The 55,877-nt window shown below is 71.8% G+C and carries 53 protein-coding genes and 1 pseudogene (1 of these 54 only partly in view); 34 read left to right on the top strand and 20 right to left on the bottom strand.

The genetic code is table 11. The features are described 5' to 3' along the window. Window positions 1-36, bottom strand: the 5' portion of a protein-coding gene (locus AB0412_RS28915; protein WP_366405537.1) for a DUF3093 domain-containing protein. 426 nt of this gene lie to the left of the window's left edge; only the first 36 of its 462 coding nucleotides appear in the window; it begins with the start codon at window positions 34-36; the stop codon falls past the left edge of the window. A gap of 58 nt (window positions 37-94) precedes the next feature. Here AB0412_RS28915 and AB0412_RS28910 point away from each other — a divergent pair, with 58 nt between their 5' ends. From AB0412_RS28910 to AB0412_RS28870, 9 genes are all read left to right on the top strand, one after another. Continuing rightward, a complete protein-coding gene (locus AB0412_RS28910) occupies window positions 95-679 on the top strand; it encodes a PaaI family thioesterase (RefSeq protein ID WP_366405536.1) in 585 nt (194 codons plus the stop codon). Next, entirely contained in the window at window positions 676-1,218 is a 543-nt protein-coding gene (dut, locus tag AB0412_RS28905) for a dUTP diphosphatase (RefSeq protein ID WP_366405535.1), read from the top strand. The genes AB0412_RS28910 and dut overlap by 4 nt, the downstream gene beginning before the upstream one ends. Before the next feature lies 1 nt (window position 1,219). After that, window positions 1,220-1,972 carry a DUF3710 domain-containing protein gene (locus AB0412_RS28900; RefSeq protein WP_366405534.1) on the top strand — a complete coding sequence of 251 codons (753 nt, stop codon included), beginning with the start codon at window positions 1,220-1,222 and terminating at the stop codon, window positions 1,970-1,972. A gap of 169 nt (window positions 1,973-2,141) precedes the next feature. Next, window positions 2,142-3,347: an alginate lyase family protein gene (locus AB0412_RS28895; protein ID WP_366405533.1), complete on the top strand. Its 1,206-nt coding sequence runs from the start codon at window positions 2,142-2,144 to the stop codon at window positions 3,345-3,347. An 81-nt stretch (window positions 3,348-3,428) separates the two neighbouring features. Further along, on the top strand, window positions 3,429-4,121 hold the full coding sequence (locus AB0412_RS28890) for an ABC transporter ATP-binding protein (RefSeq protein ID WP_366405532.1): 693 nt from the start codon (window positions 3,429-3,431) through the stop codon (window positions 4,119-4,121). Window positions 4,122-4,287: 166 nt separating this feature from the next. Further along, window positions 4,288-6,870, top strand: coding sequence for a sensor histidine kinase KdpD (locus AB0412_RS28885; RefSeq protein ID WP_366405531.1), 2,583 nt, complete (start codon window positions 4,288-4,290; stop codon window positions 6,868-6,870). Continuing rightward, complete coding sequence (locus tag AB0412_RS28880; protein WP_366405530.1) at window positions 6,867-7,547, top strand: response regulator; 681 nt, start codon at window positions 6,867-6,869, stop codon at window positions 7,545-7,547. Before AB0412_RS28885 ends, AB0412_RS28880 begins: the two co-directional genes overlap by 4 nt. A gap of 99 nt (window positions 7,548-7,646) precedes the next feature. Beyond that, entirely contained in the window at window positions 7,647-8,045 is a 399-nt protein-coding gene (locus tag AB0412_RS28875; RefSeq protein ID WP_260828895.1) for an OB-fold nucleic acid binding domain-containing protein, read from the top strand. Window positions 8,046-8,048: 3 nt separating this feature from the next. Continuing rightward, on the top strand, window positions 8,049-8,771 hold the full coding sequence (locus AB0412_RS28870; protein WP_366405529.1) for a DUF3159 domain-containing protein: 723 nt from the start codon (window positions 8,049-8,051) through the stop codon (window positions 8,769-8,771). 62 nt (window positions 8,772-8,833) lie between these two features. Here the strand turns inward: AB0412_RS28870 and AB0412_RS28865 are convergent, their stop codons facing one another. Together AB0412_RS28865 and AB0412_RS28860 are read right to left on the bottom strand one after the other, a co-directional pair. Next, a complete protein-coding gene (locus tag AB0412_RS28865) occupies window positions 8,834-9,511 on the bottom strand; it encodes a TrkA family potassium uptake protein (RefSeq protein WP_366405528.1) in 678 nt (225 codons plus the stop codon). After that, window positions 9,511-10,182: a TrkA family potassium uptake protein gene (locus AB0412_RS28860; RefSeq protein WP_366405527.1), complete on the bottom strand. Its 672-nt coding sequence runs from the start codon at window positions 10,180-10,182 to the stop codon at window positions 9,511-9,513. Before AB0412_RS28860 ends, AB0412_RS28865 begins: the two co-directional genes overlap by 1 nt. 286 nt (window positions 10,183-10,468) lie before the next feature. On the opposite strand from AB0412_RS28860, the gene AB0412_RS28855 reads away from it, so the two are divergent. The 3 genes from AB0412_RS28855 to AB0412_RS28845 all read left to right on the top strand — a co-directional run bounded on the left by AB0412_RS28855 (window position 10,469) and on the right by AB0412_RS28845 (window position 15,129). Then, complete coding sequence (locus AB0412_RS28855) at window positions 10,469-11,398, top strand: PfkB family carbohydrate kinase (RefSeq protein WP_366405526.1); 930 nt, start codon at window positions 10,469-10,471, stop codon at window positions 11,396-11,398. Between the two features lie 278 nt (window positions 11,399-11,676). Next, entirely contained in the window at window positions 11,677-13,722 is a 2,046-nt protein-coding gene (locus tag AB0412_RS28850; protein ID WP_366405525.1) for an APC family permease, read from the top strand. A 69-nt stretch (window positions 13,723-13,791) separates the two neighbouring features. Continuing rightward, on the top strand, window positions 13,792-15,129 hold the full coding sequence (locus tag AB0412_RS28845; RefSeq protein WP_366405524.1) for a class I SAM-dependent RNA methyltransferase: 1,338 nt from the start codon (window positions 13,792-13,794) through the stop codon (window positions 15,127-15,129). Window positions 15,130-15,418: 289 nt separating this feature from the next. Here AB0412_RS28845 and AB0412_RS28840 read toward each other — a convergent pair whose 3' ends face one another. The 3 genes from AB0412_RS28840 to AB0412_RS28830 all read right to left on the bottom strand — a co-directional run bounded on the left by AB0412_RS28840 (window position 15,419) and on the right by AB0412_RS28830 (window position 17,232). Continuing rightward, a complete protein-coding gene (locus tag AB0412_RS28840) occupies window positions 15,419-15,811 on the bottom strand; it encodes a (2Fe-2S) ferredoxin domain-containing protein (RefSeq protein WP_366405523.1) in 393 nt (130 codons plus the stop codon). Then, window positions 15,808-16,257: a Fur family transcriptional regulator gene (locus AB0412_RS28835; RefSeq protein ID WP_366405522.1), complete on the bottom strand. Its 450-nt coding sequence runs from the start codon at window positions 16,255-16,257 to the stop codon at window positions 15,808-15,810. The genes AB0412_RS28840 and AB0412_RS28835 overlap by 4 nt, the downstream gene beginning before the upstream one ends. Window positions 16,258-16,341: 84 nt before the next feature. Continuing rightward, the gene (locus AB0412_RS28830; RefSeq protein WP_366405521.1) at window positions 16,342-17,232 is read right to left on the bottom strand and encodes an MBL fold metallo-hydrolase; all 891 of its coding nucleotides are present in this window, start codon (window positions 17,230-17,232) and stop codon (window positions 16,342-16,344) included. On the opposite strand from AB0412_RS28830, the gene AB0412_RS28825 reads away from it, so the two are divergent. The 5 genes from AB0412_RS28825 to AB0412_RS28805 are packed head-to-tail and all read left to right on the top strand — an operon-like array spanning window position 17,210 to window position 22,039. Continuing rightward, window positions 17,210-17,521, top strand: coding sequence for a hypothetical protein (locus tag AB0412_RS28825; protein ID WP_366405520.1), 312 nt, complete (start codon window positions 17,210-17,212; stop codon window positions 17,519-17,521). The two genes, AB0412_RS28830 and AB0412_RS28825, sit on opposite strands and share 23 nt — an antisense overlap. Then, complete coding sequence (kdpF, locus tag AB0412_RS28820; RefSeq protein WP_230071413.1) at window positions 17,518-17,607, top strand: K(+)-transporting ATPase subunit F; 90 nt, start codon at window positions 17,518-17,520, stop codon at window positions 17,605-17,607. Before AB0412_RS28825 ends, kdpF begins: the two co-directional genes overlap by 4 nt. An 8-nt stretch (window positions 17,608-17,615) precedes the next feature. Further along, a complete protein-coding gene (kdpA, locus tag AB0412_RS28815) occupies window positions 17,616-19,277 on the top strand; it encodes a potassium-transporting ATPase subunit KdpA (RefSeq protein WP_366405519.1) in 1,662 nt (553 codons plus the stop codon). Next, the gene (gene kdpB / locus AB0412_RS28810; RefSeq protein WP_366405518.1) at window positions 19,277-21,400 is read left to right on the top strand and encodes a potassium-transporting ATPase subunit KdpB; all 2,124 of its coding nucleotides are present in this window, start codon (window positions 19,277-19,279) and stop codon (window positions 21,398-21,400) included. The genes kdpA and kdpB overlap by 1 nt, the downstream gene beginning before the upstream one ends. A 6-nt stretch (window positions 21,401-21,406) precedes the next feature. Then, window positions 21,407-22,039 carry a potassium-transporting ATPase subunit C gene (locus tag AB0412_RS28805; protein WP_366405517.1) on the top strand — a complete coding sequence of 211 codons (633 nt, stop codon included), beginning with the start codon at window positions 21,407-21,409 and terminating at the stop codon, window positions 22,037-22,039. Window positions 22,040-22,134: 95 nt separating this feature from the next. Here the strand turns inward: AB0412_RS28805 and AB0412_RS28800 are convergent, their stop codons facing one another. The 9 genes and pseudogenes from AB0412_RS28800 to AB0412_RS28760 all read right to left on the bottom strand — a co-directional run bounded on the left by AB0412_RS28800 (window position 22,135) and on the right by AB0412_RS28760 (window position 30,942). Continuing rightward, on the bottom strand, window positions 22,135-23,736 hold the full coding sequence (locus tag AB0412_RS28800; protein ID WP_366405516.1) for an alpha/beta hydrolase: 1,602 nt from the start codon (window positions 23,734-23,736) through the stop codon (window positions 22,135-22,137). Window positions 23,737-23,881: 145 nt separating this feature from the next. Beyond that, entirely contained in the window at window positions 23,882-24,433 is a 552-nt protein-coding gene (locus AB0412_RS28795) for a hypothetical protein (RefSeq protein ID WP_366405515.1), read from the bottom strand. Further along, window positions 24,430-25,215: an SDR family oxidoreductase gene (locus AB0412_RS28790; protein ID WP_366405514.1), complete on the bottom strand. Its 786-nt coding sequence runs from the start codon at window positions 25,213-25,215 to the stop codon at window positions 24,430-24,432. Before AB0412_RS28790 ends, AB0412_RS28795 begins: the two co-directional genes overlap by 4 nt. Then, window positions 25,212-26,189: a fumarylacetoacetate hydrolase family protein gene (locus AB0412_RS28785; RefSeq protein ID WP_366405513.1), complete on the bottom strand. Its 978-nt coding sequence runs from the start codon at window positions 26,187-26,189 to the stop codon at window positions 25,212-25,214. The genes AB0412_RS28790 and AB0412_RS28785 overlap by 4 nt, the downstream gene beginning before the upstream one ends. A gap of 15 nt (window positions 26,190-26,204) precedes the next feature. Further along, on the bottom strand, window positions 26,205-27,137 hold the full coding sequence (locus tag AB0412_RS28780; protein WP_366405512.1) for a VOC family protein: 933 nt from the start codon (window positions 27,135-27,137) through the stop codon (window positions 26,205-26,207). Between the two features lie 4 nt (window positions 27,138-27,141). Next, window positions 27,142-28,140 (bottom strand): amidohydrolase family protein, encoded by a 999-nt coding sequence (locus AB0412_RS28775; protein ID WP_366405511.1) that lies wholly within the window; start codon window positions 28,138-28,140, stop codon window positions 27,142-27,144. Beyond that, entirely contained in the window at window positions 28,137-29,267 is a 1,131-nt protein-coding gene (locus tag AB0412_RS28770) for an FAD-dependent oxidoreductase (RefSeq protein WP_366405510.1), read from the bottom strand. The genes AB0412_RS28775 and AB0412_RS28770 overlap by 4 nt, the downstream gene beginning before the upstream one ends. 24 nt (window positions 29,268-29,291) lie before the next feature. After that, window positions 29,292-29,944: pseudogene (locus AB0412_RS28765) on the bottom strand (hypothetical protein). After that, a complete protein-coding gene (locus AB0412_RS28760) occupies window positions 29,941-30,942 on the bottom strand; it encodes a fumarylacetoacetate hydrolase family protein (RefSeq protein ID WP_366405509.1) in 1,002 nt (333 codons plus the stop codon). The pseudogene AB0412_RS28765 and the gene AB0412_RS28760 overlap by 4 nt, the downstream one beginning before the upstream one ends. Before the next feature lie 128 nt (window positions 30,943-31,070). On the opposite strand from AB0412_RS28760, the gene AB0412_RS28755 reads away from it, so the two are divergent. Continuing rightward, complete coding sequence (locus AB0412_RS28755; protein WP_366405508.1) at window positions 31,071-31,976, top strand: LysR family transcriptional regulator; 906 nt, start codon at window positions 31,071-31,073, stop codon at window positions 31,974-31,976. Between the two features lie 34 nt (window positions 31,977-32,010). Here AB0412_RS28755 and AB0412_RS28750 read toward each other — a convergent pair whose 3' ends face one another. Continuing rightward, the gene (locus AB0412_RS28750; protein ID WP_366405507.1) at window positions 32,011-32,448 is read right to left on the bottom strand and encodes a MarR family winged helix-turn-helix transcriptional regulator; all 438 of its coding nucleotides are present in this window, start codon (window positions 32,446-32,448) and stop codon (window positions 32,011-32,013) included. Window positions 32,449-32,542: 94 nt separating this feature from the next. Here AB0412_RS28750 and AB0412_RS28745 point away from each other — a divergent pair, with 94 nt between their 5' ends. From AB0412_RS28745 to AB0412_RS28730, 4 genes are all read left to right on the top strand, one after another. Beyond that, a complete protein-coding gene (locus tag AB0412_RS28745; RefSeq protein ID WP_366405506.1) occupies window positions 32,543-33,100 on the top strand; it encodes a quercetin 2,3-dioxygenase in 558 nt (185 codons plus the stop codon). After that, on the top strand, window positions 33,097-33,981 hold the full coding sequence (locus tag AB0412_RS28740; protein WP_366405505.1) for an alpha/beta hydrolase: 885 nt from the start codon (window positions 33,097-33,099) through the stop codon (window positions 33,979-33,981). The genes AB0412_RS28745 and AB0412_RS28740 overlap by 4 nt, the downstream gene beginning before the upstream one ends. A gap of 543 nt (window positions 33,982-34,524) precedes the next feature. After that, on the top strand, window positions 34,525-37,185 hold the full coding sequence (gene fxsT / locus AB0412_RS28735; protein ID WP_366405504.1) for an FxSxx-COOH system tetratricopeptide repeat protein: 2,661 nt from the start codon (window positions 34,525-34,527) through the stop codon (window positions 37,183-37,185). 119 nt (window positions 37,186-37,304) lie between these two features. Further along, a complete protein-coding gene (locus AB0412_RS28730; RefSeq protein WP_366405503.1) occupies window positions 37,305-37,988 on the top strand; it encodes a DNA alkylation repair protein in 684 nt (227 codons plus the stop codon). 31 nt (window positions 37,989-38,019) lie between these two features. On the opposite strand, the gene AB0412_RS28725 is transcribed toward AB0412_RS28730, so the two are convergent. Next, window positions 38,020-38,598, bottom strand: coding sequence for a dihydrofolate reductase family protein (locus AB0412_RS28725; RefSeq protein WP_366405549.1), 579 nt, complete (start codon window positions 38,596-38,598; stop codon window positions 38,020-38,022). Between the two features lie 414 nt (window positions 38,599-39,012). Here AB0412_RS28725 and AB0412_RS28720 point away from each other — a divergent pair, with 414 nt between their 5' ends. The 3 genes from AB0412_RS28720 (at window position 39,013) to AB0412_RS28710 (ending at window position 42,690) form a co-directional block, all read left to right on the top strand. After that, the gene (locus AB0412_RS28720) at window positions 39,013-40,041 is read left to right on the top strand and encodes a LacI family DNA-binding transcriptional regulator (RefSeq protein WP_366405502.1); all 1,029 of its coding nucleotides are present in this window, start codon (window positions 39,013-39,015) and stop codon (window positions 40,039-40,041) included. A 200-nt stretch (window positions 40,042-40,241) separates the two neighbouring features. Then, window positions 40,242-41,600, top strand: coding sequence for an MFS transporter (locus AB0412_RS28715; protein WP_366405501.1), 1,359 nt, complete (start codon window positions 40,242-40,244; stop codon window positions 41,598-41,600). 40 nt (window positions 41,601-41,640) lie between these two features. Continuing rightward, entirely contained in the window at window positions 41,641-42,690 is a 1,050-nt protein-coding gene (locus AB0412_RS28710; RefSeq protein ID WP_366405500.1) for a 5'/3'-nucleotidase SurE, read from the top strand. Window positions 42,691-42,762: 72 nt separating this feature from the next. Here AB0412_RS28710 and AB0412_RS28705 read toward each other — a convergent pair whose 3' ends face one another. After that, the gene (locus AB0412_RS28705; protein ID WP_366405499.1) at window positions 42,763-43,455 is read right to left on the bottom strand and encodes an alpha/beta hydrolase; all 693 of its coding nucleotides are present in this window, start codon (window positions 43,453-43,455) and stop codon (window positions 42,763-42,765) included. Window positions 43,456-43,652: 197 nt separating this feature from the next. Here AB0412_RS28705 and AB0412_RS28700 point away from each other — a divergent pair, with 197 nt between their 5' ends. Further along, a complete protein-coding gene (locus AB0412_RS28700) occupies window positions 43,653-46,133 on the top strand; it encodes a glycoside hydrolase family 3 C-terminal domain-containing protein (RefSeq protein WP_366405498.1) in 2,481 nt (826 codons plus the stop codon). An 84-nt stretch (window positions 46,134-46,217) separates the two neighbouring features. Here AB0412_RS28700 and AB0412_RS28695 read toward each other — a convergent pair whose 3' ends face one another. After that, entirely contained in the window at window positions 46,218-46,982 is a 765-nt protein-coding gene (locus AB0412_RS28695; RefSeq protein ID WP_366405497.1) for a GntR family transcriptional regulator, read from the bottom strand. Between the two features lie 339 nt (window positions 46,983-47,321). Between AB0412_RS28695 and AB0412_RS28690 the strand changes: the two genes are divergently transcribed. The 4 genes from AB0412_RS28690 (at window position 47,322) to AB0412_RS28675 (ending at window position 52,004) form a co-directional block, all read left to right on the top strand. Next, the gene (locus tag AB0412_RS28690) at window positions 47,322-48,602 is read left to right on the top strand and encodes an extracellular solute-binding protein (RefSeq protein ID WP_366405496.1); all 1,281 of its coding nucleotides are present in this window, start codon (window positions 47,322-47,324) and stop codon (window positions 48,600-48,602) included. Between the two features lie 88 nt (window positions 48,603-48,690). Beyond that, window positions 48,691-49,677, top strand: a complete 987-nt coding sequence (locus AB0412_RS28685; RefSeq protein WP_366405495.1) for a sugar ABC transporter permease — start codon at window positions 48,691-48,693, stop codon at window positions 49,675-49,677. Further along, window positions 49,674-50,504, top strand: coding sequence for a carbohydrate ABC transporter permease (locus tag AB0412_RS28680; protein WP_366405494.1), 831 nt, complete (start codon window positions 49,674-49,676; stop codon window positions 50,502-50,504). The genes AB0412_RS28685 and AB0412_RS28680 overlap by 4 nt, the downstream gene beginning before the upstream one ends. Window positions 50,505-50,513: 9 nt before the next feature. Further along, a complete protein-coding gene (locus tag AB0412_RS28675; protein ID WP_366405493.1) occupies window positions 50,514-52,004 on the top strand; it encodes a glycoside hydrolase family 3 protein in 1,491 nt (496 codons plus the stop codon). 59 nt (window positions 52,005-52,063) lie between these two features. Here AB0412_RS28675 and AB0412_RS28670 read toward each other — a convergent pair whose 3' ends face one another. Beyond that, window positions 52,064-52,657: a YdeI/OmpD-associated family protein gene (locus AB0412_RS28670; protein WP_366405492.1), complete on the bottom strand. Its 594-nt coding sequence runs from the start codon at window positions 52,655-52,657 to the stop codon at window positions 52,064-52,066. A 193-nt stretch (window positions 52,658-52,850) separates the two neighbouring features. Between AB0412_RS28670 and AB0412_RS28665 the strand changes: the two genes are divergently transcribed. The 4 genes from AB0412_RS28665 to AB0412_RS28650 all read left to right on the top strand — a co-directional run bounded on the left by AB0412_RS28665 (window position 52,851) and on the right by AB0412_RS28650 (window position 55,566). Beyond that, window positions 52,851-53,246, top strand: a complete 396-nt coding sequence (locus AB0412_RS28665) for a cell division protein SepF (RefSeq protein ID WP_366405491.1) — start codon at window positions 52,851-52,853, stop codon at window positions 53,244-53,246. Window positions 53,247-53,361: 115 nt separating this feature from the next. Then, a complete protein-coding gene (locus tag AB0412_RS28660) occupies window positions 53,362-54,555 on the top strand; it encodes an ATP-binding protein (protein ID WP_366405490.1) in 1,194 nt (397 codons plus the stop codon). Further along, the gene (locus AB0412_RS28655; protein WP_366405489.1) at window positions 54,548-54,904 is read left to right on the top strand and encodes a nucleotide pyrophosphohydrolase; all 357 of its coding nucleotides are present in this window, start codon (window positions 54,548-54,550) and stop codon (window positions 54,902-54,904) included. The genes AB0412_RS28660 and AB0412_RS28655 overlap by 8 nt, the downstream gene beginning before the upstream one ends. Window positions 54,905-55,095: 191 nt before the next feature. Further along, entirely contained in the window at window positions 55,096-55,566 is a 471-nt protein-coding gene (locus AB0412_RS28650; protein ID WP_366405488.1) for a DUF6099 family protein, read from the top strand. The last annotated feature ends 311 nt before the right edge of the window (window positions 55,567-55,877 follow it).

The raw sequence follows: 55,877 nt of genomic DNA, 5'->3' as shown, positions 1-55,877 counted from the left end.
CAGGCGTTCTTCGTACGGGGCGGCGGAGAGCTGCATGAAGCCAAGCTTGGCACGGTGTCCGGGCCGGGCCGACTCGCGGGTAAGGTCTGCGCCTGTGAGTGGTACTTCCCCAGCCCTTCAGCCTCCGGCCGACGCCGTGAAACCGGCCCGCCATCCCGACGCTCCCGCGCCCGGCGAGCTCCTCGGCGCGCACTACGGCCAGTGTTTCGGCTGCGGCGACGAACAGGCCCACGGCCTGCACCTCCAGGCGCGCGCCGGCGAAGGCGTCTCGATCACCGCCGAGTTCACCGTGCAGCCCGCCCACCAGGGCGCCCCCGGCCTCGCCCACGGCGGGGTGCTCGCCACCGCCCTGGACGAGACGCTCGGCTCGCTGAACTGGCTGCTGCGCACCATCGCCGTGACCGGCAGGCTGGAGACCGACTTCGTGCGCCCCGTGCCGGTCGGCACCACGCTGCACCTGGCGGCGGAGGTGACCGCGGTGTCCGGACGGAAGATCTACTCCAGCGCGACCGGGCGCATCGGCGGCCCCGACGGGCCCGTCGCCGTCCGCGCCGACGCGCTGTTCATCGAGGTCAAGGTCGACCACTTCATCGACCACGGCCGCCAGGAGGAGATCCAGGCCGCCATGAGCGACCCGGACCAGGTCCGCAGGGCCCGCGCCTTCGAGGTGAACCCATGACCCTCGACGTACTCATCCGCCGCGTCGATCCGGACGTACCGCTTCCGGCGTACGAGCATCCCGGAGACGCGGGAGCCGATCTGCGCACCACCGAGGCGTGCGAACTGGCGCCCGGCGAGCGGGCCGTGCTGCCCACCGGGGTGTCTGTGGCCCTGCCCGAGGGGTACGCGGCCTTCGTGCACCCGCGATCCGGTCTGGCCGCGCGCTGCGGCGTCGCCCTGGTGAATGCCCCGGGGACGGTTGATGCCGGGTACCGTGGAGAGATCAAGGTGATCGTGGTGAATCTCGACCCGCGCGAGGCCGTGCGGTTCGAGCGCTTCGACCGGATTGCCCAACTGGTCGTCCAGCAGGTCGAGAGGGTGCGCTTCGTGCCGGTCGCGGAGCTGCCCGAATCGGCGCGGGCCGAGGGGGGCTTCGGGTCCACCGGCGGCCATGCCGCCGTGGAGGGCGAGAGCGGCACAAACGGTCAGGCCGCCGTGGGCGGCACAGCGGGTGGGAATCGATACGCTTCGGTCGTATCCGACCGGGAAGGACAGTGACGTGTTCGGACGTCGCAAGAAGAGGGATGCCGCCGAGGACGCGGCCGGCGAGGCCGAGCAGGTCGTCGACGGTGTCGACACTGAGGCGGAGGCCGAGGCCGAGCGTCTGAGGCTGGAGCCGGCGCCGCGGCCCGACGGGCCCTGGGACAGCTCCGAGGTCAGCAACCCCGGCGAGGGCCGGGTCGACCTGGGTGGCCTGTTCGTGCCCGGTGTCGACGGCATGGAGCTGCGGGTCGAGGTCGCGGGTGACGCGATCGTCGCGGCCACCGTCGTGCTGCGCGACAGCGCGATCCAGTTGCAGGCCTTCGCGGCTCCCAAGCGGGAGGGCATCTGGGGCGAGGTCCGCGAGGAGATCGCGGCCGGCATCACCCAGCAGGGCGGCATCATCGACGAGGTCGAGGGCCCGCTGGGCTGGGAGCTTCGGGCCCAGGTCCCGGTGCAGCTGCCGGACGGCACCGGCGGCTTCCAGGTCGTGCGGTTCGTCGGCGTGGACGGCCCCCGCTGGTTCCTGCGCGGGGTGATCTCGGGGCAGGGGGCGGTGCAGCCGCAGGCCGCCGGGCTGCTCGAGCAGATCTTCCGGGACACGGTCGTCGTACGCGGCGAGGGGCCGATGGCGCCGCGCGACCCGATCGTCCTCAAGCTGCCGAACGACGCGCAGATGGTGCCCGAGGGCGTCCAGCAGGAGGAGGGCTCCCGTTTCGCGGGCGGCATGGGCCAGCTGCAGCGGGGCCCGGAGATCACCGAGGTCCGCTAGGCGCGCCTCGGCCGGACCCGTTCCGAGGGGCCGCATCCCACTGGGGATGCGGCCCCTCTTCGTATGCGTGGCGCGGCCCCTTGACGGCGCATTGGTCCGGACCTACGGTCATGTTCCGGTCAACTGTTCATGTCAACGCACGTCGTTCGCCCATATGAACGGAGACGCCATGCGTCGTCGCACCCCCCTGCTCGCGACCGCCACCACCGCCCTCCTCGCGGCCGGTGTCCTCGCGCAGCCGGCCGCGCAGCGCGCCGAAGCCACTCCCGCAGCGCCCACCGCTCCCGCCGCCTTCGTCCACCCCGGAGTCACCGTCTCCCGCGGCCAGCTCGACTTCGTCCGCACCAAGGTCGCCGCCGGCGCCCAGCCCTGGAAGACCGCCTTCGACCGGATGATGTCGAGCAAGTACGCCGACCTGAACCGCACCCCCAAGCCCCGCGCGGTCGTCGAGTGCGGCTCCTACTCCAACCCGAACCTCGGCTGCACCGACGAGCGCGAGGACGCCATCGCCGCCTACACCCAGGCCCTCGCCTGGTACCTCACCCGCGACGAGCGGTACGCGAGGAAGTCCATCCAGCTGATGGACGCCTGGTCGGCCGTGATCCGCGACCACACCAACAGCAACGCGCCCCTGCAGACCGGCTGGGCCGGCTCCTCCTGGGCCAAGGCCGCCGAGATCGTCAAGCACACCTACGGCGGCGGCTGGTCAGGCTCCGGCCGCTTCGCCGGCATGCTCCGCGACGTCTACCTGCCCGAGATCATCAACGGCTCCCACTCCAACGGGAACTGGGAGCTGACGATGATGGAGGCCGCCGTCGGCATCTCCGTCCTCCTGGAGGACCGCGCCTCCTACGACAAGGCCATGGCGAAGTTCCGCACCCGCACCGCCGCCTACGTCTACCTGGAGTCCGACGGGGCCCTGCCGAGGACCGTGCCAGGTCAGAACCTCGACACCCGGGACAAGATCGTCAAGTACTGGCAGGGGCAGTCCACCTTCGTCACCGGACTCACCCAGGAGACCTGCCGCGACCTGACGCACACCGGATACGGCCTCTCCTCCATCTCGCACATCGCCGAGACCAGCCGCATCCAGGGCCAGGACCTGTACGGCACCGACGTCGGCGAACGGCTGCGGCACGCCCTCGGCTTCCAGGCGAAGTACGAGCAGGGCACCGCCGTCCCGAGCTGGCTCTGCAAGGGCTCCCTGCACCTCGGGCTCGGCCCGGTCACCGAGGTCGGCTACAACGCCCTGCACAACCGGCTCGGCCACGCCATGACCCACACCCGGGCGCTGACCGAGCGCACCCGCCCGTCCGGCACCAACAACCTCTTCGTCGCCTGGGAGACCCTCACCCACGGGGACAATCCCGCCTGACCGTTGATCGACCGGGGGTCGGACGGCGATACTGACGCCCGGTCACGGGGGACAGGGGAGACGGGGGAGGGGACGGACACCATGCCGCACGTCGCGACGGAGACCATGGTGCGCGTCGAGGACGTGCACAAGTCGTACGGCACCGGAGCGGCCGCGGTGCACGCGCTGCGCGGTGTCTCCTTCGAGGTCCCACGGGGTGAACTGGTCGCCCTCAAGGGACGCTCGGGATCCGGCAAGACCACCTTGCTCAACATCGTCGGCGGCCTCGACACCCCCGACCGGGGCAGGGTCGCCGTGGACGGCCTGGACATCGCCGGCCTCGACGAGGACGGGCTGCTCGCCCTGCGCCGGGACCGGATCGGCTTCGTCTTCCAGTCCTTCGGGCTCATCCCGATCCTGACCGCCGCCGAGAACGTCGGCGTCCCGATGCGGCTGCGCCGGGCCGACCCCCGCGAGCGCGAGGAACGCGTCGAACTGCTGCTGTCCCTGGTCGGCCTCGCCGACCACGCGGCCCAGCGGCCGGGCGAGCTGTCCGGCGGCCAGCAGCAGCGGGTCGCCATCGCGCGCGCCCTCGCCAACAACCCCTCCCTCCTCATCGCCGACGAGCCGACCGGCCAGCTGGACGCCGAGACCGGCCACGCGGTGATGGAACTGCTGCGCGCGGTCGTCCACAGCGAACAGGTCACCGCCCTGGTCGCCACCCACGACCCCACCCTGCTGGACCTGGCCGACCGGGTCCTGGAACTCCGCGACGGGGAGATCGCCGAACACTGAGGGCGCTGCCCGCGGGCACCGGCCGTTCCCCCGAGGAGCCCGCGTCGCCGTCGCGTCAGAATCGCGTCAAAGTGCGGGGCCGCACCCCGTTCGGCGGGCTCCGGGCCGGATCCCGGGTCGTAGGGTCGACTGCGCTCAGGCAGTGGGACCGGAAGACAATGAGGCCATGGGACGGGGCAGACTCCGCATTCATCTCGGTGCGGCACCGGGCGTCGGGAAGACGTACGCGATGCTGTCCGAGGCGCACCGCCGCGTCGAGCGGGGGACCGACTGCGTCGTGGGCTTCGTCGAGCACCACGACCGGCCGCGGACCGCGGCGTTGCTTCAAGGGCTGGAGCAGATACCGCGCAAGGAGCTGACGCACCGCGGCACCGTCTTCACCGAGATGGACGTCGACGCGGTGCTGGCCCGCCGCCCGCAGGTCGCCCTCGTCGACGAACTCGCCCACACCAACGTCCCCGGCTCCCGCAACGCCAAGCGCTGGCAGGACGTCGAGGAGCTGCTGGCCGCCGGGATCGACGTGCTGTCGACCGTCAACATCCAGCACCTGGAGTCGCTCGGCGACATCGTGGAGTCGATCACGGGCGTACGGCAGCGCGAGACCGTGCCCGACGAGGTGGTGCGGCGGGCCGACCAGATCGAGCTGGTCGACATGACCCCGGAGGCCCTGCGGCGCCGCATGGCGCACGGCAACATCTACCAGCCGGACAAGGTCGACGCGGCCCTGTCGAACTACTTCCGCCCCGGCAACCTCACCGCCCTCAGGGAACTGGCGCTGCTGTGGGTGGCCGACCGGGTCGACGTCCACCTCCAGCGGTACCGCAGCGAGCACCGGGTCTCCGCGATATGGGGCTCCCGGGAACGGATCGTCGTCGGCCTGACCGGCGGGCCGGAGGGGCGGACCCTCATACGGCGCGCGGCGCGGCTCGCCGAGAAGGGCGCCGGCGGCGAGGTGCTCGCCGTGTACATAGCCCGCAGCGACGGGCTGACCTCCGCCTCGCCCAAGGAGCTGGCCGAGCAGCGCACCCTCGTGGAGGACCTGGGCGGCACCTTCCACCACGTCGTGGGCGACGACATACCGGCCGCCCTCCTCGCCTTCGCCCGCGGCGCCAACGCCACCCAGATCGTGCTCGGCTCCTCCCGGCGCAAGACCTGGCAGTACGTCTTCGGGCCCGGCGTCGGCGCGACCGTGGCCCGCGAGTCCGGCCCCGACCTGGACGTGCACATCGTCACCCACGAGGAGGCGGCCAAGGGGCGCGGCCTCCCGGGGGCCAGGGGCGCCCGGCTCGGCCGGTCGCGGATGGTGGCGGGCTGGGCGGTGGGCGTGGCCGGTCCGGCGGTGCTGGCCCTGCTGCTCAGCGCGGTCGATCCGGGCCTCGCCAACGACATGCTGCTGTTCCTCGCGCTGACGGTCGCCGCCGCCCTGATCGGCGGCCTGTGGCCCGCCCTCGCCTCCGCGCTGGTCGGCTCGCTGCTGCTGAACTACTTCTACACCCCGCCCCTGCACCGCTGGACCATCGCCGACCCCAAGAACATCGTCGCCCTCGTCGTCTTCGTCGCCGTCGGCGCGGCGGTGGCCTCCGTCGTCGACCTCGCGGCCCGGCGCACCCACCAGGCGGCCCGGCTGCGCGCCGAGTCGGAGATCCTGTCCTTCCTCGCCGGGAACGTGCTGCGCGGCGAGACCGGTCTGGAGGACCTGCTGGAGCGGGTCCGGGAGACCTTCGGCATGGAGTCGGCGTCCCTGCTGGAGCGCACCGGCGAGGCCGAGCCCTGGACGTGCGCCGGGCATGTGGGCCGGGGAGAGCCGGTGCGGCGGCCCGAGGACGCCGACGTGGACGTCCCCGTCGGCGACCACATGGCGCTCGCGCTGACCGGCCGGGTGCCGCCCGCCGAGGACCGCCGGGTGCTGGCCGCGTTCGCCGCGCAGGCCGCCGTCGTCCTGGACCGCCGCCGGCTGCGCGAGGAGGCCGACAGGGCCCGCGCCCTCGCCGAGGGCAACCGCATCCGCACCGCGCTGCTGGCCGCCGTGAGCCACGATCTGCGCACCCCCCTGGCCGGCATCAAGGCGGCCGTCTCCTCCCTGCGCTCCGAGGACGTCGACTGGTCACCGGAGGACACGGCCGAACTGCTCGAGGGCATCGAGGACGGCGCCGACCGGCTGGACCACCTGGTGGGCAACCTCCTCGACATGTCCCGGCTGCACACCGGCACGGTCACCCCGCTGATCCGCGAGATCGACCTGGACGAGGTGGTGCCGATGGCGCTCGGCGGGGTGCCCGAGGGCAGCGTCGTCCTCGACGTCCCCGAGACCCTGCCCATGGTGGCCGTCGACCCCGGGCTGCTGGAGCGGGCGCTGGCCAACGTGGTCGAGAACGCCGTCAAGTACAGCCCGCCCGGCACCCCGGTCCTGGTCGCCGCCAGCGCCCTCGCCGACCGGGTGGAGCTGCGGGTGGTCGACCGCGGACCGGGCGTCCCCGACGAGGCGAAGGACCGCATCTTCGAGCCCTTCCAGCGGCACGGCGACGCCCCGCGCGGCGCCGGCGTCGGCCTCGGCCTCGCGGTGGCCCGCGGCTTCGCCGAGGCCATGGGCGGCACCCTGACCGCCGACGACACCCCCGGCGGCGGCCTCACCATGACCCTCACCCTCCGCGCGGCGGCAGCGCTGCGCCCGCAGCCCCCGTCCACCGCAGAACCCTCAGCAGCAGCGTCCGCGGAACCCTCCGCGGAATCCGAAAGGCAGCCCTCATGACCCGTGTGCTGGTGGTCGACGACGAGCCGGCGATCGTGCGCGCCCTCGTGATCAACCTCAAGGCACGCTCCTACGAGGTCGACGCCGCCCACGACGGTGCCGGCGCCCTGAAGCTGGCCGCCGCCCGCCACCCCGACGTGGTCGTCCTCGACCTCGGCCTGCCCGACATGGACGGCGTCGAGGTGATCCGCGGCCTGCGCGGCTGGACCCGGGTGCCGATCCTGGTGCTGTCCGCCCGGCACGCCTCCGACGAGAAGGTGCAGGCCCTGGACGCGGGCGCCGACGACTACGTCACCAAGCCGTTCGGCATGGACGAACTCCTCGCCCGGCTGCGGGCCGCCGTGCGCCGCGCCGAGCCGGCCGGCGGCGAGGACGACGTGATCGTGGAGACCGGCGGCTTCACCGTCGACCTGGCCGCGAAGAAGGTCAACCGCGACGGCAAGGACGTACGGCTGACGCCCACCGAGTGGCACCTGCTGGAGGTGCTGGTGCGCAACACGGGACGCCTGGTGGCACAGAAGCAGCTGCTGCAGGAGGTGTGGGGGCCGTCGTACGGGACGGAGACCAACTATCTGCGTGTGTACATGGCGCAGTTGCGGCGGAAGCTGGAGGCTGATCCGTCACATCCCCGGCACTTCATCACCGAGCCGGGGATGGGGTACCGCTTCGAGAAGTGAAGGTCAGGGCGGTGCCGGCTGCGGTGGCCGGGACAAGGCGGTTCGGGGTGGGCGGCCAGGGGGTACGTAACCGTCAGTGGCCCCCGGTACGCTTCAGACATGAGTGCTGTTCCTCGTTCCGAGAAGCCGGCAGGCCGGTTCCGGCGCATGCTCGACCGGCTCTCCTCGTCGCAGGAGGACCTGGAGTCCGAGGAGCTGCGTGAGGATGCCGAGACCGCCGGCTGTACGCGGATAGGCGACTGCCAGGACCGGCAGATCGTGACGGTTACTGGTACCTTGCGCACGGTCACGCTGCGACCGCGCGCGGGAGTCCCGGCCCTGGAGGCCGAGCTGTTCGACGGCTCCGCCGCGCTCGACGTGGTGTGGCTCGGCCGGCGCTCCATCATGGGGATCGAACCGGGGCGCAAGCTGATCGCATCGGGCCGGATCTCGATGAGCCGGGGCCGCCGGGTGCTGTTCAATCCGAAATACGAACTGAGACCCCTCGGACGGGAGTAGCCGGTGACGTCGCTCGACAAGCCGACAACCGAAGACACATCCGCGGACGACGCCCGGGCGGTGACCGAGGCCGCCCTGTTCGAGGCGTTCGGCGGAGTGCGGGGCATGGTCGAGACGGTGCTGCCCGGGCTCCTCTTCGTCAGCATCTACACGGTCAACAAGGACCTGCACATGTCGGCGATCGCGGCGTTGGCCGTGTCGCTGGTGCTGGTCGTGGTCCGGCTGGTGATGAAGGACACCGCCAAGCACGCCTTCAGCGGTGTCTTCGGGGTCGCCTTCGGTGTGGTCTTCGCGATGATGACCGGCAACGCGAAGGACTTCTATCTCCCCGGCATGCTCTACACGCTGGGTCTGGCGCTGGCGTACATCATCACGGCGATGGCGGGGGTTCCGCTGATCGGCCTGATGCTCGGGCCGATCTTCAAGGAGAACCTCTCCTGGCGCACGCGCAACCCGGGGCGGAAGAAGGCGTACACCAAGGCCAGTTGGGCGTGGGGACTGATCCTGCTCGGCAAGAGCGCGATTCTCTTCCCGCTGTACTGGTGGGCGGACACGACTCAGCTGGGCTGGGTCCTCGTCACGCTGAAGATTCCGCCGTTCCTGCTCGCGGTGTATCTGACCTGGGTGTTCCTGGCGAAGGCGCCGCCGCCGATCGATGTCTTCGCCGAGATGGAGGCGAAGGAGAAGGAACAGGAGCAGCAGAAGGCGGAAGCCGCCGAGAAGTGACTGCGCCGAGAAGTGACCGCGAGGGGGCCCTGAAGGTTCAGGGCCCCCTCGTCGTCCGTCGCTCAGCGCCCCATGTCGTCCCGGCGCACCGACAGCAGGTCCTCCAGCTGTTCCTCCCTCGCCTGCGCCGCCACGAAGAGCAGCTCGTCGCCGGCCTCCAGGGAGTCCTCCCGCGTCGGGGTCAGCACGCGCGTGCCGCGGATGATGGTGACCAGGGACGTGTCCTGAGGCCACTGGACGTCGCCGACCTGGGTGCCGGCCAGGGCCGACTCCTCCGGCAGGGTCAGCTCCACCAGGTTGGCGTCACCGTGGCTGAAGCGCAGCAGGCGGACCAGGTCGCCGACGCTGACCGCCTCCTCCACCAGGGCCGACATCAGCCGCGGTGTGGAGACGGCGACGTCCACACCCCAGGCCTCGTTGAACAGCCACTCGTTCTTCGGGTTGTTCACCCGGGCGACGACGCGCGGCACGCCGTACTCCGTCTTCGCCAGCAGGGAGACGACCAGGTTGACCTTGTCGTCGCCGGTCGCGGCGATCACGACGTTGCAGCGCTGGAGCGCCGCCTCGTCCAGGGACGTGATCTCACAGGCGTCGGCGAGCAGCCACTCCGCCTGCGGGACGCGCTCGACCGAGATCGCGGTCGGCGCCTTGTCGATCAGCAGGACCTCGTGGCCGTTCTCCAGCAGCTCGCCCGCGATCGAGCGGCCGACGGCACCGGCTCCGGCAATGGCGACCCTCATCAGTGACCGCCCCCTTCTTCGGGTCCCTTGGCGAACGCGGCCTCGACCCGGTCGATCTCATCGGTGCGCATCATCACGTGCACCAGGTCGCCCTCCTGCAGCACCGTCTGCGAGCTGGGCAGGATCGCCTCGCCGAGCCGGGTCAGGAAGGCCACGCGGACACCCGTCTCGTCCTGCAGCTTGCTGATCTTGTGACCCACCCAGGCCGGGGCGGTGTGCACCTCGGCGAGCTGCACGCCTCCGGTGGGGTCGCGCCACAGCGGCTCGGCGCCCGACGGCAGCAGCCGGCGCAGCATCTGGTCGGCCGTCCACCGCACCGTGGCGACGGTGGGGATGCCGAGGCGCTGGTAGACCTCGGCGCGACGGGGGTCGTAGATGCGGGCGGCGACGTTCTCGATGCCGAACATCTCGCGGGCCACCCGGGCGGCGATGATGTTGGAGTTGTCCCCGCTGGAGACGGCCGCGAAGGCGCCGGCCTCCTCGATGCCCGCCTCGCGCAGGGTGTCCTGGTCGAAACCGACCCCGGTGACCCGGCGGCCGCCGAAGGAGGAGCCCAGGCGGCGGAAGGCGGTCGGGTCCTGGTCGATCACGGCGACCGTGTGCCCCTGTTCCTCCAGGGTCTGGGCGAGAGCGGAACCCACTCTTCCGCAGCCCATGATGACAATATGCATCGCGTCACACCGCGCTTCCTGCAGGCCCGTCGACCTTCATGACTCTCGTGCTCATGGCTCTCTTTCGGCTCGCCAGGCTTGGTCTTCCCACACATCGCGGCCTGGTGCGGGCCGCCAGGCAACATCATGCCGGGGGATCGCGGTGCTGATGCCCTCCGGGGCCCGACCGCCGTGTTCACCTGCCCGAGTCCAACGTATCCGCACCGTCCGTGCACCGCCGGGGGTCCTGCCCGCGGGGCCAGAAAACCTGAGAAAGCCACACAGAACCAGAAAAGAGGCACCGCTGATGACCGCCGAGATCGACGTGCTCGTCCTGGGAGGCGCCGGTGTGGACACGATCGTGCACGTGCCCGAGCTGCCCGTGCCGTTCGCCGACAGCCACATGATCCGGCCCGGCATCGTGACCCGCGCCGGGCAGAGCGGGGACTTCGTCGCCCTGGCCGCCCACGCCCTCGGCCTGCGCACCCACCACATCGACCTGATCGGCGACGACCACGAGGGCGACCTCGTACGCGCCCTGCACCACGACCACGGCATCGCGCTGACCGCCGTACCCCAGCCGTGCGGCACCAAGCGCGCCGTCAACCTCGTCGCCCCCGACGGCCGCCGGCTCTCCCTCTACGACGCGACCCGCTGGGCGGACACCGACCGGCTGCCCGAGGAGACGGTGCGCGAGCTGGCCGCCGTCAGCCGGCACGCCCACGTCGTCATCACCCAGCCGTGCGCCGGCGCCCTGCCGGTCCTGCGGGCCTCCGGCGCGACGATCTCGACCGACCTGCACGACTGGGACGGCGCCAACCCCTACCACGAGCCCTTCGCCCTCGCCGCGGACCTGGTCTTCCTCTCCTCCGCCGCACTCGCCGACCCCGAGCCCGTCATGCGCGCGATCACCGAGCGGGGCCGGGCCCGGGCGGTCGTCGCCACGGCCGGGGCCGAGGGCGCGTATCTGCTGGCCGACGGCGAGCTGAGCCACGTACCCGCCGCGAAGCCCCCGGCGCCGGTGGTGGACTCCAACGGCGCGGGCGACGCCTTCGCGGCGGCGTTCCTGTACGGGTGGCTGCGCGGTGAGCCCGCCGACCGCTGCGCCCGCTACGGCGCGGTGGCCGGGGCGTACGCCTGCACGGTGCCGTCGACCGAGGTCAGCAGCATCGGGCGCGCGGAACTGGACGCACGTGTGGCCGACTTGGAACCCCCTCTGCCGGTCAGCGGCGCGTGATGCTGCGCACGCTCACCAGGGTGAGGATTCCGAGGCCGAGGAGGGCGACCGCGGCGCCGATCAGTTCTGCGGCCTGGTGCATGGAACCTCCACGGAGCGGCAACGGCCCGGAAACGGACGGGCCGGCGGGCGGGGCTAAGTCATATAGGCATGGAATCGCCCCGACCTGCGGAATCCGTAGCCCCGTCGGGGCGTGATTTCACCCGGAGAGCAGAGGCGACGCGGATCTGGGGTGGCGGGTGGGCGACCCCCCGTTCGAACGCTTACGATCCTCTGTTGTGTCCAAACTGACCGACGTGCCCAAACGGATTCTGATCGGGCGCGCACTGCGCAGTGACCGGCTGGGGGAGACCCTCCTGCCGAAACGTGTCGCACTGCCCGTCTTCGCATCCGACCCGCTGTCCTCCGTGGCGTACGCGCCCGGTGAGGTGCTGCTGGTCCTGTCCATCGCGGGCCTGTCGGCCTACCACTTCAGCCCCTGGATCGCCGCGGCGGTCGTCGTGCTGATGTTCACGGTGGTCGCCTCCTATCGGCAGAACGTCCACGCCTACCCGAGCGGCGGCGGCGACTACGAGGTGGCCAACACCAACCTCGGCCCCAAGGCCGGACTGACCGTCGCGAGCGCCCTGCTCGTCGACTACGTCCTGACGGTCGCCGTGTCGATCTCCTCCGGCATCGAGAACCTGGGCTCGGCCGTCCCGTTCGTCGTCGAGAACAAGGTGGCCTGCGCGATCGGTGTGATCGTGCTGCTGACGCTGATGAACCTGCGCGGCGTCAAGGAGTCCGGCACCCTCTTCGCGATCCCGACGTACGTCTTCGTCGCGGGCGTCTTCCTCATGATCGCGTGGGGTGCCTTCCGCGGGGTGATCCTCGGCGACGAGATGCGCGCCCCGACCGCGGACTACGAGATCAAACCGGAACACCCCGGCCTCGCGGGCTTCGCCCTGGTCTTCCTGCTGCTGCGCGCCTTCTCCTCCGGCTGCGCCGCCCTCACCGGCGTGGAGGCCATCTCCAACGGCGTCCCGGCCTTCCGCAAGCCCAAGTCGAGGAACGCGGCGACCACACTCGCGCTGATGGGCCTGCTCGCCGTCACCATGTTCTGCGGCATCATCGGGCTGGCCGCCGCGACCAACGTCCGCATGGCCGAGAACCCCGCCAAGGACCTGCTGCACGACGGCACCCCGCTCGGCGCCGACTACGTCCAGGACCCGGTGATCTCCCAGGTCGCCGAGGCCGTCTTCGGCCACGGCAGCATCCTGTTCATGATCCTGGCCGCGGCCACCGCGCTGGTGCTGTTCCTCGCCGCGAACACCGCCTACAACGGCTTCCCGCTGCTCGGCTCGATCCTCGCCCAGGACCGCTACCTGCCGCGCCAGCTGCACACCCGCGGCGACCGCCTCGCCTTCTCCAACGGCATCGTGTTGCTCGCCGGCGCCGCCGGACTGCTGGTGTGGATCTACGGCGCCGACTCCACGCGGCTGATCCAGCTCTACATCGTCGGCGTGTTCGTGTCCTTCACGCTCAGCCAGACCGGCATGGTCCGGCACTGGAACCGCCTGCTGGCCACCGAGGAGGACAAGGCCAAGCGCCGGCACATGATCCGCTCCCGGGCCATCAACACCTTCGGCGCCTTCTTCACCGGCCTGGTGCTGGTCGTCGTCCTCGTCACCAAGTTCACCCACGGCGCGTGGGTCGCCCTGCTCGGCATGTGCATCTTCTACGCGACGATGACGGCCATCCGCCGCCACTACGACCGCGTCTCCGAGGAGATCGCGGCCCCCGAGACCCCCAGCGACGACATGGTGCGCCCCTCCCGCGTCCACTCGGTCGTCCTGATCTCCAAGATCCACCGGCCCACGCTGCGCGCCCTCGCCTACGCCAAGCTGATGCGCTCGGACTCCCTCGAGGCGCTCAGCGTCAACGTCGACCCGGCCGAGACCAAGGCGCTGCGCGACGAATGGGAGCGGCGCGGCATCGACGTACCGCTGAAGGTGCTGGACTCCCCGTACCGGGAGATCACCCGGCCGATCATCGAGTACGTCAAGTCCCTGCGCAAGGAGTCGCCGCGGGACGTGGTGTCCGTGATCATCCCCGAGTACGTGGTCGGCCACTGGTACGAGCATCTGCTGCACAACCAGAGCGCGCTCAGGCTCAAGGGCCGGCTGCTGTTCACGCCCGGGGTGATGGTCACCTCGGTGCCGTACCAGCTGCAGTCCTCCGAGGCGGCGAAGCGGCGGGCCCGCAAGCGGCAGGAGTGGACGGCACCGGGGTCGGTGCGCCGCGGTCCGGCGGAGCGGGCGAAGGAGAACTCGACGACCACGTAGACTGGTGGGCTGTTGTCGCGGGCCGTCCGGCCCGCCCACCCCCTCTCGATGTTGTGGAGTCACCCCGCCATGCAGGCAGAACCGGCAGAACCGAGGAAATCGCTGGTGGGGGAGGAGTACGAGGTCGAGGTCGGCCCCGTCGCCCACGGCGGCCACTGCGTCGCCCGTACGCCGGACGGTCAGGTGCTGTTCGTCCGGCACGCGCTGCCCGGTGAACGCGTCGTGGCGCGTGTGACGGAGGGCGAGGAGGGAGCCCGGTTCCTGCGCGCGGACGCGGTGACGGTGCTGGACGCCTCCAAGGACCGCATCGACGCGCCCTGCCCCTACGCCGGCCCCGGCCGCTGCGGCGGCTGCGACTGGCAGCACGCCAAGCCGGGCGCGCAGCGGCGCCTGAAGGGCGAGGTCGTCGCCGAGCAGCTGAAGCGGCTGGCCGGGCTGACGCCCGAGGAGGCCGGCTGGGACGGCACGGTGGTGCCCGCCGAGGGCGACAAGGTGCCCGCGGGCGAGGTCCCGTCCTGGCGGACGCGCGTGCAGTACGCGGTGACCGCCGACGGCCGCGCCGGACTGCGCCGGCACCGCTCGCACGAGGTCGAGCCGATCGACCACTGCATGATCGCCGCGGAGGGCGTCAGCGAGCTGGGCATCGAGAAGCGCGACTGGACCGGCATGGACTCCGTCGAGGCGATCGCGGCGACGGGCTCGCAGGACCGCCAGGTGGTGCTGACGCCGAAGCCGGGCGCGCGCCTTCCACTGGTCGAACTGGACCGCCCGGTGTCGGTGATGCGGGTGGACGAGCGCACCGGCGGTGTCCACCGCGTCCACGGCCGCCCCTTCGTCCGCGAACGCGCCGACGGCCGTACGTACCGGGTCGGCGGCGGTGGCTTCTGGCAGGTCCACCCGAAGGCGGCGGACACCCTGGTCACCGCGGTCATGCAGGGCCTGCTGCCGCGCAAGGGCGACATGGCCCTCGACCTGTACTGCGGTGTCGGCCTGTTCGCGGGCGCGCTGGCCGACCGGGTCGGCGAGGCGGGCGCGGTCCTCGGCATCGAGTCCGGCAAGCGTGCGGTGGAGGACGCCCGGCACAACCTCGCGGACTTCCCGCGGGTCCGCATCGAACAGGGCAAGGTCGAGTCGGTCCTGCCGCGCACGGGCATCACGGAGGTCGACCTGATCGTCCTGGACCCGCCGCGCGCCGGCGCGGGCCGCAGGACGGTGTCCCACCTGTCGTCCCTGGGCGCCCGGAGGATCGCCTACGTGGCCTGCGATCCGGCGGCACTGGCACGGGACCTGGGGTACTTCCGGGACGGGGGGTACCGGGTGCGGACGCTGCGGGTGTTCGATCTGTTTCCGATGACGCATCACGTGGAGTGCGTGGCGATTCTGGAGCCCGCCGAGAAGGGCGTTTGACCTGCGGCTTCGTGCTGACCCGCCCGGCACCCTGAACTCGGGGCGCCGGGCACGCGGCGCCGATGGCTGTCAGGGGCGGGTGGCCGGGATCTCCGGGACCGGATCACGGTGGTGGGCGTACCCGACGAGGTGGCCGAGCCCTCGCGTGCGCGGCGACGGTCGCGGCGGTGATCTCGTCGAGCGGGGCGCTCACCGCGGGAACGCCGGTGTCCCGCAGGCCCGTGGGGCTGCGGGACGGGGTGGCCGCCGGCGCCGGGCGGCCACCTGTGGCCCGGTCCTGCGCGCCGGATCAGCGGCGTGCACGGGCGCGGGCCTCGCGCGGCGGGCGGATGAACTGCAAGGCCAGCGTCGCGGACGGCTCGGCGATACCGGGACCGCCGGCGGCGGCCCAGTTCAGCAGTTCATCGGTGCAGTCGTCGTCCAGGGCGAAGCCGATCCACACCGCTCGCCCTCCCGCGCGGCGTCCGGCGGTGGAGGGCTGGACGACGATCACGTTGGCCTGGTCGCACGGGCCGAGGCAGTCGGTCGTACGCACGGCGAACCGGCCGCGGGAGTCGACGGCGCCGGCGCGCAGCCGGTCCAGTTGCCAGGCGTGGTCGGTGCCGGGGTGCTTGCGCGGGTCGCCGCAGCAGCAGCCTCGGCACACGACCAGCGTGCAGGGCCGGTCCGTCGCATTGGTCATGCGGGCTCCTGGTGGCGTTGTTCCTCGGGAGCGAGTAGGCCCGCCCGCAGGTCGTGTTCGGCGGGGCGGCAGCCGGCGCAGATGCCGCTGAGTTCGACGGTGTGTCGAACGGCTGCGAATCCGGTGTCCGCGGCGACGTCGTCGGCCCACTCCTCGACGACCGCGGAGTCCACCGGGCGGCTGTGCCCGCAGGCGCGGCAGATGAGGTAGTGCTGGTGCCCGTGGTCCGGCCGTCGCCGGTACAGCCGTTCACCGGAGTCGTCGCGCACGACGTCGACACCACCGGCGGCTGCGAGGCCACGGAGTGTCCGGTAGACCGTGGTCAGCCCGATCCGGGTTCCGCTCTCGGTCAGCCGCGCGTGCAACTCCTGCGCCGACACGAAGTCCTGGCAGTCCGCCAGTTCCTCGAGGACCGCGGCCCGCTGCCGGGTGATCCGGCTGGTCACGTCAGGTCACCTCCAGGACGTCGCCGAGCGGCACGACCGTGAGGTTAGATGAAAATGAAAGCCATGTCCATGTGTTGCTTCGGGCTACGTGGCGCGGAAGTGTCCCGGTTCCACCTCGATGACCCGGCCTTCTCTCAGGAGCCGGTCCAGGTGCTGGGTCGCCGTCCGGCGTTCCACCGGTCCGACGTGCGGGCCCTCGACATGGGGGCGGTAGACCAGCCGGTGTGCGGCGATATCCTCGACCGTCCGCGGCTCGCCGAGGAAGTCCAGGAGCGCCGCCTCCCGCCGCTCCACCACTGCGGCGAAGGCGGCGAGCCGGCGCCTGAACTCCGCGGCGCCTTCGACCACGCCCTTCTGATGGGACGTGCCGTACCAGCGCGCGTCGATCTCCTGGCAGCGGCGCATCGACGCCTCGAAGTCCTCGAGATCGCTGCCCAGGTCGCCGTAGTACGGCCCGAAGGACGTCAGATCGATGTCCGCGACGAAGAAGAAGCCGTCCGGCTCGATCAGGAAGCCGCTGTGCCCTGCCGTGTGGCCGGGGAGGTGGACGGCCGTGACGGTGCGGCCGCCGAGGTCGAACACGGCGTTGTCGTCGAAGGCCGTCGCATCGGGACGGCCCTGGACGTGGAACTGGTCCCGCATGGTCCTGTCGACCGCTTCGGCCGCGTCGGGCGGCAGGCCGAGCCCGGCGACCAGGGCCTCACGGGAGCGGAGGGCGTCGAGGTCGCCCTCATGGATGTGGACCGGCACCTCGTAGCTGCCGAGACCGGCGATGTGGTCCTCGTGCGCGTGGCTGACCAGGACCAGATCCGCGGGTGGCGCCCCGTCGACGAGCGACAGCGACGGATCGACGACCAGCGATGCCGTCGCACCCCGCACCAACAAGGAGTTGCCGTACGGATAGGCGCCCTGCCGCGCGCCGACCAGCACGCTGACCTCACCGTATTTCACCGTGCTGTATTCCGTGCTGGGCATGCCCCTGCTTCCCGTCGGCGGCGTGGCTCTCGTTCACCTTGCTGGTCCTGCTCATCATGCCCGCCTGTGGTTCAGGCGTCGTAAGAGGTTCGTCAAGGACGTGGGTGGCGCCGTAAGGGAGCCGTCAACGACCGGTCCGATCCGGTCACGGAGGCGCTTTCCTCTAGTCGTCCGTTTCAACCGAACCTCACTCCAGGAGTTCGCGATGGCCGATCTGGCCTTCGTCCTCACCGTGCTCGCGGGTTTCGCGCTGGTGGCTCTCGTCGCCAAGGGGGTGACGAAGCTGTGACCGCCGAGAACGTCGTCGGCCTGATCGTGGCCGTCGCCCTGCTGGGCTATCTCGTCCTCGCCCTGATCTACCCGGAGAGGTTCTGAGCCACGACATGGGTCCCGTCCTCGCCGGCGTGCTCCAGCTGCTCGCGCTCACGGCCGCGCTGGCTCTCGCCCACAAACCCCTCGGCACGTACATGGCCAGGGTCTACTCCTCCGACCGGCACTGGCGCGTCGAGAAGTGGATCTACAAGGTCATCGGTGCCGACCCCGGCACCGAGATGCGCTGGCCCGCGTATCTGCGCGGCGTGCTCGCCTTCTCCGTGACCGGTGTGCTCTTCCTCTACGCCCTCCAGCGGCTCCAGGGTGTCCTGCCGGGCTCCCTGGACTTCGCCTCGATCGACCCGGACCAGGCGTTCAACACCGCCGTCTCCTTCGTCACCAACACCAACTGGCAGTCCTACTACGGCGAACAGGCCATGGGCCACGTCGTCCAGACCGCCGGTCTCGCCGTGCAGAACTTCGTCTCCGCGGCCGTCGGCATGGCCGTCGCCGTGGCGCTCGTGCGCGGGTTCGCCCGGTCCCGCACCGGTGAGCTGGGCAACTTCTGGGCCGACCTGGTGCGGGGCACGGTCCGGATCCTGGTGCCGCTCGCCGCCGCCGGCGCCGTCGTGCTGGTGGCGTGCGGGGTGATCCAGAACTTCTCCGGGATCCACGAGGTCGGCCAGTTCATGGGCGGCACGCAGGAGTGGAACGGCGGCGCGGTCGCCTCGCAGGAGGCCATCAAGGAGCTGGGCACCAACGGCGGCGGCTACTTCAACGCCAACTCCGCCCACCCCTTCGAGAACCCCACCCCGTTCTCCAACCTCTTCGAGATCTTCCTGATCCTGCTGATCCCGTTCTCCCTGACCCGCGCCTTCGGCCTCATGGTCGGCAGCGTGAAGCAGGGCTACGCGATCCTCGCCACGATGGCCACCATCTGGCTCGGCTTCGTGGCCCTGATGATGTGGACCGAGTTCACCCACCACGGCCCGGCCTTCGAGTGGGCGAACGGGGCGATGGAGGGCAAGGAGGTCCGGTTCGGCGTCGGCGGCTCGTCGATCTTCGCCGTGTCGACCACGCTCACCTCGACCGGCGCGGTGGACTCCTTCCACTCCTCCTTCACGGGCCTCGGCGGCGGGATCACCATGCTCGGCATGATGCTGGGCGAGATCGCGCCCGGCGGTGTCGGCTCCGGCCTCTACGGAATGCTGATCATGGCGGTCATCGCCGTGTTCATCGCCGGACTCATGGTCGGCCGTACGCCCGAGTACCTGGGCAAGAAGATCGGCACCCGCGAGATCAAACTGGCGGCCTGCTACATCCTCGTCACCCCGGCGCTCGTGCTCGTGTTCACGGCGGTAGCCATGGCCCTGCCGACCCCGGCCCACTCCATGACCAACAGCGGGGCGCACGGATTCTCCGAGATCCTGTACGCCTACACCTCCGCCTCGAACAACAACGGCTCGGCCTTCGCAGGACTGAACGCGGACACCCAGTGGTTCAACACCACGCTCGGCATCGCGATGCTGCTCGGCCGGTTCGTCCCCATGGTGTTCGTGCTGGCCCTGGCCGGCTCGCTCGCCGGGCAGCAGCCGGTCCCGGCCACCGCGGGCACCCTGCGCACCGAGAAGCCGCTGTTCACCGGCCTCCTGGTGGGCGCCATCCTGATCATCACCGGTCTCACGTACTTCCCCGCGCTCGCGCTGGGCCCGCTCGCCGAGGGGCTGGCGTGATGACCGTCCGTACCGAGAAGCCAGAGGACTCCATGTCCCCCATCACGCCCACCAGGGCGCCGCACTCCGACGTGTCCGGCGGACACCGGCCCGGCGAGGACCGGGTCGGCGCCGGACTCTTCGACCCCGCGCAACTGGTCAGGTCGCTGCCGGACGCCTTCCGCAAGCTCGACCCGCGGGTGATGGTCACGTCACCCGTGATGTTCGTGGTGTGGATCGGTTCCGTGCTCACCACCGTGTTCTCCTTCGCGGACCCCGGCGACTGGTTCGGCTGGACGATCAGCGCGTGGCTGTGGCTGACCGTGATCTTCGCCAACCTGGCGGAGGCGGTCGCCGAAGGCCGCGGCAAGGCCCAGGCCGACACGCTGCGCAGGGCCAAGACCGACACGGTGGCGCGCAAGGCCGACGGCATCGTGGTTCCCGGCACCGAACTGAAGATCGGCGACCTGGTCGTGTGCGAGGCCGGCGACATCATCCCCGGCGACGGGGACGTCATCGAGGGCGTCGCATCCGTCGACGAGTCGGCCATCACCGGCGAGTCCGCCCCGGTCATCCGGGAGTCCGGCGGCGACCGCAGCGCCGTCACCGGAGGCACCAAGGTCCTCTCCGACCGCATTGTCGTCAGGATCACGACGAAGCCCGGCGAGACCTTCATCGACCGGATGATCAACCTGGTCGAGGGCGCCGCCCGGCAGAAGACGCCCAACGAGATCGCGCTGAACATCCTGCTCGCCTCGCTGACCATCGTCTTCCTGCTGGCCTGCGCCACGCTGCCGCCGCTCGCCGACTACGCGGGCACACGGCTGACCATGGTCGTGCTGATCGCCCTGCTGGTCTGCCTGATCCCGACCACGATCGGCGCGCTGCTGTCGGCGATCGGCATCGCGGGCATGGACCGCTTGGTGCAGCGCAACGTGCTCGCCATGTCGGGGCGTGCGGTCGAGGCCGCCGGCGACGTCTCCACCCTGCTGCTCGACAAGACCGGCACGATCACCCTCGGCAATCGGCAGGCGGCCGCGTTCGTGCCGGTGCGGGGCACCACCGAGGCCGAGGTCGCGGACGCCGCTCAGCTGTCGTCGCTCGCCGACGAGACGCCCGAGGGGCGCTCTGTCGTCGTGCTCGCCAAGGAGAGGTACGGCCTGCGCGAACGCCACCAGGGCGAACTGGTGGGCGCCCGGTGGATCGAGTTCACCGCCCAGACGCGGATGTCGGGCGTGGACGTCGACGGGCGCAAGATCCGCAAGGGCGCGGCCGGTTCGGTCATCGCCTGGGTCGAGGAGCGGGGCGGCGAGGTCGCCGAGGACGCCGACGGGACCGCCCACCGGATCTCCGCCTCGGGCGGTACGCCGCTGCTGGTCGCCGTCGAGGACGCCCGGGGCGCCCGGATCCTGGGCGTCATCCACCTCAAGGACGTCGTCAAGGACGGCATGCGCGAGCGGTTCGAGGAACTGCGCCGCATGGGCATCAAGACCGTCATGATCACGGGTGACAACCCGCTGACGGCCAAGGCGATAGCCGAAGAAGCGGGCGTCGACGACTTCCTCGCCGAGGCGACTCCCGAGGACAAGATGGCGCTCATCAAGCGGGAGCAGGCGGGCGGCAAGCTGGTCGCCATGACCGGTGACGGCACGAACGACGCCCCGGCTCTGGCCCAGGCGGACGTCGGCGTGGCGATGAACACCGGCACGTCGGCCGCCAAGGAGGCCGGCAACATGGTCGACCTCGACTCCAACCCGACCAAGCTCATCGAGATCGTCGAGATCGGCAAGCAACTCCTCATCACCCGAGGGGCGTTGACGACGTTCTCCATCGCCAACGACGTCGCCAAGTACTTCGCGATCATCCCCGCGCTGTTCGCCGCCGTCTACCCGGGACTGGACAGGCTCAACATCATGGGCCTGTCCTCGCCGGACTCCGCGATCCTGTCCGCCGTCGTCTTCAACGCGCTGATCATCGTCGCGCTGGTCCCGCTGGCCCTGCGCGGTGTGCGGTACCGGCCGATGAGCGCCGACCGGATGCTGCGGCGCAACCTCACCGTCTACGGGCTGGGCGGTCTCGTCGCTCCGTTCATCGGCATCAAGCTCATCGACATGCTCATCTCTCTGATCCCCGGGATCGGGTGAAGGACCATGAACAACTCCGTTACCAACACCGCCCGGTTGCTCGGAGCGGCCCTGCGTGCCCTCCTCGTCCTGACCATGGTGACCGGCGTCATCTACCCGCTGGCCGTCACCGGCGTCGCGCAGGGGCTGTTCAACGACAAGGCGAACGGCTCGGAGACCGAGGCGGACGGCAGGGTCGTCGGCTCCTCCCTGATCGGTCAACAGGGCTACAGCCTGGACTACTTCCAGCCGCGGCCCGCGAACGGCCTGGGAGAGAACTCGGTCAACACCCGGTACGACCTCATCCTGTCCGGCGCCACCAACCGCTCCGGCGACAACCCCGAGCTGATCAAGTGGGTGAAGGAGGCGAAGGCGGAGGTCGTCAAGGAGAACTCCACCGCCGACTACAAGGTGAGGCCCTCGCAGGTGCCCGCCGACGCGGTGACCTCCTCCGGATCCGGCCTGGACCCGCACATCTCCCCGGCCTACGCGGACCTCCAGGTCCACCGGGTGGCCGAGAGGAACGGTCTGTCCGTGGCCGAGGTCCGGAAACTGGTCGACGAGCACACCGAGGGCCGCACCCTCGGCTTCATCGGGGAGCCACGGGTGAACGTCCTGGAGCTCAACATCGCGCTGAAGGGCCTCGCGGCCGGGCGCTGACGGCGAGGCCGGAACCGTTGGCGTTTCCTGAGCGCGGCCGAAGGATCACCGATCGCTTCGGCCGCGTCGCCCGCTGCGGAGCCGTCACTCAGCTGTCACTTACCGGTCAGGGATTCGTGCTCGCACACGGTCCCGGGAGCCGGGAGCCTTCCTTCGAGCAGATAGGCGTTGACCTTGTTCTGGACACAGGAGTTGCCGGAGTTGTAGGCGCCGTGACCCTCGCCCTTGTAGGTGAGTTCGACGCCGACGCCGGTGCCGAGCTGTTCGGCCATGCGGGCGGCGCCCTCGTACGGGGTGGCGGGGTCACCGGTGTTGCCGACGAGGAGGATGGGAGGCGCGCCGGGGGCGCGGACGTCGGGGTGTTCGGCCTTGCCGGGGACCGGCCAGCCGGCGCATTGCAGGGCGCCCCACAGCATCGTGTCGCCGAAGAGGGGGGAGGCGGCCTCGAACTTGGGGGCCGTTTCCAGTAGTTGCTCCACGGTGTAGCGGTCGCTGCGGTCGGCGCACGTGATGGCGATCTGGGCGTCCAGCTCGTTGCTGTAGCTGCCGTCGCGGTTGCGGGCGGCCAGAGCTTGGGCGAGGTTCAGCAGGGTGTCGCCGTCGCCCTCGACGACCTCTTGCAGGCCGACCTCCAGGGCGGGCCAGGACGTCTCCTGGTAGAGGCTCTGGACGATCGCGTTGATCAGGAGCGACCCGGTGAGGACCAGGTCGTCGTCACCGACGGGCAGGGGCTCGTCGTCCAGTTCCGCCTCCAACTCCATGACGAGCGCCTCGATCTGCTCGGGGCTGTCGCCCAGCGCGCAGCCGGTGCGCACGCACCACTGGGCGAAGTGGGTGAAGGCGAGCTGGAATCCCTCGGTCTGCGCCAGTGCCTGCTCGAGCTGGTCCAGCGTGGGGTCGACGACGCCGTCGAAGACGGCACGGCCGACGTGGTGGGGGAACAAGTGGGCGTAGACGCCCCCGAGTTCGGTGCCGTAGGAGATGCCGAAGTAGTGCAGCTTGTCGTCGCCCAGCAGGTCCCGCATCAGGTCCATGTCGCGGGCGGCGTCCTCGGTGCCGACGTGCGGCAGCATCCGACCCGAGTTGCGCTCGCAGGCCGCCGCGTACTCCAGCTGGTTCTGCAGCCGGTCCTTGATCTCGGCTTCGCCGTCGTCCGGGTTGAGGTCCTGCTGGGACATCCCGTCCATCGCCTCGGCGCCCAGGCACGTGACCCCGTTGCTGTTGCCGACGCCGCGCGGGTCGAAGCTGACCAGGTCGTAGCGGTCGCGGAGCTTCTCGTAGGCGCTGGCGAGTGCGGGCAGGGTGGCGACTCCGGACACACCGGGGCCGCCGAAGTTGAACAGCAGCGAGCCGATCCGTCCACCGGCGTCCGCGCCGGTGCGGACGCGGATCAGGGCTATGCCGATCGTCTCGCCGTCGGGCCGGTCCCAGTCGAGGGGGGCCTGCATGGTGGTGCACTGCCACCGGGTGCCGTCCGGCAATGGCTCGGGCGCCGCACCTCCGCCCTGAAGGGAGGACGGGGCGGGGCAGTCCTTCCAGATGAGGGACTGCGCCCAGACCCGCCCGCGGTCGTTGTCGTTGCCGCCGCCTTGGGCCGTGGCACCGTCACCGGCGCGCCCGCAGGCGGCCAGGGAGGCGGAGAGCAGAACGGCACCGGAGAGCAGGGCAGCAGCCGATATCGCAGGTCTTGTTCGCATGCGCCCAGCCTCCGGCCGGGCCCGACACGCCGCCTGGCCTCGCATCCATCCGGGGGGAACAGGCACCCGGACGGGTGCGGGCGGGACGGCACCGGTCCGGACGTGACAGTCAAGGGCCGGTCCTGACGTCACCGGGCGGGCGCTGTCACGGCCACAGGTCGAGGAGCGCGTCCAGGATCAGTCTCCACATGGGCTCGGCACCCGTGCCGAACGCGGCCGCGAGGGCGTAACCGATCGCCGCGTCCCGGGGCTCCGGGGTGGTGCCGGGCTTCCACTCGGCGCTGACCTTTCCGTCCCCGGTCGAGGCGAACTCGCCGAGGAGGCGGCCGTCGCGCAGCAGGCGGCTGGTGTGGACGCCGGCGGGCACCAGCCGGTGCCGGCCGCCGCCCTGCCGCTCCGGGCCGGCGTCCACACGGTAGGACCGGCGGGTCAGGAAACCCTTGGCGGGCCGCAGGGACACGGACTCCCCGCCGACCGTCATGGTCAGGCGCTCCGGGTCGCGCGTCCCGATCGGCACGTGGGTCTCCAGCGGCGCACCGGCCGCACGGCGTATCTCCACGCGCGGCACGTCACCGCCGCCGTGCACGGCCAACGACCCGTTCTCGTGGTCGAGTTCCCCCGTGATCCCACCGAACAGCGGATCGTCGGCGGACACGGGCGTGAACCCGTGCGTCGTCAACTCCTGGCTCTCACTCACGCGTTCGATCGTCGCACGTCCGTCACTGTCACCCCCTCCCGGTCGGACAGCGCGTCGGAGACGGACTTCACGCCGCCGTGCGCGGTCAGGCCGCCGTCGACGGGGATCTCGGCGCCGGTGATGAACGACGACTCGGCCGACAACAGGAACACCACCAGCGGGGCGACCTCGTCGACGGTGCCGGTGCGGCCCAGCGGGGTCTCGCGGATGTTGGCCTCACGGAAGGCGGGAGCGGCGGAGGCGGTCATGTCCGTCTCGATGTAGCCGGGGTGGATCGTGTTGACGCGGATGCCGCGCGGGCCCAGTTCCAGCGCGGCCGTCTTCGACAGGCCGCGCAGCGCCCATTTGCTGGTGGTGTAGGCGACCGGGTAGTGCGCGGTGAGGGCGGCCGAGGAGCCGACGTTCACCACGGAGGAGCCCGTCGGCATGAGCGGCGCGAGGTGCTGGATGCCGAGGAGCGGGCCGGTGACGTTGACCGCGTGGACGCGGGCCATGTCCTCGGGGCGCACGTCCCCGACGCGGGCGCGCCAGGTGACGCCCGCGTTGTTGACCAGGCCGTGCACCTCGCCGTACTCCCGGCGCAGTCCGGCCGCCAGGGACGCCCAGTCCCGCTCGTCGGTGACGTCGAGGCGCCGGCAGCCCCCGGCCGGCGTCACGTCGGTGGGGACGACCCGGGCGCCCTCGCGCGTCAGGGCCGCGGCCTCGGCGGCGCCCTGGCCGCGGGCGGCGCCGGTGACGACCACCACCCTGCCGGCCAGCCGCCCGCCGTACACGCCCGTCAAGGCCGCTCCCGGCTGCGGCGGCGGCCCGTCGGCAGCGGCACGAGCTCGGCGCCCGGGACCACGGTGTTGGTGAGCGTTCCGATGCCCTCGACGGTCAGGGTCACCGTGTCGCCGGGCCCGAGCGGTGGCGGGGTCCGCGTGCCGGTCACGCCCCACAGCTCGGCGAGGCAGCCGCCGTTGCCGCAGGTGCCCGAGCCGAGCACGTCGCCCGGCAGGACGCGGGTGCCGCGGGAGGCGTAGGCGGTCATCTCCTCGAAGGTCCAGCTCATGTTGGACAGCAGGTCCTCGCCGACGGTCCGCCCGTTGACCTCGGCGGTCAGGGCGAGCCGCAGGAAACCGCCGGCGTCCCGGTGCGGCTCCAGCTCGTCGGCGGTGACCAGGTACGGGCCGAGGGTGGTGGCCGTGTCCTTGCCCTTGCACGGGCCGAGCCCCACCGTCATCTCCGCCGACTGCAGATCGCGCGCCGACCAGTCGTTGAACACCGTGTAGCCGACGATGTGGTCGCGGGCCTGTTCCGGGGTGAGATCACGGCCCTCACGGCCGATGACGGCGCCCACCTCCAGCTCGAAGTCCAGCACCCGGGACCCCGGAGGCATGGGGATGTCGTCGAACGGCCCGTAGATCGCGTGCGGGTTGGTGAAGTAGAACGTCGGCGCCGCGTACCACTGCTCGGGGACGCCCGACGTGCCGTCGACGGAGCGCCGTACGCCCTCGACATGCTCCTCGAAGGTGACGAAGTCCCGTACCGAGGACGGCTGGAGCGGCGCCAGCAGCCGCACCTCGGAGACCTGCGGGCCCGCCGGGCCGTCCAGCGCGGCGGCGCCCGCGTCGAGCAGCGCCGCCGCGCCGTCGCCCGCGCGGATCAGCTCGGTGAGCGACCCGGTGCCGGGCAGCGGGTGCAGGGTGGTGCCGTCCGTGTCCGAGACGACGCCCGACTGTCGCCGGCCGAGGTGTTCATAGGTGGCGAAACGCATGGATGCACGGCCCCCTTACACCGGCGGCGCGACGAAGCAGCCGCGGTCGGGGTCGTTGAACGACTCCTTGGCGACCAGCTCGTTCATCGGGTTGGCGGTACCCCACTGGTCGGTGACCTCCGGCTGGGAGAAGTCGTAGACGTGCGGGTGCCAGGTGTCCTCGTCGAGGACCTCCAGCTCGGTGGTGTACTCGACCGTGTTGCCGTGCGGGTCGAGGAAGTACGTGAAGGTGTTGTCGCCCGCCATGTGCCGGCCCGGGCCCCAGATCTTCCGGAAGCCGGCCCGCATGACGCGTCCGGAGCCGCGCATGTACTCGTCCAGGCCGCGCATCTCGAAGGAGATGTGGTGCAGCGCGGTGTGCGGGCCCCGGGCGATGGCCATCGAGTGGTGCTGGTTGCTGATCCGCATGAAGTGCATGACCTCGCCCATGTGCGGCGAGCTGAGCGTGTCGGAGAGGCGGAAGCCGAGGTGGCGCTCGTACCACTCCCGGGTGCGGTTCAGGTCGGGCGAGTTGAGGACGACGTGGGACAGCTTGACCGGGATCGACTCCTTCTCCTCGATCCTGCGGTGCCGGCGCACCTCGACGTCGGCGGAGACCTCGATGGTGCGGCCGTCGACGTCGAAGAACCGGAAGCCGTAGCCGCCACCGGGGGTGTCCACTTTTCCCGGCCGGGAGATCAACTGCACGCCGCCCGCGAGGAGTTCCTCGGCGAGCGTGTCGACGTCGGTGGCGGACGCGGCGCCGTAGGAGACGAGGTCGAGGCGCTTCTCCTCGGACTTGCGCAGCCGGACCACGTACTGCTCGGGGGAGCCCTCGGCGGCCAGGAAGGAGATGCCCGAGTCCTCGGCGACCTTCGTCAGGCCCCAGACGCCGGCGTAGAAGTCGAGTTGCTTGTCGTAGTCGGGCACGGCGAGGTCGACGTGCCGGAGATGGGTGAGCAGACGCATGGGATCACTCCAGGAAGAGGAGGGCGGCGGCGTTGCCGCCCCGTACGGCGTGGAAGTCGGCATCGGACAGGCCGGCGGCGCGCAGGGCGCCGACCGGGTCGTCGGTGCCCATGTCGAAGGGGAAGTCCGACCCGAGCAGCACCCGGCCGGCACCGGCGACCCGCATCAACTCCCGCAGCACGTGCCGGTCGTGGACGAGCGAGTCGAAGTACAGGCGTTTCAGGTAGCTGCTGGGCAGATGGGCGCAGCCGGCGCCCGCGTCGGAGCGGGCGGACCAGGCGTGGTCGGAGCGGCCGATGTGGGTCGGCAGATAGCCCCCGCCGTGCGCCGCGATCAGCCTGAGGTCCGGGTGGCGGTCCAGCACCCCGGAGAAGATCAGGTGCGACAGGGCGACGGCGTTCTCGGCCGGCTGCCCGACGGTGTTGGACAGGTACCAGCGGTCCAGCCGCTCGTCGAGGGTGCAGCCGAAGGGATGCAGGAACAGGATCGCGCCGGTCTCCTCGGCCCGCGCCCACAGCGGCTCGTACGCCGGGTCCGACAGCTCGCGCCCGGGTGCGTGGCTGGAGATCTCCACGCCCCGCAGGCCCTGGTCCAGTGCGTGGTCGAGGGCGGCGGGCGCGAGGTGCGGATGCTGCAGCGGGACGAGTCCGAGGCCCTGCAGCCGGTCCGGTGCGGCCGAACAGTGGGCGGCCGTCGCCTCGTTCGCGAGCCGGTACACCTTCTCGGCCGTCTCCTCGTCGGCCCAGTAGTGGTAGTGCGAGGGGGAGGGGCTGACCAGCTGGACGTCCACGCCCTGCGCGTCCATCGCGGCCAGGCGCAGCCTCACGTCGGTCAGCCTCGGGACGCGCTCGCGCACCATGGCGCCGCTGACGGCGAGGGCGTCGGGGCCGTTGCGCCGGGCGTCCAGGGCCTTGGCCTCCGCGTGTCCCGGGAGGCCGGTCACCAGCCCTTCGACCTCGGGCAGCAGGACGTGCGCGTGGACGTCGACGGTGGTCGTGCTCACGGCAGCTCCCGCAGCATCGTCATGGTGCGGCCCATCAGGCCGGGCACGTCCGCGTCCCGGACGCCGTCGAGCTGCCACTGGCCGATCTGCACGGACGCCTCCACGACCGGGCGGACACGGGCTACGCGCCGCTCGTAGTACGTCTGGAGGAGCGCGTCGTCCCAGGCGTCCGAGGCGGTCAGCAGCTGGGCGAGCACCCAGGCGTCCTCCAGGGACAGGGCCGCGCCCTGGGCCAGGGTGGGCGGGCAGCAGTGCGCGGCGTCGCCGACCAGCACCACCCGGCCACGGTGCCAGGAGCCCTCCACCAGCAGCCGGTCGAACCAGGTGTAGTTGACCTTCGCCGGGTCGGTGATGTGCGCGGTGATCTCGGGCCAGTGACCCCCGTAGGCGGAGGCGAGGCGCCGCATCTCCTCGGCGTACGTCTCCGGCGGGATCGAGGCGCGGTCGCGAGGGGCCTCGACGACGTACGCGTAGAGCGTCGTGTCGCTGGTGGGGCAGTACCCGGCGATGTACGCCGGGCCGCCGTAGGCGAGGTCGGTGCGGACCACGCCCTCCGGGCGCGGGGCGGCGATGCGCCAGATGGCCATGCCGGTGGGTTCCGGCTTGTCGGGGATGCCGATCGCCGCGCGGGTCGAGGAGCCGAGGCCGTCGGCGGCGATGACCAGGTCGTACCGGTCCTCGCTGCCGTCGGAAAACCGTATCGAGACCCTTTCCGCGTCCTGGCCGAGGATCTCGGCGGTCGTGCCGAGCCGCACAGGGGCGCCGCTGGTCCGCACGGCGTCGATCAGGATCCGCTGGAGCCGCGGGCGCTGCATGCCGACCGTGGCGGGCAGGTCGTCGCCGCCGGTGCGCAGATCGCGCTGGACGTGCAGCACGGTGCCGTCCGGCGCGGTGATGCCGACCTCGCCGAAGCCGAAGCCGGACGCCTCCACCTGCTCCCACACCCCGAGTTCGCGCAGCACGCGCAGGGCGTTGCCCTGGAGCGTGATGCCGGATCCTGCGGTGGCGTTCCAGTCGTCCTTGGCCTCGATCAGGTCCACGCCCAGACCGGCGCGGCGCAGCAGGATCGTCACGGCGTTGCCTGCGGCCCCACCACCGATCACCAGGACCTTGCGGGCTGTGCTCATGAGGGAACTCCCTTGTTCCGTGCGTTACTTGACGGCGATCGGGTTGACGGGCGAGCCGACCGCGCCGGTGATGGGCAGGGGAGCGGCGGTGAGCCAGAAGTCGTAGGCGCCGTCGTCCGCGCAGTCCTCGGCGAGCGCCTCCAGGTCCCACATCTCGCCGATCAGCAGCCCGATGTGCGGGATGGCCACCTGGTGCAGCGGCTGGAAGGCGTGCTCGAACTCGTTGGGCCGCACCTCGAAGCCCCAGGTGTCGGTGGCGATCGCGGCGATCTCGCTGCCGTGCAGCCAGCCGGCCGTCGTGAACGACAGCCCGGGTGCGGGGCCGCCCGCGTAGTCGCCCCAGCCCTCGGCATCGCGATCACGTCGTCGGCGCCGCCGATGCCGTGCGGGAACCCCTGGAGGCCGAGGGCCGCGTCGGTGCCGGTGTCCAGCATGGTGTGCACCGGGTTGGTGCGCCGCCGCCAGCCCTTCTGCGGGCCGTTCATGTCGAAGCGCTGGGAGAGGGAGAAGCTGACGCCCCGCCGGATCAGTGCGGCGCCCTCGCGGCGCTTGGCCTCGTCGAGGAGGTTCAGCGTGCCGAGCACGTCGTCCTCGCCCCAACGGCCCCAGTTGGAGTACGCCTTGGCGGCACGGGCGATCGCGCCCTCGGGGTCGGTGCGGTCCAGGTCCGGGCTCACCGGGCCACCTCCGCCACGCACCGGGTGCGCTGGGCGCCGAGCCCGGTGACGGAGCCGTCCATGACGTCGCCGTCGCGCAGCAGCCGCCCCCAGTGCATGCCGTTGCCGGCCGGGGAGCCGGTGAGCACGAGGTCGCCGGGCAGGAGGCGGGCGGTCTGCGACGCGTACGACACCATCCGCGCCACGTCGAAGATCATGTCCTTGGTGGACTCGTCCTGCATGGTCTCGCCGTTCAGCTTCAGCGTGACCCGCAGGTCACCGGGATCGGCGATCGAACCGGTCGGCACGATCCAGGGGCCGAGCGGGGTGAAGCCGGGCGCGTTCTTGCTGCGCAGCCAGTCGGTGCCGATCTGCGGCATGTCCCGGCGGAACACGGTCGCCCGGTCCGTCAGGTCATTGGCGATCGTGTACCCGGCGACGTACTCCAGTGCCTCGCCGGCGGACACCCGGTGGGCGGGCCGGCCGATGACCGCCGCCAGCTCCAGCTCCCAGTCCGGCTTCTCGGCCCAGGCGGGCAGCACCACGTCGTCGTACGGCCCCGTGATCGCGCTCGGCAGGCCGATGAAGACGTACGGCAGATCCTCCGCCGCCCTCCGGTCCATGATCTCCGCGGCCTCCGCTCGCCGCTCCTCCTCGGGGCGGTCGTCACCCGGTGCCCGGTGCGCGACGTGCAGATCGATCACGTGCTGCCGGTAGTTCGCACCCGACTGGAACACCTGCCGGGGCTCGACGGGCGCGTGCACCCGGAAGCCCGCCAGCGGCTGCCACGCCGGGCCGCTCTCCCCGGCCAGCGTCCGCAGCCGGGGCAGGGCGGCCGCCCAGTCCTCCAGGAGGCCGCGGGTCGTCAACTCGGCGTCGGCGAAGGGCACTCGGAGATCGAGGACCCGGGCGTCCGGGGTGACGAGGGCGGGGAAGGCGGGAGTGCCGGCGGCCGAGAGGGTGGCGAGGGCGAAGGGTCCGGCGAAGAGCGCGGACACGGGTTCAGGTTTCACGGACATGTCCTCCTGATTGCGGTGTGCCTAATCTGGACCCGCCACCTGCGATCAGGGAAATAGATTGTGTGGATGATCGGCATCCACCGCGTTTATTCGCCGCTGGTCAGTGCCGTACCGCAAGGGGAAGTCCCGTGAACCTGGCCCGCCTCGACCTCAACCTCGTCGTCGCCCTGCGCGCCCTGCTGGAGGAGCGCAACGTCACCCGCGCCGGGCAGCGCGTCGGGCTCAGCCAGCCCGCGATGAGCGCGGCCCTGGCCCGGCTGCGCCGCCACTTCGACGACGACCTGCTCGCCCGCGTCGGCGGCCACTACGAACTCACCGCCCTCGGCCAGGTCCTCCTCGACCGCACCGCCACCGCGTACGACGTACTGGAGCGCCTCTTCGCCAGCCAGGCCGACTTCGACCCGGCCACCGAGAGCCGCGAGTTCCGGCTGGTGGCGTCGGACTACGCGGTCGCCGTGTTCGGCACCGAGCTCGCCCGCGTCGTGCACGAGGAGGCCCCCGGCATCCGGCTGCGCTTCACCCAGACCCCGCCCACGGTCGTCGACGACACCGCCACGCTGCTCAGCGCCACCGACGGGCTGCTCATGCCGCACGGTGTGATCAGCGACTTCCCCGCCACCGACCTCTACGACGACCGCTGGGTCTTCCTGGTCGCCGACGACCACCCCGACATCGGCGACGACCTCACCCGGCAGGACCTCGCCCGCCTTCCCTGGGTCACCTACCAGCGCACCTACGACGCCCCCGCCGTACGCCAACTCGGCATGCTCGGCATCGAGCCGCGCGTGGAGGTGTCCGTCGACAGCTTCCAGCTGCTGCCCCTGCTGGTCGCGGGCACCCGCCGCATCGCCCTGGTCCAGTCCCGTCTCGCCCGTCTCCTCGCCCCGCTCGCCGCGGTGCGTGTCCTGTGGCCGCCGTACGAGGCGGTGCCGCTGCGGGAGGCGCTGTGGTGGCACCCGGTCCACACGCACGACGCGGCACACATCTGGCTGCGGGAGACGGCGGAACGGGTGGGGAGGGGGCTGGCGGACTGACCTCGGCTGACGGGCACCTGGCCCGCCGCCCCGCTCACTCCGGTGCCGGCGGCCGTCCCCAGGGTGCCTCCAGGGCCGCACGCAGCGCGTTCACCGCGTCGCGGCCGATGCGTGCGGCGAGTTCGTCCTCCAGGCGGTCGAGGACGGCGCCCGCCTGGCGGTGGGCCCGCTGCCCCTCAGGCGTGCGGCGGATCAGCCGGCGGCGGGCGGAGGCGGGGTCCGGGGCCTGCTCCAGCAGCCCGGCGGCGACCAGGCCGTGCACCGCCTGGTGTGCGGTCTGCCGGGTGACGCCCATCCGCCGGGCCAGCTCGGACACCGTGGTGCCCTCCTCGTCCAGCACGGCGAACAGCTGCGTCTGCGTCGGGGACACGGGCGTCGCGCCGGCCGCCTCCATCGCCGTCAGCAGCCCCTCCTCGAACCAGCGCCGGGCGTCACCGAGCAGCTGGGGGAGATGGCGGCGGGTGGGCTTCATCGGTTCCTCATCGTCTCCCGTGCTTGCTTCCCGCCACTCTCTCATGTCAGGCTGCCTGACATTGTAGGGACGGCCCGAGGCGAAGGAGCAGCGCATGACCATGGAGTACGCCACCCGGTACCGGACGGCCTCACGCATCCCCGCGGAACCGGGCAAGCCCTACGTCGTCGAGAAGGGCGAGGGCGACCGCGCCCACCTCTTCGGTGACCTGATCACCGTTTACGCGGGCGGCGAGCAGACGGAGAACACCTTCAACTTCTTCACCGTCGAGGGCCCCAAGGGCGACGTCATCCCCGCCCATCTGCACACCGACACCTACGAGGTCTTCTACGTCACCCAGGGCGCCGTCCGGCTGTTCGTGGAGGACACCGCGGGCGACCAGCAGGAACGGCTGCTCACCCCGGGCGACTTCGGCTTCGTCCCCAAGAACTGCCCGCACGCCTACCGCATGGAGCGCCACCACAGCCAGGTCGTCGGCGTCGCCGCAGGCCCCGGCGGCACCTTCGAGCGGTTCTTCGAGAACCTCGGTGCCCCCGCCGAGCAGCTCGGCCTCCCGCGCGAGCCGCTCGTCCCCGACCCCCAGAAGTTCGCCACCGTCCCCGAGCGCTACGACGTGCGCTTCCTGCCCGACCACCAGTGGCGCACCCGATGACGCCGCCCGGGCCCACCGTGCGCGACCTGATCGCCGCACCCCACCCCGACCACGCCCCGCTGCCGCCCGCCGCGCCGGCCGCACCCGGTGTGCGCGAGATGCGCGGCGTGCCCTACGCCGAGACCGACGGCGGCCGCCCCCTGGAACTCGACCTGTGGCGGCCCGAGGGCCCTCCCGTCGGCCCCCTCCCGCTGGTGCTGTTCGTGCACGGCGGCGCCTGGCGCCGGGGACGCCGCGACGACATGGGCCTGCGCACCCGGCACTGGAACCCCCGCCCCTTCGCCCGTATCGCGGCCGAGGGCTTCGCCGTCGCCTGCGTCGACTACCGGCTCAGCGGCGAGGCCGTCTTCCCCGCACCCCTGGACGACCTGCGCGCCGCGCTGCGCTGGCTCACCCTGCGCTCCGCCGAACTCGGCATCGACACCGCCCGCACGGTGGTCTGGGGGGAGTCCGCCGGCGGACACCTCGCCTCCCTCCTCGCCCTCACCGGCCCCCCACTCGCCGGTGCGGTGATCTGGTACGGCCCGAGCGACCTCACCACGGCCCGCGGCGGCTTCTCGCCCGAGGACCCCGGCACACCCGAGGCGCGCATGCTCGGCGCGGCCCCCGCCGACGCCCCCGACCGCGCCCGCCTCGCGAGTCCCGTCGCCCGAGTGGGGCCTGCCGCACCCCCGTTCCTGCTGGTGCACGGCGAGCAGGACACCATGGTCGACTGCTCCCACAGCCGCTCCCTCGCCGCCGCGCTCGAACAGGCGGGCGGGGACGTCGAGTTGTGGACGGTGGACGGCGCCGATCACGGCTGGCACCACCTCTCCGACGACCGGGTCGGGGAGATCTTCACCCGCTCCCTCGCCTTCGCCGTCCGCCGCGCGACCCCGTAGGCAGAGGTCCGCCGGGCGCCCCACCCCCCACAGGAAGGCCACCCGGCGGACCGGCTCGGTGCCCTACGGCCGTGCTACGGGCGCACGTCGTAGGCGCGGGACACGGTCCGCCGTACGGAGTTGCCGCCGGCGTCCGTGAGTTCGGGCCGCTGCCAGACCCGCTTCCCGGCCCGCGCCCGCGTGGTCCAGCATGGCCGTGGCGCCGCTCGCCGTGAGCGTGACGTCCGCCCGCCTCGGTCCAGGTCGCGCCCTCGCCGTAGGAGTACGACAGCTTCGCGGCCTCGTGCTTTCCGGGGGAGTACCCGGCATGTCCGGTGACACTCAGCCCGACCCGCACACCGTCCTTCGCGGGCACGGTCTTCATGCCGTCATCCGGCAAGGAACTGACCGGCGCCACCACCCGCCTCCAACTCGGCCGGCACGCCAGCGAACGGGGGTGGGTGTCCCGGGAGGCCGCCGACCGAACCGGAGCGGGGTGAACCGAGCGGCCGGCCGCGACCGGTGTTCTACCGTGGCAGCGAAGCGGGGGAGGATCGCGTGGCGGTGACGAGCAGGAACGTGGGCGAAGGCCGACGGCGGTGGTTGCTGCGGCGTCTGCCGCCGGCCCTGCTGGTGGCCGGCCTGGCGGGGGCGATCGTGTGGGCCGGCGCCCGCTTCGGGCTGGACAAGGCGGATCAGACCTCCAGTGTCGTCGGAGGTGTCATCGGGCTCATCAGCCTGGTGCTCACCCTCCACTCCCTGCGTGCCCCCGCCGGCTCGCAACCATCCGCGCAGAGGGCGGGCGCAGCTCGGGACTGGATCACCACCGCGGCCCGCCATTCCTCCTACCAGCCGCCCCTGCCACAAGCCCCGGTTCGCGGCCGGGACCGGGAGCTCGCCGCGCTGCGCCGGCTCGCCGGGGTAGGCGGGGAAGGCAGGGACGGCGGTGACGGCGAGGGCGGCCTGGCGGTGGTGTGCGGGGCGGGCGGCCTGGGCAAGACCACGCTCGCCGCCGAGATCGCCCGCCAGGCGGGACAGTCGGGGCAGGCGGTGTTCTGGGTACGCTGGCAGGACGACCGTTCCCGGCTCGCCGACGACCTCACCCGCATCGCCCGGATCCTCGGGCTGTCCGACGCCCGCCTCGACGAAGCCCGGCAGGGGCGCGGCGTGTTGGTCGACGTAGTGTGGGAGCACCTGACGTCGACCGGGGGCTGGGTGATCGTCGTGGACAACGTCGACAACCCCGCCCGCGTCGGCACGCCGGGCGATCCGGTGGCCGCCTACCGGGGCTGGCTGCGCTCCGGCGGCGCCGGCCTGCTGCTGGTCACCAGCCGTGACACCTCTCCCGCGACCTGGGGTCCACAAGCCGAGCTCCTTCATCTGGGGCCGCTGGACGCCGCCGCCGCGGGAGCGGTGCTACGGGACGCGGCACCCGAAGCCGGGACGGAAGCGGAAGCACGGGCCCTCGGAGCACACCTGGGCGGGTTACCGCTGGCTCTGGACGCGGCCGGCCGCTACCTCGCCTCGCACACCAGCCGCTACACCACCTTCACCGCGTATCAGGACGCCCTGGAGCGGGAGTTCGGCGACCTGATCGGTGCCGCTCACCCCCGCTCCGCCGACCCCGCTGTCGCCCGCACCGTCGTTCGCCACACCTGGGACCTCTCCCTGGACCAGCTCCACGCCGACGGCTACGTCCAGGCCGGCCCCCTCCTGCGCCTGCTGGCCCTTCTCGAAGCCGCGCCCGTCCCCCGCTCCCTGATCACAGCCGGGCTGGTGGCCGACGCCACCGGCGACACCGTCACGGCCGCCGCACTGGAGGCCGCGCTCGCCGGACTCCACCAGTACGGCCTGCTCGCCGCCACGACGACGAACAGCGCCGACGGCGGAGTGACGGGCGCGCCGAGCGTCGGCCACGTCGCGCTGCATCCGCTGGTCCGCGACGTCATGGCTCTCGCCGTCCCCGAGGAGGACCGGGAACCCTGGCTGACCGCCCTGCGCACCCACCTCGCCCGCGCCGTCGACGACACGGTCCGGACCGGACGCGCCGGCTGGCCCACCGCACGCCTCCTCACCCCCCATCTCTCCCTTCTTCTGGACGACGTCACCACCGAGAGCCTGGCCGACCGGCGCGCCACGCTCGACCGCCTCGTCGACGTCCTGAACGAAGCCGGCGCCGCTGCGGAGCGACGCCTCCTGTGCGAGCACCTCCTCGAGGCCACGTCCCGCCACCTCGGTCCGGATCACCTCGACACCCTGCGCAGCCGCGACGACCTCGCCCTCGCCCTGCGCGACCTCGGGAAGTACCAGGAAGCCGCGGATCTCCACGCACGCGTCGTCGCCGACTGCGAGCGCGTCCTCGGACCTGACCACCCGCGCACCCTGACGAGCCGGGACAACCTCGCGAGTGCTCTGCGCGGCCTGGGGAGGTACCAGGAGGCGGCCGATCTCCACGCACGCACCGTCACCGACCGCGAACGCGTCCTCGGGCCCGACCACGCGGACACGCTGATCAGCCGTAACAACCTCGCCTACGCTCTGCGCGGCCTCGGCCGGTACCAGGAAGCGGCGAACCTCCACCGGCGGAACCTCGCCGACCACGAGCGCACTCTGGGTCCCGACCATCCCGAGACTCTCATCAGCCGCAACAACCTCGCCTACGCGCTGGAGGGCCTCGGCCAGTACGAGGAGGCGGCGGACCTGCACCGACGCAACGTCACCCGACGCGAACACCTCCTCGGCCCCGATCACCCCCGGACCCTGAACAGCCGCAGCAATCTCGCCAATGCCCTGTGCGGCCTCGGCCGGTACCAGGAGGCAACCGAGCTCCACCGGCGTACCCTCGCCGACCGCGAACGCGTCCTCGGGCCCGACCACCCCGACGTCCTGACCAGCCGCGACTACCTCGCGAGCGCTCTGCGCGGCCTCGGCCAGTACCAGGAAGCCGCGGACCTGCACGCACGCGCCCTCGCCGACTACGAGCGCGTCTTCGGCCCCGACCACCCCCGTACCTTCACCGGCCGGGACAACCTCGCGAGCGCCCTGCGCGGCCTGGGCAGGTATCAGGAGGCGGCCGATCTCCATGCACGCGTCCTCGCCGACCGCGAACGGGTCCTGGGTCCGGACCACCCGCACACCGTGACCAGCCGCGCCCACCTCGCCGCGGCGCAGGCCGCGCTCGCCGCGGGCACGCGCCGACCCGGCCGGTGGCGCGGCCGGCGCTGAGCGGAACGGTGCGGTGAGCCGCCTGGAAGAAGCGGGAGCTGTGAGCCGCCTGGAAGAATGCGGCTCTGGCGAGCTTTTCGCAGCCGGAGGTCGATCGGCTGCCCGCAGAGGAGGCTGACATGGCCGGGACGACGACGGTGGCCGACGTGATGGCCGAGCTGGCCGAGCTGGAGGACCCGAAGGCGCGCGAGGTGAACGAGCGGCACGGTGACGACCACGGGGTGAATCTCACCAAGCTGCGCGCGCTCGCCAAGCGGCTGAAGACCCAGCAGGACCTCGCGCGTGAGCTCTGGGCAACGGACGACACCGCGGCGAAGCTCCTCGCGCTGCTGATCTGCCGGCCGAAGGCGTTCGAGCGGGACGAGCTGGACGCCATGCTGCGCGCGGCGCGCACCCCGAAGGTGCACGACTGGCTCGTGAACTACGTGGTGAAGAAGAACCCGCACGCCGAGGACCTGCGCGTGGCCTGGTCCGCCGACCCGGACCCGGTGGTCGCGAGCGCCGGCTGGGCGCTGACCACGGAACGCGTGGCGAAGAAGCCCGAGGGCCTCGACCTCGACCGGCTCCTCGACGTCATCGAGGCGGAGATGAAGGACGCCCCCGACCGCCTGCAGTGGGCGATGAACCACTGCCTGGCCCAGATCGGCATCGAGCACCCCGAACACCGCGCCCGCGCCCTCGCCATCGGCGAGCGCCTGGAGGTGCTCAAGGACTACCCGACGTCCCCCGGCTGCACCTCCCCGTACGCGCCGACCTGGATCAACGAGATGGTGCGCCGCAGGCAGACCGAGACGGTGGCCTGACCGGAGCCCGACGGGCGCCTGACCGGCGGGCTCAGCCGTGCAGGGTGGGCCGGTAGACGAGCTCCTGGATGTGACCGTCGAGCGTACGGTGCTCGATCAGCTCCAGGTCGAAGTCGAGCGCGCCGCCGAAGACCGGGTCCAGACCGGTCCTCCCGGTGATCACCGGGAAGAGCGTCACCTGCACGCGGTCCACCAGCCCGGCGGCCATCAGCGCCCGGTTCATCGACAGGCTGCCGTGCGAGCGCAACGGCACATCGGACTCCTTCTTCAGCCGGGCGACGACATCGACGGCGTCACCGCTCACGACGGTCGCGTCCGGCCAGTCGAGGGGCTCGCGCAGCGTGTTCGACACCACCGTGGCCGGCAGATTCCGCATCCGCGTCACCCAGGGATCCCGCACATCGGACTCCTCGGTGCTCTCGGCCAGCATCTGCGCGAACGCCCGGTAGGTGTTGGCCCCGAACACCATCCGCTGCTCCTGCTCGTAGAGCGCGAGCCGATGCTCGAGCAGCTCGGGCCCCTGCTTGCCCCAGTACCCGGTCCAGTCACCCCCGGCGGCCCCGAAGCCGTCGAGACTGGAGAAGACGTCGAAGGTGTAGGTGGCGGCCATGCGGTCCTCCCAGGGTGCGGTTGATCGCGTCATGCATCACGAATACAGACCGGCAGCCACGGCGAAACTCATCGCCCCACGGTGAGAAGCCGTACCCGGGCATCGTCGAGCTCGGTTCTCCCGTCTGTCTTGGACAGTGCCGTGACGTCTGCGAGCACGTCCTCCGCGGACCTGCTCAGCGTCTCGTCATCGGTAAGGGCGAACATACGACTCCGGTGCCGACACGCTCTCCGACTGTCCGATGCCGACACGCTCTTCAACGGTGCCGGCGGAATCAGCCGGCTCTCACCTGTCCGAGTCGTCGGCCTCAGCCCCTGATCTCCGGTCCCGCGCGGCAGCGGCCCGCGCGGGCGGGCGATTCTGTGCGTCCCGCGCGCCCTGTCCGACCCCGCCCCGTCTGCGATGATGACCCGCATGGCCTCCAGTTCCCCCTCCCGTCCCGCCGCCACCCCGCCCACCAGCGGCGATGTCGCGCGGGTCGCCGGGGTGTCCCGGGCCACCGTGTCCTACGTCCTCAACAACACCAAGGGCGGGCGGGTGAGCGAGGCCACGCGTGAGCGGGTGCGGGAGGCCGCGCGGCAGCTCGGGTACGTGCCGCACGCCGTCGCGCGTGCCCTGCGCGCCGGGCGCAGCGGGATCGTGCTGCTCACCGCGCCCGCCGTGACCGTCGGACCGCTGTTCGCGCAGGCCTATGCCGATCTCCAGCTGGCCCTCGCCGAACTGGGCTACACCGCCGTGCTGTACGGCCCGACCGGCGCCCGGGGAGCGGAGGCGGGACGGCGCTGGGCCGAGCTGCGGCCCGACGCCGTGCTGTCGCTGATGGACGACAGCATGGACGAGGACGCCGTCGCCGTGCTGCACAAGGCCGGCATCCCGGTGGTGCTCAGCTCCGGTCCGGTGCCCGTGCCGGGCGCGCACGCGCTGGTGACCGACCAGGAGCAGGTCGGCTTCCGCGCCCTGGAGCACCTGGCGGCGTCCGGCCGCCGGCGCATCGGCGTGATCGTGCCCGCCGACGCCTCGCTGCGCGGCTTCGCCGAGCCCCGGCTGGCCGGCGCGCAGAAGGCGGCCGCGGCACAGAGCGCAGCGGTCACCGTCGTACGCCAGGACCTCGCGCTCGACGAGGACGCGGCCGCACCGTGGGCGCGGCGGTGCGCCGACGCCGGGATCGACGGGCTGTTCGCGTACAACGACGAGTTCGCCGCCCTCGCCGTACGCGCCTTGCAGGACACGGGAGTCGACGTCCCGGAGGACATCGCGGTCGTCGGCGCCGACGATCTGCTGATCGGCCGGCTGCTCCGGCCCCGGCTCACCACCGTCCGCATGGACTACCTGCCCGCACGGGAGATCGCCCAGCTGATCGACCGGCTGATCAGCGCCCCCGGGGCCGCGCCCGAGACGCACGACATGCTCCGCACGACGCTCGTCGTGCGCGCCTCGGCCTGAGCGGCCGGCCTTCAACTTCTCAACGCATTCGCCGGTTCGCGGCACTTGATCGCCCGCCTGATGGCCCGCAGGCCGCCAGGTAACGAAAAAATCGCGCCGTGCGCGACACCTAGCCATGCTTACACGTGTCACCTACGCTCCTGCCGAACGCGTGCCCCAGCCGCGTCCGCTCTTCCGGCACCGCCTTCCTAGGGGCCCCCATGACTCATTCACTTCCTGAAAACAAGCCGGCGACCGCCGTGGCCGACGCCGCGGGCGACCGCACTCCCGGCACGGCCGGCACCCCCGCCGCGCCCACCGTCCCCGCCCGCCTCGGCCCGCTCTCCCTCACACTGCCGATGGCCAACGTCGCGCTGTACCTGCTGTGGTTCGGCGTGGGCGCCTTCCTGCTCCCCCTCCAGGTCGCGCAGATCACCGGCACGAACGACACCGCCGCCCTGTCCACCGCCAGCACCGTCGGCGCCGTCCTCGCGACCATCGGCAACCCGGTCTTTGGCCAGCTCTCCGACCGCACCCGCTCCCGCTTCGGCCGCCGGGCCCCGTGGATCCTGTTCTGCGCGCTGCTCGGCGCGCTCGCCCTGGTCATGCAGTCGCAGGCGACGACCATCGCCATGCTCGGGATGAGCTGGGGCGTCGTGCAGTTCATCATGAACGGCTACCAGGCCGCCCTCACCGCCGCGATGCCCGACCGCGTCCCGGCGTCCCGGTACGGCACCTTCTCCGCGCTGGTCGGCCTGGGCGTGCCGCTCGGCACGATCACCGCCGCCCTGATCATCGGTGGCGTGCCGGGCACGAACTTCGGCCTGGACGGCGTCATCGGCGGCTTCGGCGGCCGGTTCGCCGGGGAGAACGGCTACTACCTGATCGCGACGGTCGTCGTGGCCGCCGCGCTGGTGTTCGTCGTCGTCTCGCCGGACCAGGACTCCCGGACGCTGCCGAGGGAACGGTTCTCCCTCAAGGTCTTCCTCGGCAACTTCTGGGTCAGCCCCAAGGACCACCCCGACTTCGGCTGGGCGTTCCTGTCCCGGCTCGGGGTCATGCTGGGCTACTTCATCGTCGTCACGTACACCATGTACCTGCTCGCCGAGCACATCGAGGTCCCGCCGCAGGACCTGCTGCCGACCCAGGGCTTCCTGATGATCGTCAACGCCGTCTGCACGGTCGTCGCCTCGATCCTGGTCGGGCCGATCGCCGACCGGGTCGGCCGGGTCAAGCCCTTCGTGCTCCTCTCCGGCATCGCGGCGGCCCTCGCGCTGACGCTGCCGATGGTCTGGCCCACCGAGGGCGGCATGCTCGCCTACAACGTCGTCGGCGGTCTGGCCTTCGGCGTGTACATGGCCGTCGACATGGCGCTGATCACCCGGGTGCTGCCGCGCACCGCCGACGCCGGCAAGGACATGGGCGTCATCAACATCGCCAACGCCGGACCGCAGATCCTCGCCCCCAGCATCGCCGGCTGGATCGTCGCCGCGGGCGGTTACGCGGCGCTGTTCCCGATCGCCGCGATCGTCTCGCTCATCGGCGCGGTGGGCGTGCTGCGCGTGCGCGGCGTCCGCTGAAGACCCCTCACCTCGTCCCCACTCTCAGGAGAAACCCCCTATGAGCCGCCGCAGAACCCTCGCCGCCTTCGCCGCCACGGCCACCGTCCTGCTCGCCTGTACCCCGGCGCAGGCCGCCCACGACCGACCCCGCCCCGGCCACGACCGGCTGCCCCTGGCCGGCCTGCGCGTCCTGCTGAGCAACGACGACTCGATGCAGATGGCCCGCCCGGACGCCTCGGACGGCAAGGGGCTCTACGAGGTCCGCCGCGCCCTGTGCGCCGCCGGCGCCGATGTGGTCGTCATGGCGCCGTGGGCCCATCAGAGCGGCGCCGGCACCAGCGCCACCGGCGGCGGTCAGCTGACCGTGCAGCGCCGGACCACCCTGCCCGCCGGCTACGCGAACGACTGCTCCGGAGCGCCGAGCGGCGGCGCCGTCTACGGCGTCTGCAAGGGCGGCGCCCCCTGCGGTCCCACGACGCCGAGCGCGACGCCCGCCGACACCGTGCGCCTCGGCATCGGCGGCGGCCTCGCCGCGAAGGCAGGCTGGACGGACGGTCCGGACCTGGTCGTCACCGGCAGCAACTACGGCCCGAACGTCGCCTCCGTCGTCAACGAGTCGGGCACGGTCGGCGCCGCGCTCGCCGCGATCGACGAGGGGGTACCGGCCATCGCCCTCAACAGCTCCTACGACCCCGGCGTCACCGGCTCCTTCGAGGTCGCGGACCACACCTACCGCGACACCGCGGAGTTCGGCGCGCGGTTCATCGGCGAGCTGCGCCAACGCCGCCTGCTCACCACGAAGTTCGTCGTCAACGTCAACTACCCGCACCACGACGAGGGGCAGCGTCCCAAGGGCACCGCGTGGACGTCCGTGGGCACGCAGAAGATCGTGAGGTTCCACTACACGGCCGAGGGCGACACGTTCACGATCGGCGGCTCGCTGTGTGAGCCGGGGTCGCCGGACTGCCGTCCCGAGACCAAGCGGAACCCGGACTACGCACTGCTGGAGCAGGGACACGTGACGATCACGCCGGTCACCCCGGACCGGACGCACGACAGCGGACGGGACACGCGCGGGCTGGAGCGGCTCGTGCGCACCGGGCGCTGAGCCATGCGCAAGGGCCCCGGCGCTGCAGGAGGGGAAGCGCCGGGGCCCTGTCGCCGCGTGAGAGTGTCGTCGTCAGATCCAGCCGTCGAGGGACTTCAGGAAGCCCTGCGGGTCGTCACGGTGGATGCAGTGCCCCGCCTGCGGCACCACCCGCACCTCGAATCCCCGCTCCTCCAGCAGTGCCACGCCCTCGGCGTCGACGCACAGGCTCGGGTCGGCCAGCTGCACGAGGGACGGCACGACGGCCGACTCGGGCAGATACCTCCGCTCGAACTGCTCGACGGCGGAGAGGAATGCGGGGTCGAAGAGCGCGAAGCCGGCCAGTTCCGCCGCCACGTCGTCCTCGGACCAGCGCGGGTTCATCGCCCGTACGCTCTCGGCGGTCGCGGTGGTGACCATGTGCCGCATGCCGGCCGTGGCCCCGGGCGGGACGTTGCCCAGCTGGAAGCCGGGGTCGGAGTAGACGGCGCGGGCGGGGCGCAGCCGGGAGACCGCGAGCGCGAGGGACAGGCCGCCCATCGAGTGCCCGATCGCCAGGTCTGCACCGGCCGGCAGGTTCTCCACCAGGTCGTCGGCGAGCAGCTCGGGGCGGTACTCGCCGCGGGGGCTGCGGCCGTGGCCGCGCAGGTCGGGAGCCACGACCCGGTAACCGAGGCCGACGAGGTGGTCCTCGACGGCGTGCCAGGTGCGGTGGTCGGACATGGCGCCGTGGATCAGCAGGGCGACCTTGTCGCCGGTGCCGCGCTCATGGACGTTCAGCTTCATCGGGGCGAGACCTTTCGGGGGAAGGCGAGTGTGGTGACACGTGTAAGCATGCGGTTGGTCGACCCGAACACGCAAGAGACCTATGGTCATAACGTATAGATAACGAAACCTACCGATCAACAGGTAGGTGCACCACGATAGGCGCAGCGACGCGCACCGACGCCGGTCGCCACGCAGACGAACAAGGAGGCACCGCCATGTCCGAAGCCCACGACCCGGCCGCGCAGACCCTTGCCGCCGATCCGGACCAGGCCCGCGAGGCGGTGGTCGAGGCGGCGCTCGGCAAGCTCGACCTCGACTCCAAGACACGGCTGCTGGCCGGTCAGGACATGTGGTCGCTGCCTGCCCTGCCGCAGATCGGCCTGGGCTCGATCGTGATGTCGGACGGCCCGATCGGCGTGCGCGGGGTGCGCTGGACCGCCGACGACCCGTCCATCGCGCTGCCCTCCCCCACCGCGCTCGCCGCCACCTGGGACCCGGAGCTGGCCCGGCGTGCGGGAGTGCTGCTGGCGCAGGAGGCCCGGCGCAAGGGGGTGCACGTGCTGCTGGCGCCGACGGTGAATCTGCACCGGTCGCCGCTCGGGGGCCGCCACTTCGAGGCGTACAGCGAGGACCCGTATCTGACGGGGGAGATCGGCACCGGCTATGTGCGGGGCGTGCAGTCCGCTGGCGTCGGCACCACCGTGAAGCACTTCGTCGCCAACGACGCCGAGACCGACCGCCTCACCGTGAACAACGTCATCTCCGAGCGGGCGCTGCGCGAGCTGTACCTGGCGCCGTTCGAGGCGATCGTCGCGAACGCCCGCCCGTGGGGCATCATGACCGCCTACAACCGGGTCAACGGCACGACCATGACCGAACACCGCCGCCTGGTGCGGGACGTGCTGCGCGGCGAGTGGGGCTTCGACGGGTTCAACGTCTCCGACTGGATGGCGGCCCGCTCCACCACCGGTGCCATCGAGGGCGGCCTGGACGTGGCGATGCCCGGCCCGCACACCGTCTACGGCGAGGCCCTGGCCGCCGCCGTGCGGGCGGGGGAGGCCGACGAGGCCGCGGTCGCCGAGGCGGTGCGCCATGTGCTGCGCCTGGCCGCCCGCGTCGGCCTGCTCGAGGGTGCAGATCCGGTGGTCGCCACGCCTCCGGCCGAGGTCGACGGCACGGCGCTGGCCCGGGAGATCGCGGGCCGCGCCTTCGTGCTCGTGCGCAACGAACCGGTGGGATCCGCCGGCCGTGCGCTCCCGCTGGACCCGGCCGGGATCCGCAGGGTCGCGCTGCTCGGCGCCGCCGCACGGGACGCCCGCGTCCTCGGTGGCGGCTCCGCGACGGTCTTCCCCGCCCGCGTGGTCTCCCCGCTCGACGGGCTGACGGCCGCGCTGCCGGAAGGGGCGGTGACGTACGCGGTCGGCGCCGACCCGAGTGACGAACTCGCCGTCGCCGGGCAGGGGTTCACCCTGCGGGCGATCTGCCGGGACGCCGCCGGGAACGTGCTCGGCGAGGGCAGCCTGCCGAGCGGCCAGGTGCAGTGGATCGGCGACGACCTCCCCGAGGGCGTCACCCGCGAGGCGCTGCACAGCATCGAGGTCACCGGCACGTTCCGGCCCCGGGAGAGCGGCGAGCACTCCTTCGGCACGCGCGGCATCGGCGGCTACCGGCTGACCGTCGCCGGCGAGGTGCTGTTCGACGGGGAGCAGCCGCTGGACTCGCAGGCCGATCCGTTCGAGGCGTTCTTCGGCGCGCCCGTCGAGCGCGGGAGGGTCGCGCTGACCGAGGGCGAGCCGGTGGAGGTGTCGCTGCGGTACACCCTGCCCGAGGGGCCCGCGGCGCCGGTCTTCGGCGTGATGTTCTCGCTGATGCACCTCGGCCCGCGGCGCGACCCCGACGGGCTGATCGCCGAGGCGGTCGAGGCCGCGCGGGCGGCGGACGCCGCGGTGGTCGTCGTGGCGACGACCGAACGCGTCGAGTCCGAGGGCTTCGACCGCAAGGACCTGCGCCTTCCCGGCCGCCAGGACGACCTGGTGCGGGCGGTGGCCGCGGCCAACCCGCGCACGATCGTGGTCGTCAACTCCGGTTCACCGGTGGAGCTTGTGTGGCGGGACGAGGTGGCCGCGGTGCTGCTGAGCTGGTTCCCGGGGCAGGAGGGCGGCGCGGCCCTCGCCGATGTGCTGCTGGGCGAGGAGGAACCGGGCGGCAGGCTCCCCACGACGTGGGGCTCCCTGGACGACGCCCCGGTCACCGAGGTCACCCCCACGGACGGTGAACTGGCCTACCGGGAGGGCGTGTTCATCGGCTACCGCGCATGGGAGCAGGCGGGCAGGACACCGTCGTACCCCTTCGGCCACGGCTTGGGCTACACGGACTGGACGTACGAGTCGATCGAGGCGTCGGGCACGACGGTGACGGTCACCCTGCGCAACTCCGGCCCCCGCCCGGGCCGCGAGACCGTCCAGCTCTACGTCACCCCGGCCACCCCCGACCCGGACCGCCCGTCCCGCTGGCTGGCAGGCTTCGGCACGGTGACGGCGGCGCCCGGGGAGACGGCCACGGTGACGATCGAGGTGCCGGCCCGCACCTTCGAGACATGGACCGACACCGGCTGGCACCGCCGCCCCGGCACGTACGAACTCCACGCGGCCCGCTCCCTCACCGACCTCCGCCTCACCAAGACGCTCACGATCTGACGAGCGCCCACCATCAGCTCCGGGGCGGTACCTGACCCGCCGCCCCGGAGCGTTGTGACAAAGGGGTCGGAAGGAGGTGCGCCTTCACGGCCCTGGGCGCCGTAGTACCGCCGTGAACCGGTACCGCGACCCCCGGTACACCGAGTGGACCCATTCCACCGGGGTGCCCGTGCTGTCGCGGGAGTGGCGGGAGAGGAGGAGCATCGGGAGGCCCACGTCCGTGCTCAGGAGGGCGGCCTCTCTCGGGGTCGCCGGGCAGGTCTCGATCGTCTCGTCGGCCTCCGCCAGACGGACGCCGTAGACCTCGGCCAACGTCGTGTACAGGGACGTGTAACGGCTCAGGTTGCGGCGCAGGCCCGGGAAACGGGCGTCGGACAGGTGGGTCGTCTCGATGGCCATCGGTTCGCCGCCGGCCAGGCGGAGACGTTCGATGCGCAGGACCCTTGTGCCGGGTTCCACCTCCAGCAGTGCGGCCAGGTCGTCGTCGGCCGGGATGTAGCCGATGTCCAGGACGCGGGAGGCGGGGCTTAGGCCCTGGGCGCGCATGTCCTCGGTGTACGAGGTGAGTTGGAGCGTGCGGTAGACCTTCGGGCGGGCGATGAACGTGCCCTTGCCCTGGATCCGGTCCAGGCGGCCCTCGCTCACCAGCTCCTGCAGGGCCTTGCGGACGGTGGTGCGGGAGGTGCGGAACTCGACCGCGAGGAGGCGTTCGGCCGGCATCGCGGTGCCCGGGGGACGGGCCTCGGTCATCTGCAGGAGCCGCTGCTTGATGCGGTAGTACTTCGGGACGCGGCCGGTCCCGCCCGGCGCCCCCTGTTCGGTTCGGCCGCTGCTGACGTCCGTGCTCATGACCTGCCTTCCGGCTGCGGTGTCCGGCGCGCGGACGGCAGGGGCCGGCCGCGGTGCACGTCGGCGGACGGCCGGGTTCGGCGCCGCACGCTCGGCGATCCCGTTATAACCGTGCGTCTTTGTTTGGTCTAGTCCAACCTCCCGGCGAGCGGTCGACACGTCCGTTTTTGGGCGGAGTTCCCTCCTCCGGCGGGGAGTCGGAACCGTGATGCGACGACCCTTGACAGAGTCATAGGTCTAGGCCAAGCTCCCCTTGCTGGTCTAAACCATTTAGAGGAAGCCGGGTCCCAGCCCGCCGAGCGCGTGGGTGTGCATGGCGTTCCTGAGGAGGGGTGGCGCGTGAAGCGCAAGCTGATAGCCGCGATCGGTATCGCGGGCATGATGGTCTCCATCGCGGCGTGCGGCGGCGACAGCGGCGACGGTGGCGACAAGAAGGCCGGGGCCGACGGCTACGCCGGCGAGACGCTCACGGTCTGGGTGATGGACGGCTCCTCGCCGGACCAGTGGCAGAAGGACCTCACCGCCGAGTTCGAGAAGAAGACCAAGGCGAAGGTCAAGTTCGAGGTCCAGCAGTGGAACGGCATCCAGCAGAAGCTGACCACCGCGCTGTCCGAGGAGAACCCGCCGGACGTCTTCGAGATCGGCAACACCCAGACCCCGGCCTACGCCAAGACCGGCGGTCTCGCCGACCTCGCCGACCTCAAGTCCGAGATCGGCGCCGACTGGACCGAGTCGCTCAACGAGTCGTCCGTCTACGAGGGCAAGCAGTACGCGGCACCCTGGTACTTCGCCAACCGTGTCGTCCTCTACAACAAGAAGGTCTGGGCCGACGCGGGCATCAAGGAGACCCCGAAGACCCGCGACGAGTTCTACGACGCGCTCAAGACCATCGGTGAGAAGACCGACGCCGAGCCGATCTACCTGCCCGGCCAGAACTGGTACCACTTCGTCGGCCTGGTGATCGGCGAGGGCGGCGAACTGGTCAAGAAGGACGGCGACACGTACGTCTCCAACCTCGACGACCCCAAGGTCGCCGCCGCCATGGAGACCTACAAGAAGTTCCAGGCGCTGTCCAAGGCGCCCAAGGACAAGGACGAGGCCACCCCGCAGCAGGGTGAGGTCTTCGCCAAGGGCAAGACCGGCGCGTTCATCGGCATGGGCTGGGAAGCCGGCATCGCGATCAAGGCCAACCCGAAGATCGAGAAGGAGATCGGCTACTTCACGATCCCGGGCGCCACGGCCGACAAGCCCGAGGGCGTCTTCCTCGGCGGCTCCAACCTCGCCGTCGCCGCGGGCAGCAAGAAGCAGGAACTCGCCAAGGAGTTCCTGAAGATCGCCCTGTCCGACAAGTTCGAGGGGCAGCTCGCCAAGCTCAACGGCGTCATCCCCAACAAGGAGTCGCTGCAGAGCAACCTCAAGGGCAACGCCCCCGCCGAGGCCGCCGCGCCGGCCGCCGCCGTCGGTGGCACCACCCCGCTGATCCCGGAGTGGGCCGCGGTCGAGAACGCGCCCAACCCGATCAAGACGTACATGACCGCCGTGCTGAACGGCAAGTCCCCGGCCGAGGCCGCCAAGCAGGTCGAGGGCGAGTTCAACAAGCGCCTGTCGCAGCAGCAGTAGGAGCGCCGGGCGCTCCGACCGGAGCGGGGGCCGACCACTCGGCGGCCCCCGCCCCGCGCTGAGTACGTCGAGAAGAGAGATCGCGAGCATGACCGTGCAGACCGAACGGCCGCCCTCCGGCCCGGCGGACGTCCGCAAGACGGCCGACGGGGGACCCGGCAGGCCCACACCGCGAGCCGCGTCGCGCGCCGGCGCGCTCGCCCCGTACCTGTTGCTGCTGCCCGCCTGCGCGGCCACCGTGCTGCTGCTCGGCTGGCCGCTGCTGAAGGACGTACTGCTGTCCTTCCAGAACCTCAACATGGCGCAGCTGATCCAGCACGTCACCGAGTGGAACGGCATCGACAACTACAAGGAGGTCCTCACCGGCGAGGACTTCTGGCGGGTCACCCTCCGTTCCATCCTGTTCACGGCCACCAACGTCGTCCTGACGATGGTCCTGGGCACCCTGGTCGGTCTGCTGCTCGCCCGGCTCGGCAGGCGGATGCGGTTCACCCTGCTGATCGGTCTGGTCCTCGCCTGGGCCATGCCGGTGGTGGCCGCCACCACCGTCTACCAGTGGCTGTTCGCCCAGCGCTTCGGCGTCGTCAACTGGGTCCTGGACAAGCTCGGCTGGCACTCCATGGCCGACTTCAGCTGGACCAGCAGCCAGATGTCGACGTTCTTCGTCGTCACCGTACTGATCGTGTGGATGTCGATCCCGTTTGTCGCGATCAACCTCTACGCGGCTACCACCACCATCCCCAACGAGCTCTACGAGGCCGCGTCCCTCGACGGGGCCGGGGCCTGGCGGAGCTTCACCACGGTCACCCTGCCGTTCCTGCGGCCGTTCCTCTACGCGACGACGTTCCTGGAGATCATCTGGATCTTCAAGGCGTTCGTCCAGGTCTTCACCTTCAACGGCGGCGGCCCCGACCGGCTCACCGAGATCCTGCCCGTGTACGCCTACATCGAGGGCGTGGGCAACCAGCACTACGGCATGGGCGCGGCGATCGCCGTGCTGACCATCCTGATCCTGCTCGGCCTGACGGCGTACTACCTGAGGATCGTGCTCAAGCAAGAGGAGGACGAGCTGTGAAGCGCTCGCTCTTTTCCCGGGTCTGGCCCAACGTCACGGCCGTCGTCCTGTTCATCGGCTTCGTCTTCCCCGTGTACTGGATGTTCGCCACGGCCTTCAAACCGACCGGCGACATCATCTCGGAGAACCCCGTCTGGTTCCCGACCGACGTCACCTTCGAGCACTTCAGAACCGCGACCGGCGTCGACCACTTCTGGACGTACGTCACCAACTCGCTGACCGTCACCGTCCTCGCCGTCGCCTTCTCGCTGATCATCGCGCTGGCCGGCTCCTTCGCCCTGGCGCGGATGCGGTTCAAGGGGCGGCGCGGTTTCGTCATCGGCTTCATGCTGGCTCAGATGGCGCCCTGGGAAGTCATGATCATCGCGATGTACATGATCGTGCGGGACGCCTCCATGCTGAACAGCCTGGTGCCGCTCACCCTCTTCTACATGATGATGATCCTGCCCTTCACCATCCTGACGCTGCGCGGCTTCGTCGCCGCCGTGCCGAAGGAACTGGAGGAGTCGGCGATGGTCGACGGCTGCACCCGCGCCCAGGCGTTCCGCCGGGTCATCCTGCCGCTGCTCGCCCCCGGCCTGATGTCGACCTCGCTGTTCGGCTTCATCACCGCCTGGAACGAGTTCGCCCTCGTCCTGGTGCTCAACAAGGACGCCGAGGCCAAGACGCTGCCGCTGTGGCTGTCCAGCTTCCAGACCCAGTTCGGCGACGACTGGGGTGCGACCATGGCCGCCTCGTCGCTGTTCGCCGTCCCGATCCTGATCCTCTTCGTCTTCCTGCAGCGCAGGGCCGTCAGCGGCCTGACCGCGGGCGCCGTGAAGGGATAACGCCACCCGATGACGACCACCACCACCGGCACCGACACCCTCACCCGGGACGCGCTCGCCGTACTGCAGCCGGGCTTCGCCGGCACCACCGCGCCCGACTGGGTGCGCCGCCGGCTCGGCGAGGGCCTCGCCTCCGTCGCCCTGTTCGGCCGCAACGTCGTCGACGCCGAGCAGGTCACCGCGCTCACCGCCGCGTTGCGGGCCGAACGGGACGACCTGCTGGTCGCCATCGACGAGGAGAGCGGCGACGTCACCCGCCTGGAGGTCCGCACCGGCTCGTCCTTCCCCGGCAGCCACGCCCTCGGTGCCGTGGACGACGTCGAGCTGACCCGGGACGTGGCCGCCGAACTCGGACGCCGGCTCGCCGCCTGCGGGGTCAACCTCAACTGGGCGCCGTCGGCCGACGTCAACGCCAACCCCGACAACCCGGTCATCGGTGTCCGCTCCTTCGGCGCCGACACCGGCCTGGTGGCCCGGCACACCGCCGCCTACGTCGAGGGGCTGCAGTCCACCGGCGTCGCCGCCTGCACCAAGCACTTCCCCGGGCACGGCGACACCAGCGTCGACTCGCACCACGCCATCCCGCACATCGACCTCGACATCACGACCCTGCACGAGCGGGAACTCCAGCCGTTCCGGGCGGCGATCGCGGCCGGTACGCGGGCCGTGATGAGTGCCCACATCCGCGTGCCGGTCCTCGACCCCGACCGCCCGGCCACGCTGTCCGGCCGCATCCTCACCGACCTTCTGCGCGGTGAACTCGGCTACGAGGGGCTGATCGTCACCGACGGCATGGAGATGCAGGCCATCTCCGGCACCTACGGCCTGGAACACGGGGTCGTCCTCGCCATCGCCGCGGGCGCCGACGCGATCTGCGTGGGCGGCGGGCTGTGCGACGAGGACACGGTGCTCAGCCTCCGGAACGCCCTCGTCGGCGCCGTACGCTCCGGTGAACTGGCGGAGGAACGGCTGGCCGACGCGGCCGCCCGGGTCCGCGCCCTGGCCGACTGGACCAGCCGGGTCCGGCAGTCCGCGGCCCCGTCCGCCGGCGCGCGCCCGGAGATCGGGCTCACCGCCGCCCGCCGCGCCGTGACCGTCACCCGCACCCGTCCCACGGCACCGATCTCCGCACCGGTGTACGTGGCGACCTTCATCCCGGCCGCGAACATCGCCGTGGGCGACGAGACGCCGTGGGGTGTCGGCGTGGAACTGGAGCGGCTGCTGCCGGGCTCCGTCTCGGGCCGCTTCTCCGGTCCCGACGCCGGCGCCGAGGCTCTCCGGGCCGCGGACGGCCGCCGTGTCGTCGCCGTGGTCCGCGACGAGCACCGCCACCCGTGGATGCGCACGGCTCTGGACACCCTGCTCGGCGCCGCACCCGACACCGTTGTCGTGGAGATGGGGGTGCCGCAGTCCCCGCCGCGCGGCGCCCTGCACATCGCCACGTACGGCGCGGCCCGGGTGTGCGGCATCGCGGCCGCGGAGGCGATCGTCGCGGGCTGACCGCGGGCTGACTCGGGAAACCGGTCCGGGCGGTGGCTCTGCCGCCCGGACCGGTGCGGTCAGGGATAGATCTTCTCGCCGGACGTCAGCATCGCGACGAACTTCTCGATGCGGGCCGCCCGGGTCTGCGGGCGCTTGGCGTCCTGGACGCGGTAGAGGATGGCGTAGCGGTTGCGGCTGTCCAGCGCGGCGAAGAAGTCGCGCGCCGACTGCGGGGCGGCGTCCAGGGCCGCGCGCAGGTCGTCCGGGACCGTCGCCGTGCTCTGACTCGCGTACGCCGACTCCCAGCGGCCGTCCGCCTTGGCGCGCTCCACCTCACGCAGACCGGCCGGCCGCATCCGGCCCGCCTCGATCAGCGCGGTCGCCTTCTGCACATTGATCCTCGACCACTTGCTGCGCGGCCGGCGCGGAGTGAAGCGCTGTACCCAGTGCGACTCGTCCAGCTTCTTCTTGTGCCCGTCGATCCAGCCGTAGCACAGCGCCGATTCCAGCGCGGTGGCGTAGTCGATGCCGGGCAGCCCGGAGTCCTTCCTGGGGATCTTCACCCAGATCCCCGAGGCGTCGGCGTGGTGTTCCTCCAGCCACTTCTCCCAGTCGTCCTGCGTGGGGAAGGAGAGGACCGGTTCGCTCGTGTTCTGTGTTCCGCCCGTCATGTCCGCCAGGGAAGCCGATCGGCGGGGGAGTGGTCAACGGCGGCCATGCCGCAGTCCGTACGCCGGCCCGCCGGCGTGGATCGGGGGACGCGCGGGCCGGCGGGTATGGCGGAGCGTGTCGCTGTTGGGCCGAACGGGTGACCATGCGTAAGAATTGCCCGATGCAGACAGCCAGTGCGACCGAGGACGGAGCATGCCGGTGAACAGCCACGATGTCACCGACGAGCAGTGGGAGGGGCTCGCCCAGGTCGTTCCGCTGCGGGGCCGGGACGCCTGGCCGTCCGCGGTGAACCACCGGTCCGTACCGGAGGCCGAGACGGAGGCGCGGCGCCGCTTCGTCGTACTGCGCGTGAACGTGTTCGCGGACGCCCGCGACGTCGCCGAGACGCTGATGGCGGGCGTCCCGGTCCTGCTCGACCTGACCGGCGCGGAGACGGAGGTCGCCAAGCGCGTCCTGGACTTCAGCACGGGCGTCGTCTTCGGCCTGGCGAGCGGAATGCACCGCGTCGACCGCAACGTCTTCCTGCTGACCCCGGCGGGCACGGAGGTCACCGGGCTGATGGAGGGGGTCGGGGTCTCGGGGATGTGAGCGGGGGACGAGCGTCGACGCGGTCGCGCCGCCCTTCCCGGCGGGTCGCTCGTTCGTGGGAAGGGGATCCGAGCGGAACGGTTCCTCCGGTTCCGGTGCCTCTAGCGTCTCGCGCATGACGCTGCCTGCACCTGCCTCCCTCTCCGAGACACCCCTCGCGACCGGCACCCGGCCGCTCGGCGACCGGCAGCGTCCCCTGCGGCCCCGGATCACCGAACTGGTGCTGTCCGCCTTCGGCCGACACCGCAGGGCCGTCCTGGAGTTCGGGGCGTGCACGCTGCTCGCCGGGGGCAGCGGGAGCGGGAAGAGCAGTGCGCTGCGGGCCTTCGAGGCGCTGGCCCGGCTCGGGGGCGGTGCGGAGCTCGGCGAGGTGTTCCCCGAGCCGGCGGTGTGGGTGCCCGAGGGGGCGCGGGGCGACGCGCAGGGGCGGCGGGGGTTCCGTATCGGGTGTGTGGCCGACGGGCCGGAGGGGCCGGTGCGGCTGGAGGTGGCGGTGCAGGCGGAGCCCGAGGCGCGGATCGTGGGGGAGCGGCTCACCGCCCGCGGGCTCGTCCTGCTGGAGACCGCGCTGCGCGACCCCCGGCGACGCGTCGTGCAGGCCGCCTGGCACACCGCGGGCACCGCAGCCGTCACCCGCGGCCGGCTGCCCGACGACCGGCTCGGCACCGCCCTGCTGCCCCTGCGCGTCGCCGGGACGACCCCGGGGCAGCGCACGGTGCTCGCCGCCGCCGAGCAGATGGTGGTGGCCCTGCGCTCCGTCTTCGCCTGCGACCCCCGCCCCGACCGCATGGGCGCCCCCGTGCCGACCGGCACCGGCCGCCTGCTCGGCGGCTGCGACAACCTCGCCGCCGTGTTGTGGCGCACCCGCGCCGAATGCGGACGCCGGCACGCGCTCCTCGTCGACGCCCTGCGCACCGGATGCGCCGGCCCGGTCGCCGATCTGCTGGCCGAGCCCTGCGGCGACGGACGCGTCCGCGCCCTGCTCGACCGCGGCGACGGCACCCGCACCGACCTCGGGCGGCTCGGCGACGGCGAACTGCGCCACCTCGCCCTCGCGCTCGTCCTGCTCACCGGCCCGGGTGTCCTGGAGGTCGACGCGCCCGGCGAGGTCCCGGACGCCCTGCGGACCCTCACCGTGCTGGCCGACAACCTCGACCGCGGCCTGGACCCGCGGCAGCGCACCGCACTGCTGCGGCTGGCGGCGCGTATGTGCGACCGCGGGCACATCCGGCTGGTCGGCGCGGTGAGCGACGCGTCCTGGGCGGCGGGGGCGGACGGGGTGACGGTGGTACACCTGGACCGTGACTGATCACAGCGATCCCCCGGCCGCGTCCCCGGCCGCCCCCGGCCTGCCCGAACTCCAGCGACGCCTCGCCCGGTTCGCCGCCGCCCGGAACTGGCAGCCGTACCACACCCCGAAGAACCTCGCCTCGGCGCTCAGCGTCGAGGCCGCCGAACTCGTCGAGATCTTCCAGTGGTTGACGCCCGAGGAGTCGGCCCGGGTGATGGACGACCCCGGCACCGCGCACCGCGTCACCGACGAAGTCGCCGACGTGCTCGCGTACCTCCTTCAGCTGTGCGAGGTCCTCGGCATCGATCCGCTGGCCGCGCTGGCCGCGAAGATTGAGCGCAACGAGCACAGATTCCCGGCGCCGTAGCCGCATCCACGGTGGGGAGTTGGACACTCCACTTTCACGCTCCGTAGCATAATCGGCTACCGAGTTCGAATTGTTGTCCGCAGATTTCCGTCTTCCTCTGGCTTTTTGTCTCAGTGGCCCTCACTCTGGGTAGTGAACAAGGGAGTTCGGGCGGACGCGTGGGCAGCGCGTCGGACAGACGGGGGCAGCGCATGGACGCTGTGCGGCTCATCGTGACGAGCAGGAGAGCGCTGGCCGCGAGCGGCGGCGTCCCGGAGTTGCTGACCGAGGTGTGGCAGGCGCAGGCCCTCGCGCAGGCCGTGGGCAGCCGTCTCGCCGTCGCCGGACCACCCGAACTGCGCGGCGAGGCACTGGGTCTGACCGAACTGGCGGGCCGCGGCTGCGGGGTGCTGGACACCCCGGTCCTCGCTCCCGGTGAGCTGCGCGCGGCCCAGCTCACCGAACTGGGCGACGCCCGCCAGTCCCTGATGTACCTCGGCGGGCTGCTCGGCGAGGTCGGCATAGCCCTGGTCGGCCTCGCCTGCGCCGCGGACGACGAGGCGACGTACTGGCAGTGCATGGAGGCGATCGACGCGGCGGACGAATCCCGCGACCGCGTTCTGGAGATGCTCCGCAAACTCGCCGACCGCGACGAGGCGTTACCGGAGCGGGAGGCAGGCTAGCCGCCCCCTGCACAGCGCCTGACAGAACGCCAGATCCCGGCCCGGGGGCCTGGACCGACGAGGCCACCGGGCACGGCGGGCCGGCCCTTCTCCCGCACCGGGCCCCTTCCCGCCTGATGCCGCCGCGGTCCCCGACCAACGGGCCCGGCACGACCGCGCCGGCCCACCGCCCCAGGCTCTGTCGTCACGTTCCCGCCTGCCTGGCGACGCCATGCACGTTCCCCCACGGCCTTGAGGGCGTGGGAGGTGCCCCCACTCGCCGCACCGGGCGCCGACCACGTACAACCAGTACGCCGGTCGACGCCCGGCAC

This window comes from Streptomyces sp. NPDC052012 (assembly GCF_040689265.1).
Lineage (GTDB): Bacteria > Actinomycetota > Actinomycetes > Streptomycetales > Streptomycetaceae > Streptomyces.
Note: the sequence above shows the minus strand (reverse complement) of the source record. Positions and strands in the feature narration are given on the sequence as shown.

Excerpts from the sequence above, each read along its gene's own strand:
- AB0412_RS28855 (WP_366405526.1), top strand. The coding sequence starts at position 10,469 with ATGACCGCCGAGATCGACGTGCTCGTCCTGGGAGGCGCCGGTGTGGAC.
- AB0412_RS28880 (WP_366405530.1), top strand. The coding sequence starts at position 6,867 with ATGACCCGTGTGCTGGTGGTCGACGACGAGCCGGCGATCGTGCGCGCC.
- AB0412_RS28650 (WP_366405488.1), top strand. The coding sequence starts at position 55,096 with ATGGACGCTGTGCGGCTCATCGTGACGAGCAGGAGAGCGCTGGCCGCG.
- dut (WP_366405535.1), top strand. The coding sequence starts at position 676 with ATGACCCTCGACGTACTCATCCGCCGCGTCGATCCGGACGTACCGCTT.
- AB0412_RS28675 (WP_366405493.1), top strand. The coding sequence starts at position 50,514 with ATGACGACCACCACCACCGGCACCGACACCCTCACCCGGGACGCGCTC.
- AB0412_RS28800 (WP_366405516.1), bottom strand. The coding sequence starts at position 23,736 with ATGCGAACAAGACCTGCGATATCGGCTGCTGCCCTGCTCTCCGGTGCC.
- AB0412_RS28750 (WP_366405507.1), bottom strand. The coding sequence starts at position 32,448 with ATGAAGCCCACCCGCCGCCATCTCCCCCAGCTGCTCGGTGACGCCCGG.
- AB0412_RS28785 (WP_366405513.1), bottom strand. The coding sequence starts at position 26,189 with ATGCGTTTCGCCACCTATGAACACCTCGGCCGGCGACAGTCGGGCGTC.
- AB0412_RS28875 (WP_260828895.1), top strand. The coding sequence starts at position 7,647 with ATGAGTGCTGTTCCTCGTTCCGAGAAGCCGGCAGGCCGGTTCCGGCGC.
- AB0412_RS28890 (WP_366405532.1), top strand. The coding sequence starts at position 3,429 with ATGCCGCACGTCGCGACGGAGACCATGGTGCGCGTCGAGGACGTGCAC.
- AB0412_RS28840 (WP_366405523.1), bottom strand. The coding sequence starts at position 15,811 with ATGACCAATGCGACGGACCGGCCCTGCACGCTGGTCGTGTGCCGAGGC.
- AB0412_RS28865 (WP_366405528.1), bottom strand. The coding sequence starts at position 9,511 with ATGAGGGTCGCCATTGCCGGAGCCGGTGCCGTCGGCCGCTCGATCGCG.
- AB0412_RS28695 (WP_366405497.1), bottom strand. The coding sequence starts at position 46,982 with ATGAGCACGGACGTCAGCAGCGGCCGAACCGAACAGGGGGCGCCGGGC.
- AB0412_RS28700 (WP_366405498.1), top strand. The coding sequence starts at position 43,653 with ATGTCCGAAGCCCACGACCCGGCCGCGCAGACCCTTGCCGCCGATCCG.
- AB0412_RS28770 (WP_366405510.1), bottom strand. The coding sequence starts at position 29,267 with ATGAGCACAGCCCGCAAGGTCCTGGTGATCGGTGGTGGGGCCGCAGGC.
- AB0412_RS28710 (WP_366405500.1), top strand. The coding sequence starts at position 41,641 with ATGAGCCGCCGCAGAACCCTCGCCGCCTTCGCCGCCACGGCCACCGTC.
- AB0412_RS28845 (WP_366405524.1), top strand. The coding sequence starts at position 13,792 with ATGCAGGCAGAACCGGCAGAACCGAGGAAATCGCTGGTGGGGGAGGAG.
- AB0412_RS28860 (WP_366405527.1), bottom strand. The coding sequence starts at position 10,182 with ATGCATATTGTCATCATGGGCTGCGGAAGAGTGGGTTCCGCTCTCGCC.
- AB0412_RS28660 (WP_366405490.1), top strand. The coding sequence starts at position 53,362 with ATGACGCTGCCTGCACCTGCCTCCCTCTCCGAGACACCCCTCGCGACC.
- AB0412_RS28745 (WP_366405506.1), top strand. The coding sequence starts at position 32,543 with ATGACCATGGAGTACGCCACCCGGTACCGGACGGCCTCACGCATCCCC.
- AB0412_RS28705 (WP_366405499.1), bottom strand. The coding sequence starts at position 43,455 with ATGAAGCTGAACGTCCATGAGCGCGGCACCGGCGACAAGGTCGCCCTG.
- AB0412_RS28670 (WP_366405492.1), bottom strand. The coding sequence starts at position 52,657 with ATGACGGGCGGAACACAGAACACGAGCGAACCGGTCCTCTCCTTCCCC.
- AB0412_RS28830 (WP_366405521.1), bottom strand. The coding sequence starts at position 17,232 with ATGCCCAGCACGGAATACAGCACGGTGAAATACGGTGAGGTCAGCGTG.
- AB0412_RS28715 (WP_366405501.1), top strand. The coding sequence starts at position 40,242 with ATGACTCATTCACTTCCTGAAAACAAGCCGGCGACCGCCGTGGCCGAC.
- kdpA (WP_366405519.1), top strand. The coding sequence starts at position 17,616 with ATGGGTCCCGTCCTCGCCGGCGTGCTCCAGCTGCTCGCGCTCACGGCC.
- AB0412_RS28665 (WP_366405491.1), top strand. The coding sequence starts at position 52,851 with ATGCCGGTGAACAGCCACGATGTCACCGACGAGCAGTGGGAGGGGCTC.
- AB0412_RS28780 (WP_366405512.1), bottom strand. The coding sequence starts at position 27,137 with ATGCGTCTGCTCACCCATCTCCGGCACGTCGACCTCGCCGTGCCCGAC.
- kdpB (WP_366405518.1), top strand. The coding sequence starts at position 19,277 with ATGACCGTCCGTACCGAGAAGCCAGAGGACTCCATGTCCCCCATCACG.
- AB0412_RS28885 (WP_366405531.1), top strand. The coding sequence starts at position 4,288 with ATGGGACGGGGCAGACTCCGCATTCATCTCGGTGCGGCACCGGGCGTC.
- AB0412_RS28725 (WP_366405549.1), bottom strand. The coding sequence starts at position 38,598 with ATGGCCGCCACCTACACCTTCGACGTCTTCTCCAGTCTCGACGGCTTC.
- AB0412_RS28895 (WP_366405533.1), top strand. The coding sequence starts at position 2,142 with ATGCGTCGTCGCACCCCCCTGCTCGCGACCGCCACCACCGCCCTCCTC.
- AB0412_RS28805 (WP_366405517.1), top strand. The coding sequence starts at position 21,407 with ATGAACAACTCCGTTACCAACACCGCCCGGTTGCTCGGAGCGGCCCTG.
- AB0412_RS28760 (WP_366405509.1), bottom strand. The coding sequence starts at position 30,942 with ATGTCCGTGAAACCTGAACCCGTGTCCGCGCTCTTCGCCGGACCCTTC.
- AB0412_RS28685 (WP_366405495.1), top strand. The coding sequence starts at position 48,691 with ATGACCGTGCAGACCGAACGGCCGCCCTCCGGCCCGGCGGACGTCCGC.
- AB0412_RS28720 (WP_366405502.1), top strand. The coding sequence starts at position 39,013 with ATGGCCTCCAGTTCCCCCTCCCGTCCCGCCGCCACCCCGCCCACCAGC.
- AB0412_RS28730 (WP_366405503.1), top strand. The coding sequence starts at position 37,305 with ATGGCCGGGACGACGACGGTGGCCGACGTGATGGCCGAGCTGGCCGAG.
- AB0412_RS28740 (WP_366405505.1), top strand. The coding sequence starts at position 33,097 with ATGACGCCGCCCGGGCCCACCGTGCGCGACCTGATCGCCGCACCCCAC.